Here is a 43,449-nt window from a genome sequence, read left to right as displayed (position 1 = left end):
CTCATCGCATGTAGGTGCCAGCGAAGCCAACCGGAGGGCGATGCCCCCGGATGAATGCCGGAGCGAAGGAACCCCGAGCCTAAGCGAGGGGCCGTACGCAAGGGGCGAGACCTTTTGGTTCCTTTTGGGGCGTTTGCCAAAAGGGACTCGCCGTAAGGGCGAAACCGCCAGCCGCCGTTACCGAAGAAACGGATATTCACACACCCCCCACCCAACCCCAAAGAAAGCCAAAAAAAGGACGACAATTGCGCAAAGGGTTGAACGGACGGCTAGCGCACCAAGCGCTCGGCCAACGCCTTGGCCTGGCTCGCCACATCAGTGACGGCGGTACTTTCCCACCACATGCCGCGCAACGGCGGCCCCATGGCAAACAGGCGGCTGGCAGCCACCCCCTCGGCATTCAGCACCGCGCCATCAACCTGCGCCGCAATACCCAGGGCCAACGGCCCCGGCCGCACAAGGCCACGAGCGAGCAGTTGCCGGGGCAGCGGGCGCGCGACCCGGCGCCAATCGTATTCGATACCGCTGGAGTTGATCAGGGCGGCACCGCTGACCACACAGGCCTGCGCCTCGCCGCGCCGTCGCAGGCGAATACTCACCCCGCCCTCCGTCGCAGGTTCAAGGCCCTGAAAGGAGGCTGCATGAATACGCAACCTTCCTTCTTTATATAAGCGCTCGACCAGTTCGGCACTCAAGGGTGGCGAGCGGTGGTGATGGCTTTCCCACCATGGCCGCACGTGCCGCACGAACTGCCGACGCTGCACGTCCGTCGCCTGATGCCACAAGCGCCCGATATGAGCCCGCACCGTGTCCAGCGGCGCCTGCCAGTCGATGCCCTGGGCGATGGCTTCCCGGCAATGCCGATGAAGTTCGCGCAGCAATTGGCGAGGCGTGCGGATGCTCTGGTCCTCGGCGAGAAAATCCACCCAGGCCGGTGGCTGGCGGCGCACATGGGGCAGCAGGCCATGGCGGGAAAACACCTCGATCGGCCCGCGATGCCCGGCCTGCTCCAGGGAGACCACGGCGTCGACCATGGTCAGGCCCGAGCCGATGATCATGACCGTCGATTGCCCATCGAGCTGCTGCATGGCCGCCACGTCCCACGGATCGAGGGCGGCCGCGTTCAGGCCGCTGGACTCGGTTTGTGGCGTGCGCGCAGCGGGAAACATCCCGGTGGCCAGTACCGCAAAAGCGCCCTGCAGGCATCGGCCGTCGCTCAAGGTCAGCCGCACGGCATCGGCATCGGCCTGCAAATCGACCACCTCGGCTTGCACATGCTCGACCGTCGAACCGTTCAAGGCTCCCACTGCCTGCGCTTGTGCCAGGCGTTGCCGGGCGTACAGGCCGAAAATCCCCCGGGGCGGGAACAGTTCGCTGATCGGCACGTGCTGCCGGTCCGATTCCGGCCAGCCGCCCGCGGCGATGTATTCGGTCAGCCATTGGGTCAGGTCGTCGGGGTTGTCCGGGTCGACACTCATGCGCGCCGCGTTGCCGTTGAGCGTATGGCCCAACTCCACCGCGCTGTAGGCTTCGCCCCGCCCCAGTTCGGCCCGGGGCTCGATCACCAGCACCCGGCGCCGACCCGGCAAACGCATCAACTGCGCCGCCAGCATCGCGCCACTGAGGCCGCCGCCGACAATCAGGATGTCGGCGTCATTGGTCAAGGTCTGGCCCATCCTGCTCTCCCTGTTCAGATCACCACATTGCGCACAAACCGCGCCGCCACTGCCCCGTCGTTGCGATAACAGTGCGGCTGGTTGCTGGCGAACATGAAAAATTCACCCGCGGCGATCTGCTGTGGCTGGTCGCCGAGCATAACGGTCAGGCAACCTTCGAAGACATAAATCTGCTCGCTCCAGCCATCGGCGTCCGGTTCCGACGGATACACTTCGCCCGGTTGCAGGCACCACTCCCATTGTTCGACTTCGCGGCTGGCCTGGGCCTTGGAGAGCAACACGGCCTTGCTGCCGGGGATGCTGCCGGTCCAGGCCAGCTCGTTGATCCGGCTGGGATCGCGGGCGTCGGGCGCCTGGATCAAATCACTGAAGGCGACATCGAGGGCTTCGGCCACCCGGTCGAGGGTGGTCAGGCTGACGTTCTTTTCCCCCGCCTCGATCGCCACCAGCATGCGCCGGCTGACGCCGGACTTTTCGGCCAGCGCGCTCTGGCTCAGGTCGGCGGCATGCCGCAAACGACGGACGTTCTGACTGACGTGCTGGAGGACCGAAGCCCGTTGAGTAGAATCTTTGTGCACTATATTGCTCACTGGGTGGGGTTGGGCAGTATACTGCGCAACATTGGACGCATTGTGCGTCCCCCTCCTGTAGCGTGCAAGGTCATGACGTCGGTGAACTCCCCAAAGGCTTCTTCCCGTTTTACAAGGTTCAGCAAGGCCGAATGCGTGCTGGTGCTGATCACGATGGTCTGGGGCGGCACCTTCCTGCTGGTCCAGCACGCGATGACCGTCAGCGGCCCGATGTTTTTCGTCGGCCTGCGCTTTGCCGCCGCCGCGAGCATCGTCGCCCTGTTTTCCTGGCGTCACCTGCGCGACCTGAGCCTGTTCGAAATCAAGGCCGGGTCGTTCATCGGCGTGGCGATCATGCTCGGTTATGGCTTGCAGACGGTCGGGCTGCAAAGCATTCCCAGCAGCCAGTCTGCGTTCATTACCGCGCTGTACGTGCCCTTTGTGCCGTTGCTGCAATGGCTGGTGCTGGGGCGGCGTCCGGGGTTGATGCCGAGCATCGGCATCATGCTGGCCTTTACCGGGTTGATGCTGTTGTCCGGGCCGGCCGGTGCGTCGTTCAACTTCAGCCCCGGCGAAATCGCCACCCTGATCAGCGCCGTGGCCATTGCCGCCGAGATCATCCTGATCAGCACCTATGCCGGCCAGGTCGATGTGCGCCGGGTGACGGTGGTGCAACTGGCGGTCACTTCGGTGCTGTCGTTCCTGATGGTGGTGCCGACCAACGAGGCGCTTCCGGATTTCTCCTGGCTGCTGCTGTGCAGCGCGCTGGGCCTGGGGGCGGCCAGCGCGGCGATCCAGGTGGCGATGAACTGGGCGCAGAAAAGCGTTTCACCGACCCGCGCCACGCTGATCTATGCCGGCGAGCCGGTGTGGGCCGGGATTGTCGGGCGCATTGCCGGGGAACGCCTGCCGGCGATTGCCCTGGTTGGCGCCGGGTTGATTGTGGCGGCGGTGATTGTCAGCGAGTTGAAGACCAAGGGTAAGGCGGCTGCGGCTGAGGAAGAGCTGGAGCAGGAGATACAGAGCTAGACTGTTGGTTTTGTGGTGCTCAATAGATAGCTATCGCGGGCAAGCCCGCTCCCACAGGGTCCGTAGGTGTGCATGCGTTTCTGTGTACGACCACAAACTCTGTGGGAGCGGGCTTGCCCGCGATGGGGCCAGTACTGACGAAACCCCTCCCCCTGAAACAATGTTAAACAGGCTTTTTCGGACTACCGTGTAGGATTCTGCGACAGCTTGGCGTTTGGCGATCCGGGAGCTGGCACGTATGATGCTTCACAAACTTCCGCAGATTAGAAGCCTATGTCCCTGATAGTTCTACTGCTTCTGCCTTTCATAGGCAGCTGTTTGGCGGCCGTGTTGCCGCACAACGCCCGTAACGCCGAATCCCTGTTGGCTGGCCTGATCGCCCTGATCGGCACCGTTCAGGTCGCGTTCCTGTACCCGCAGATCGCCCATGGCGGCGTGATTCGCGAAGAGTTTACCTGGCTGCCCAGCCTGGGCCTGAACTTCGTCCTGCGCATGGACGGTTTCGCCTGGCTGTTCTCCATGCTGGTGCTGGGCATCGGCACCCTGGTGTCGCTGTACGCGCGCTACTACATGTCGCCGAACGATCCGGTGCCGCGCTTCTTCGCGTTTTTCCTGGCCTTCATGGGCGCCATGCTCGGGCTGGTGATCGCCGGCAACCTGATCCAGATCGTGTTTTTCTGGGAGCTGACCAGCCTCTTCTCGTTCCTGCTGATCGGCTACTGGCACCATCGCGCCGATGCCCGGCGCGGCGCCTACATGGCGCTGATGGTGACCGGCGCGGGCGGTCTGTGCCTGCTGGCGGGGGTCATGCTGCTCGGCCATGTGGTCGGCAGCTATGACCTGGACAAGGTCCTGGCCGCCGGCGAACTGATTCGTGCCCATGCCCTCTATCCCATTCTGTTGCCCCTGATCCTGATCGGCGCCTTGAGCAAAAGTGCGCAATTCCCCTTCCACTTCTGGCTGCCCCACGCCATGGCCGCGCCGACACCCGTGTCGGCGTACCTGCACTCGGCGACCATGGTCAAGGCCGGGGTGTTCCTGCTTGCGCGGCTATGGCCGTCGCTTTCCGGCAGTGAAGAGTGGTTCTACATCGTCAGCGGCGCTGGCGCCTGCACCCTGTTGCTCGGGGCGTACTGCGCGATGTTCCAGAACGACCTCAAGGGCTTGCTGGCCTACTCGACCATCAGCCACCTGGGCCTGATCACCCTGCTGCTCGGCCTGAACAGTCCGCTGGCCGCCGTCGCTGCGGTGTTCCACATCCTCAACCATGCGACGTTCAAGGCCTCGTTGTTCATGGCCGCCGGCATCATCGACCACGAAAGCGGCACCCGTGACATCCGCAAACTCAGTGGCCTGTACAAGCTGATGCCGTTTACCGCCACCCTGGCCATGGTCGCCAGCGCCTCGATGGCGGGTGTGCCGCTGCTCAATGGTTTCCTGTCCAAGGAAATGTTCTTCGCCGAAACCGTGTTCATCAATGCCACGCGCTGGGTCGAACTGAGCCTGCCGATCGTGGCAACGATTGCCGGCACTTTCAGCGTGGCCTACTCCCTGCGTTTCACCGTGGATGTGTTCTTCGGCCCGCCCGCGACCGACTTGCCGCACACCCCCCACGAGCCGCCGCGCTGGATGCGTGCGCCGGTCGAGCTGCTGGTGTTCGCCTGCCTGCTGGTGGGCATCTTCCCGGCCCAGATAGTCGGTCCGCTGCTCGCGGCGGCAGCGCAACCGGTGGTCGGCGGCACGCTGCCCGAATACAGCCTGGCCATCTGGCACGGCTTGAACGCGCCGATGATCATGAGCCTGATCGCCTTGTCCTGTGGCACCGTGCTCTATCTGCTGCTGCGCAATCAACTCAAGCGCGGACGCTTCAACCGCCCGCCCGTGATTGGTCGCCTGGACGGCAAGCATCTGTTCGAATACGTACTGGTCGCCAGCATGCGCCTGGCCCGTCGCCTGGAGCCGCGGATTGGCACCCGGCGCCTGCAAATGCAATTGTTCCTGGTGGTGCTCGCCGCCGTGCTGGCCGGGTTGATTCCCATGCTGCACAGCAGCCTGCATTGGGGTGACCGGCCGAAGATCCCCGGGTCGATCGTCTTCGTCACCCTGTGGTTGCTGGCCATCGCCTGCGCCCTTGGCGCGGCTTATCAAGCCAAGTATCACCGTCTCGCGGCCCTGACCATGGTCAGCGTGTGCGGCCTGATGACCTGCATCACCTTCGTCTGGTTTTCCGCGCCGGACCTGGCCCTGACCCAACTGGCGGTCGAAGTGGTGACCACGGTGCTGATCCTGCTGGGCCTGCGCTGGCTGCCACGCCGGATCGAGGAAGTCTCGCCCTTGCCGGGCAGCCTGCGCCGGGCGCGGGTGCGGCGGATCCGCGACTTGCTGCTGTCGACCGCGGTCGGTGTCGGCATGGCGTTGCTGGCCTACGCCATGCTGACGCGCCAGACCCCCAACGACATTTCCTCCTTCTATCTGAGTCGTGCCTTGCCCGAAGGCGGCGGCAGCAACGTGGTCAACGTGATGCTGGTGGACTTCCGTGGTTTCGACACCCTCGGTGAAATCACCGTGCTGGTGGCCGTGGCCCTGACCGTGTACGCCCTGCTGCGCCGCTTCCGCCCACCGAAAGAAAGCCTGCAACTGCCGGCCCAGCAACGCTTGCTCGCACCGGACGTGGTCACCGACCTGGTCAATCCGCGTCACGCCAGCGACACCGCGCTCGGTTTCATGATGGTGCCGGCGGTGCTGGTGCGCCTGCTGTTGCCGGTGGCGCTGGTGGTGTCGTTCTACCTGTTCATGCGTGGGCACAATCAACCGGGCGGCGGCTTTGTCGCCGGGCTGGTGATGTCGGTGGCGTTCATCCTGCAATACATGGTCGCGGGCACACAGTGGGTCGAGGCGCAGATGAGCCTGCGGCCGCTGCGCTGGATGGGCACGGGCCTGATGATTGCCACGGCCACGGGCCTGGGCGCGATGGTCGCCGGCTATCCGTTCCTGACCACCCACACCTGGCATTTCTCGCTGCCGCTGCTGGGTGACATTCACCTGGCCAGCGCGCTGTTCTTCGACATCGGCGTGTACGCCGTGGTGGTCGGCTCGACCCTGTTGATCCTCACCGCCCTCGCCCACCAATCGGTGCGGGGCCACAAAACCGCTGCCCAGCCCAAATCCGTTGCCGCCAAGGGAGCCGTCTGATGGAAGAAGTCATCGCAATCGCCATCGGCGTACTGGCCGCGTCCGGCGTCTGGCTGATCCTGCGTCCGCGGACGTTCCAGGTGGTCATGGGCCTGTGCCTGCTGTCCTACGGGGTCAATCTGTTCATTTTCAGCATGGGCAGCCTGTTCATCGGCAAGGAGCCGATCATCAAGGACGGCATACCCCAGGACCTGCTGCATTACACCGACCCGTTGCCACAGGCCCTGGTGTTGACCGCGATCGTTATCAGCTTCGCCATGACCGCGTTGTTCCTCGTGGTGTTGCTGGCTTCCCGGGGCCTGACCGGCACCGACCATGTGGATGGCCGGGAGCCTAAAGAATGATGGCGATGACCCACCTGATCGTCGCGCCCATTCTGCTGCCGTTGCTGACTGCTGCGATCATGTTGATGCTCGGCGAGAAGCACCGGCCGCTCAAGGCCAGGATCAATCTGTTCTCCAGCCTGCTCGGGCTGGGCATTGCCGTGGCGTTGCTGCAATGGACGCAAACCACCGGCGTGCCCGGCTCCATCGGCGTGTACCTGCCGAGCAACTGGCAAGTGCCGTTCGGCCTGGTGCTGGTGGTCGATCGCCTGTCGGCGCTGATGCTGGTGCTGACCGGCATCATCGGCGTCACGGCCCTGCTGTTTGCCATGGCCCGCTGGGACAGCGCCGGTTCGAGCTTTCACGCGCTGTTCCAGATCCAGTTGATGGGCCTGTACGGCGCATTCCTCACCGCCGACCTGTTCAACCTGTTCGTGTTCTTCGAGGTGTTGCTGGCGGCGTCCTACGGCTTGATGCTCCACGGCTCGGGCCGGGCGCGGGTATCGTCGGGGCTGCATTACATCTCGATCAACCTGCTGGCCTCGTCGCTGTTCCTGATTGGCGCGGCGCTGATCTATGGCGTCACCGGCACCCTGAACATGGCCGACCTGGCGGTAAAGGTCCCGTTGGTGTCCGCAGCCGATCGCGGCTTGCTGCACGCCGGCGCGGGGATTCTGGCCGTGGCGTTCCTGGCCAAGGCCGGCATGTGGCCGCTGAACTTCTGGCTGGTGCCGGCCTATTCCTCGGCCAGCGCACCGGTGGCGGCGATGTTCGCGATCATGACCAAGGTCGGCGTCTACACCTTGCTGCGCCTGTGGACGCTGCTGTTCTCCGCCCAGGCCGGGGCTTCGGCGTTCTTTGGCGGGCAGTGGCTGATCTACGGCGGCATGGCGACCATCGTCTGCGCCGCCATCGCGATCCTCGCCGCGCAACGCCTGGAGCGCATGGCCAGCCTGAGCATCCTGGTGTCGGCGGGCATTCTGTTGTCGACCATCGGTTTCGCCCAGCCGAACCTGGTCGGCGCGGCGTTGTTCTACCTGTTCAGTTCGACCCTGGCGTTGAGCGCGCTGTTCCTGCTGGCCGAACTGATCGAGCGCTCGCGCTCGGCCAACGAAGTGCTGCTCGAAGATGAAACCGAATTGCTGCCGCGGCCACTGGAATCCCTGCATCCGCCTAAAGGCATCAACCTCGACGACGAACAAAAAGCCGTGGTCGGCCAGGTGATTCCCTGGACCATGGCCTTTCTCGGCCTGAGTTTCATCGCCTGCGCCTTGCTGATCATCGGCATGCCGCCGCTCTCCGGGTTTATCGGCAAACTCGGGTTGATCGGCGCCCTGCTCAATCCATTGGGCCTGGGCAACAGCGGCGACACACCGGTTTCCAACGCTGCGTGGGGCTTGCTGGCATTGCTGATCCTGTCCGGGCTGGCGTCGTTGATCGCGTTCTCGCGCCTGGGCATCCAGCGCTTCTGGACGCCAGCCGAACGACCCTCGCCCCTGTTGCGACGCCTGGAATGCGTACCGATCTTCGCCCTGCTGGGCCTGAGCATTGCGCTGACCTTCATGGCCGATCCGCTGCTGCGCTACACCCAAGCGGCCGCCGATGCCTTGTACAGCCCGCAGCAATACGTGATGGCGGTGCTCGACACCCGCGCCGTGCCTAATCCGTCGGTCGAGACGACCCCGCAGGAGGTGCAACCATGAAGCGCCTGTTTCCGGCACCCTTGCTGTCGCTGGCCCTGTGCCTCCTGTGGCTGTTGCTGAACCTGTCGACAAGCCCCGGCAATCTGCTGCTGGGGGCGGCGCTGGGGTTTTGTGCACCGCTGATGATGCGCAGGCTGCGTCCGCTGCCGGTACGCATCCGTCGTCCCTGGGTGATCCTGCGCCTGGTCCTGCTGGTCGGGCGCGATGTGCTGGTGTCCAACCTCGCCGTGGCCTGGAGCGTGCTCAATGCGGGTCGCCGCCCGCCCCGCTCGCGATTCATCAAGGTGCCGCTGGACTTGCGCGATGCCAACGGCCTGGCCGCGCTGTCGATGATTACCACGGTGGTGCCCGGTACGGTCTGGTCGGAACTGGCGCTGGACCGCAGCATTTTGCTGTTGCACGTCTTCGACCTGGACGATGAGGCGCTGTTCATCCAGCACTTCAAGGCGGCCTACGAACGCCCGTTGATGGAGATCTTCGAATGAGCCCGTTGCTGGCGAATGCGATCCTGCTGAGCCTGTTCCTGTTTTCCCTGGCGATGATCCTGACGCTGATCCGCCTGTTCAAGGGGCCGTCGGCCCAGGACCGGGTTCTGGCGCTGGATTACCTGTACATCGTCGCGATGCTGATGATGCTGACGTTGGGTATCCGTTATGCCAGCGACACGTACTTCGAAGCGGCGCTGCTGATCGCACTGTTCGGCTTCGTCGGCTCGTTCGCCCTGGCGAAATTTCTGCTGCGTGGTGAGGTGATCGAATGAATGCGCCCTTGTCGATGTGGGTGGAAATCCCCGTGGCGATCCTGCTGGTGCTCGGCGGCCTGCTTGCGCTGATCGGCGCCACGGGACTGCTGCGCATGAAGGACTACTTCCAGCGCATGCACCCACCGGCCCTGGCGTCGACGCTCGGGGCCTGGTGCGTGGCGCTGGCCTCGATCATCTACTTTTCGGCGCTCAAGTCCTCGCCGGTACTGCACGCCTGGCTGATTCCGATCCTGCTGGCGCTTACCGTACCGGTGACGACCTTGCTGCTGGCCCGGGCGGCGTTGTTTCGCAAACGCATGGCAGGCGATGATGTGCCGGCCGAGGTGAGCAGCCGGCGGACCGAGAGCGGTAGTTAGACCAAGGATTTGTATTGCCTGGACCGGCCTCATCGCTGGCAAGCCAGCTCCCACAGGGTTCAGCGCAATTCCTGTGGGAGCTGGCTTGCCAGCGATGGCGATGGACCGGTCAATGCATCATGACCGGCCTGCCTCAGACCCACGCCACCGCCAACAACCCCGCCCCCAGCACCACACACAACGGCGAATAAACCCAGGTATCGAGCCGGGCAAATTTCGAGCCTTTGACCTCTTTGAAAAAACCCACCAGTTCCGAATCGCCGATGGCCCGGGCAAACAGCAAAATCGCAATCGCGCTGATCACCCACTGCAACCACCAGTGATGCAAGGGTGGCAACCACCAACCCACCCGCCAGCACACCAGTACGGCAATCAACAGCAACAGCGCAGCCACCACCAGCGTGATCCAGCCTCGTGGCTTGAACGCCGGTCGCAGCTGTACGCTGCCCTCCTGCGGTACTTGCGGGACCGCCGCCACCGCTGCCCACTCACCACCCAGCGCCCAATACACATGCATCAGACTGATCGCTGCGAAGATCGTCACCAGCCACTGAGCCAACAGCAAGGTCATGGTTCAGAGATCCTTGAAAGGGATATGAACAGAACAGGCTAGTCGGCTTTTCGCGTAATGCGCGGACAAGTGCAAGACCAAAAGTTCATACCGGCGGCCGCTCACATTCCGGCAGAGACTTTATCCGCCACGTCCTTGGGCAGCCAGGCCCGCCAGACGTCCGGGTGAGCCTTCATGAACGCCTCTGCGGCCTGGCGCGGTGGCGTATGTTTCTCGCTCATCTCGGCCAGCGCCTTGTTCAGCGGGTCGATCGGAAAGCCGACCTTGGCGAAGAATTCGGCGATCTGCGGGTATTGCTTCTGGAAGGGAGTGGACACCCCGATCGACAACTTCGAGGCCAGGGAACGGGTGGGTTGCGGGTTGCGGTTGTCCGCGTCGGTCAGGGTCTTCCAGGCTTCGGCGTCGAACGGTGGTTCTTCGAGCTGGATCAGCTTGAAGCGGCCGAGCAGCGGCGTGGGCGACCAGTAGTAAAACAGTACCGGCTTGCCGCGATGAATCGACGAGCTGATCTCGGCATCCAGTGCCGCGCCCGAGCCGCTGCGAAAGTTCACGTAGCTGTCTTCCAGGCCATACGCCTTGAGCTTCTGTTTGTTGACCACTTCCGAGGTCCAGCCGATGGGGCTGTTGAGGAAACGCCCCTTGGTCGGCGCTTCCGGGTCCTTGAACACGTCTTTGTATTTCGCCAGGTCGCTGACACTGCGCAGGTCCGGCGCCAGCGGCTTGATGCCCTTGGCCGGGTCGCCCTTGATCACGTACTCCGGCACCCACCAGCCTTCGGTTGCGCCCTTGACCGTGTCGCCGAGGCTGACGACCTTGCCTTCGGCTTCCGCCTTGACCCAGACCGGGCTGCGGCCGGCCCATTCTTCGCCAATGACCTGGATGTCATTGTTGGCCAGCGCGGTTTCCAGGGTAATGGTGGTGCCCGGCAAGGTATCGGTGGGCAGCCCGTAGCCCTTTTCGACAATGATGCGCAGGACATCGGTGATCAGGCTGCCGCTTTCCCAGTTCAGGTCGGCGAAGTGGATCGGCTTCTGGGCGGCAATTACCGTGGCGGGTGTCGCGAGCAAAGCGAAAGTGGCCAGGACAGCAGCCAGCAACCGTCGAAATCCGTTCATGCTTTTGCACCTCGTGCTGTTCAGGCAATAGCGGGATGGCCTGGCAGTAGACCGCGAAGCCTCTGAATACTCAGTCCACTGACTGTAGTAGAGGTTCCTGCTTTCGAGGTGCGTGGATCAGTTTTCCGAAATTTCCTGCAGACGCATCAGCTCTCGCCTGACCATGCTGGCGTAGGGCGCCGGTTGCAGTTGGTAAAGCTGTGACGCCACCCAGTTCAACCAGGCGCCCTGCAGAATGCTCTTGTGCCCGAACAGCCGCCGCGCTTCGTCTTGAGCGCTGGCCAGGTTCTGTTCGTGAAAGTCGGCGCGGGTCAGGGTCGTCACTCGCTGGCCTTGAAGGTCACCAGCTCGCCCTTGCGCCACTTGGCCACTTTGGTGGTCACGGCCTTGAGGGTCTTGGTCAGGCCTTCCTGCAATTGTTGGTGAGCGGCAAATACCATCACCACGCTGTGACCTTCCTTGAACACGACCCCCTGGCCGTCGGCCGTGGTCACGAAGGCGTAATCGCCGATTCCGTAGACCGTCAGCTTGATGTCGCGGAACCTGATGTCCAGCTTGCCGCCTTCGCGACTGGGCAGCACGGACGCGCTGAAATGATCGCCGACCTTGAGCTTGAGTCCGGGTTTGTCGTCCACCACCAGGGCTGATTCGGTGTCGATTTCGGCAATGTAGATGCCTTCAGCGTTCTGTTCGGTGATGTAGACGAAACGCGACTGAAACTGCTTGACCAGCTTTGCGCGCAGGTCGCCCAGCACGAACAAGGCATGCATATCGAGATTACTTACTGCCAAGGAAACATCCCCACATCTGAAAAATGGTGCCGTGCGCGAAAAGTGAACGCACAGGCAAAAAAGCGGCAATGCCGAAGGTGCAGCCAAAGTACCCGGATTGAAGTCCTGAATGAGCAGTGCACTCATTCATCACGAAGCTTGAGAAGACTACTGGAACGTCACTCGCGTCGTCCTGACTGGCGTTCGTCAAAGGCTGAAGGAAAACGCCCTTCCTGTTGCCAGAAAATTATGGACTATCAACTTCGGGGAAAAATCTCATGAAGAGAAAAAAATTTCCTACATATCGTCAGCAAAAAATTGCTTTAGATAAACATCAATCACCCGCCAATGAGGGTGATTCTAGAGCAGCGATGCTCTTGGAGACTAGCCAAAACGACGTACATACGTCGATAAACCATGAAAAGGACTTCATATGTGCACGCTGACTCACTTTGCTTATCCCTTGGTGCCTGACACACAAACACCACCGTCCTCGCACCCGGTACGGTTGCGTCACCCCGAATTGCTGCCCGATGTCCCGGCCCGCCCGCGATTCCAGGTGGTGATGGCGGGCATTGCCTTCTTTCATATCAAGGATATTTCTACAGGCTATGTAAGAGGTTTCCGAGCCAATCATAACGAAGCCTGCGCCCTCGCCCGGTTTCTCGAGTCTCGCGGTTGACATGTCCACCCCGCTCATCTCCATAGACGTTTGGTCTGCCCGTCGACTTATCTGAGCCGTCGACGGGCAACTACTGCCATACTGCCCGCCATATAAAACGGATCCGCGAAAAATCGGGTTACGTTGACAACAACAATGTATGTCCAGGGGAAGTCTGCAACGTGACGGAATTTGATATCGGCGAGTTTTTTATCCGCGGTGAAGCCAGAGAAGTCGACGGTGAATTCCAGGCCGTGATCGTCATGCGCGCCAAGCCACCGCTCAAGACCGTGACCTATCACCAGGTCGAAAAGGATCGCTGGTTCAAAACCCCGGATGTCGCCGCCGTCGCGGCCCAGGAGTCGGCCAGGGAACTGAAGGCCGCCGTCGATGCCGGGGCCCTCAAAGCCTGATTGTCCGCCTGGCGGTCTATGCTCATTGTTGCGTTTGAACATCGTGATCGAACTCCACCCGTGCGGCGCCCTCGAAACCAGGGTAACGCGCTTCGCTTTCCGACCCGACTGATGACCTGCAAGGAGATGAAGATGGAATCACCGACACACGACTTGAAAGGCCTGTTCGACCAGCTCGGCCTGGACTCCAGCCAGAAAGCGATCGACGACTTCATTGCCGTCCATTTCCTGCCTGACGACAAGAAACTCATCGACGCCGAGTTCTGGTCACCGCAGCAGGCCGCCTTCCTCAAAGAGCAATTACGCGAAGACGCCGATTGGGCGCGGGTGGTCGACGACCTGAACCTGCGCATGCACCAGACGCACTGACAACTTCAATGCAGGCTGCCGGGTCTTTCGGCGCTCAATTGCGCCAACCAGGCAGCCTTGCACTCCTCCGCTTCGTCGCGACTTGCGAACGCCGTACCCCGGCGCTCGCCATTGAGCAGCACCACCCAGCAAACCTTGCGCCCCATGGAACGCAGATTGGCAGGCACGCCGCTGCCGATCATGACCGCGACATCAACTTTGCCTTGCATGCTGATCTCCCGAATTTCATTAGCAACCTAATTAATAGGTATGTTAATTAATCTTTCGACAAGGAAAAAGCAAAACCCTGCACAGGTCAGTTGCAGGATCGGTAACAATCGCCCGGCAGCCCGCAGTGACTAACGCGGCTGTTCCGGTTTGTAGCCCAGGCGCAGACCGCCCCAATGCCGGCCCTTGAGCATGATCGGCACCGAGAGATCGTGCATCAGCTCGCCGGTGTCGCGGGTATAGGTTTGCAGCAGCACGGCCTTCTGATGGCTGCCACAGCGGATCCCGGTGCGGTCGGCGAATTTGCGTTTGGTCCGGTTCTGCAAGGCATCGACCTGTGCGTCTCCCGTCAGCGGCTGACTGAACGCATGGTTGTGGGTCGGCACATAACCTTGTTGGGTGCAGGCGATGGCAAACACCAATCCTTCGTGGCGCGGTAACAACGGTTCCTGGATCGTGGGCAAAACCTGATCGGTGTAGCGGTCGAAACGCGTCTGGTACTTGGCCGGGCTGGTATTGGCGATGACCTGGTAATTACGGTCGAACAGATCGTCGAGACTGATTCGACCGGCATCGATGTCCGCTTCGAAACGCTGCGCAATCCGGCTCGCGCCCTCCCGGGCCAGGTCATAGACCCGCTGGTGATAATCATCCAGCCCCACCTCGGCCAGGCGTTCGCTGATGGTTTCGGCCTGCCCTTCCATTTGCACCGCCGCCTGGGCCAGGCGTTGAGTCTGCTGGTCGCTGACCGCCAGGTCGCTGCGCATCTGTTCGATGGCAAGAAACAGGCTGTCGAGCTGCTCACGGTTGGTGTCTGCACCCTGGGCGATTTCCCCGACCTGGGACTCGACACTGGCTGCCAGGCGGGCAATGTTTTCCAGGTGCTGCCCCGTTCGTTCGACCTGCCCGACACCGCTGTCGAGGTCGCTGGACAGTTGGCGGATCTGCTCCACCACCTGCGCGGTACGCTGCTGGATGTCGGCCACCATCTCGCCGACTTCGCCCGTGGCGGCCGCCGTGCGTGCGGCCAGCCCGCGAACCTCGTCGGCCACCACGGCAAATCCGCGACCGTGCTCCCCTGCCCGCGCCGCCTCGATGGCGGCGTTCAACGCCAGCAGATTGGTCTGGCTGGCGATGGACTGAATCACCAGGGTCACGCGCTGGATATCGTCGCTGCGCACGCTCAAGGCTTCGATCAGTTCACGGCTGTTGCTGGCGCGCTGGCTGAGTTGGTGCATGCGGGCAATGGACTCGATCAGTTCCGTACGCCCCACCGCACCGCTTTGATGAGCCTCGCTGGCGGCACTCAGCGCCTGGCGACTGAGCGTCGAAGTGGCGCGTTCGGTGGTGATCATGACCTCGGCGTTGCTGACGATCCGGGCCGCCGCCGTGAGCTGCGATTGCAGTTTTTCCGCCAGTTGCCGAACAGAGAACGCCACACCGGCGGCTGACAGCGCGTTATGGCTGGTGGTGTAGGAAAGATCCCGGGTCAACTCGCCGATGGCATCGAGGTTGTCGAGGGACGCAGCCTCCGGGGTCGCGCGCGAACGCAGGCGAGGCAGCCAGATAATCAGCACGGCCAGGGGCAGGCCAAGGTAAAGCGACCAGCCGCCCAACGTCATGCCACATAACAACAGCATCAGGGCGATGCTTTGCAGCGTCGGTGTGAGCCAGCGGTTTTTTGGCAACAGCACTGGTGCAGGCACTGCCGCCACCAGAGACCCGTCTCTCGTCATCATCGTCACCCCGGAAAACTTCTAATTGTTGTCTTCGCATTAAACGCCACCATAAAGCCATTATCCATGAGCCTTTAGTCGCGAACGGTGCAGCAGATCAATAGAAGAATCGGGAAATCGAAGACGGCAAAAAGCAAAGATCGCAGCCTGCGCCGGCACCCTGCTTCGATTGCGCAGGGGCTGGCGCAGGCCGCGATCTTGTCAAAGGCAGCCCGGATTCAAGGGCTGCCTCGCAGAATCAGGCCTGACGCTGGTGCTTGTCGATTTGCTCGTGACGCTCTTGAGCTTCGATGCAGTACTTGGTGGTCGGGCTGATCAGCAGGCGCTTGAGGCCAATCGCCTCGCCGCTGTCGTCGCACCAGCCAAAGCTGTCTTCCTTGATGCGCTCAAGGGCTTGTTCCAACTGAGGCAACATGCGCTGGTCGCGATCGATCGCGTTCACCAGCCAGGTGCGCTCTTCTTCGACCGAAGCCGCGTCTGCCGGATCGGCCGGGGTGTCCAGGCTTTCGATGGCGATGCGGTTCTGTTCGATGCGCTCATGGGTTTCGACTTTCATGTTCTGCAACAGCTCGGAGAAAAAAGCATGTTGCTCGGCATTCATGTAGTCATCCGCCGGCATGGCCAGCAACTTGTCCTTTGTCATTGATATCTCTATAAAAAAACGTGCATTAAGGCGAATAAGGGAGCGTTCCGGCAGACCTGGGCAGGCCATCGGAAAGGCGCCGTTTGTTCCAAGCGCCACCCGGCACTCAATTTACGAGGGGCGGCAGTCTACGGCCGACTTGAGGCCTCAGCAACTGAAAAGACAGCGAATTTGTCCGACAAAGCCCTGAAAATGCTCTATGGCAGGCTTATAGGCGGTAATCGGAGTGCGTTTATAGCAAGAAATTCAATCGAGCGGAGGTATATAGAAGACAAACGGCCTGCACCGGGCAATTTTCGCTGTCATTTGCAGGGCTGCGAACCTCAGCTAAGGTTGTCCCTCCCGAAATGGCCATATAAAGGAAAGGACCATGAAGCTGATCGGTATGCTGGACTCGCCCTATGTCAGGCGCACCGCCATTTCTGCCAAATGCCTGGGAATCACCCTGGAACATCAATCGGTCTCGGTGTTCCGCCACTTCGAACAATTCCGCCAGATCAACCCGGTGGTCAAGGCGCCCACCCTGGTGCTGGATGACGGTGAGGTGTTGATGGATTCGACGCTGATCATCGACTACCTGGAAACCCTCGCCGGCAACAGCCTGATGCCCGTCGAGCCGAACCAGCGCCTGCGCGCGTTGCGTCTGATCGGCCTGGCCCTGGCCGCCAGCGAAAAATCCGTGCAGCTTTATTACGAGCGCAACCTGCGACCCGAGGAGATTCAATTCGAGCCTTGGGTGCAGCGGGTCGAAGGACAGTTGGCTGCGGCATATTCGGCACTGGAGCGGGAGCTGGAAAAGCAGGCGCTGAAGACTGACGGATCGATCGAACAGGACGGCATCACGCTGGCGGTGGCCTGGAGCTTCAGCAATCTGGTGGTGCCGGACCAGGTGAGTGCGGCACAGTTTCCGCGGATCGCCGCCTTCACGGCGTATGCCGAGGGGCTTGAGGTGTTTGTGAGTACACCGATCGAGTAAGCGTCGCTCGATCAAAAACGCCGCTTCCACACGGGGTGGAAGCGGCTGCGAGGTCAATGCACAAACAACGCAATCAAGATAATGATCGGAATGGGCACGCCGAGAAAGAACAGCAGTAATGAACGCATGATGATTCTCCTGGGTTAGCGAACAGGGATCGAGGTGACGTAAGCATCGGATTGCAGATACACCACCGCATCCCGGCGACGACCGCCGAAGGTCGCGGCAAGGCTTGCGAAAAACGCACCGGCCAACAGCGCAACGAACATCCACAGCGTGGTCCACGCGGCCACTTTCGCGGCGGTGTCAGCCGCCTGTTGTGCGGCCTGCTTGGCGTCGGCCACGGCTTTTTGGGTACGGGCATAGACCTCATCGACACGACGTTCGGCGTCGGCCTGGGTCAGGTTGGTCCGCTGCGCGACCAGTTGCGCCAGATAGGTCCGGTCTTCGGGGGTCAATCCGCCCACGCTCAGGGAACGTACAAAGATCCGGCTGACAGCGCCCCGGGCCGCATCATCGTTGACGGCAACCGGGCGATCGTCACGGAACAGGCTGTCGACGAAGTAACCGTACTCATCGCCCTGGGTATTGCCCGCCGCAGTGCCCACGGCCTGGGTCGCGACACTGGCGGCACCGCCGACGACATTCGCTCCGGCCTGCACGCCACCGCCCACCACGCTGCTGACCGAGCCGGCGACCAGCGTGGCCGTCACCAGCGTCGCCACGCACCAGGCCAGAAAACCATGGGCCGTGTCGCGAAAGTAGACTTCATCGCCATGCATGTTCGCCCACTTCACCCGCAGCCGGCCGGCGATGTAGCCGCCAAGTCCGGACGCGATGATCTGGGTGAAGGCCAGCCAGACAATGGTCGATATTCCCAGGCCCTTGGCGCTCACGCCTTCATTGGCCCAGGGCGATACCGCCGAGAAACCCAGGCCGAAGCCCAGCAATACGAGGATCAGCGACAACGCCGCCGCGGCCGCGGCACCCGCGAAAATCGCGCCCCAGGACACGCCGGACAGGCTGGTGGACTCTTCCATGGCAGGATAGAAACCGTCAGAGGATCTATTCATTGTTGTATCGCTCCAGGCAGAAAGATGGTGTTACAACTCTTCAGGGAAGGAATTGCAGTCACCGTGCCAGTCGCGTACTTTGAATAAATCTCAGCGTTTCAATTACTTAGAAATTTTGAACTTCTCGCAGCCATGCAAACTGCAACGAACAGGTCGATCCAGCGGGTTTTATGCATTGGTTATTTGCGCTTGTAGCTTTCCTGGATAAACCCTTGCGGGCGTGCCTGGACATAGCTCAATGACATTAATGCCACAGGCAGCGACCCCGGCCAGATGAAAGTTAATTTATTAAGTCGCGGGTTTTTCTTGGCAAAATGCGCGTTACTTCGTATTGAACTGCATATCAGGCCAGCCTTATGACCCGCATCTTGACCATCGAAGACGACGTTGTGACCGCCCGGGAAATTGTCGCCGAACTGAGCAACCACGGCCTCGACGTCGACTGGGTCGACAATGGCCGTGAAGGGCTGGAGCGTGCGGTCAGCGGCAACTATGACCTGATCACCCTCGACCGCATGTTGCCCGAGCTCGATGGCCTGGCGATTGTCACCACGCTGCGCACCATGGGCGTGGCCACGCCGATCCTGATGATCAGCGCCCTGTCCGACGTCGACGAGCGCGTGCGCGGCTTGCGCGCCGGCGGCGACGACTACCTGACCAAACCCTTCGCCACCGATGAAATGGCCGCCCGGGTCGAAGTCCTGCTGCGCCGGCAGAACACCGTGACCGCCCAGGCCACCACGCTTCGGGTGGCGGATCTGGAGCTGAACCTGATCAGCCACGAGGCCAGCCGCGACGGTCAACTGCTGACGCTGTTGCCCACCGAGTACAAGCTGCTGGAATTCCTGATGCGCAATACCGGGCAAATCCTCTCGCGGATGATGATTTTCGAAGAAGTCTGGGGTTATCACTTCGACCCCGGCACCAACCTGATCGATGTGCACATCGGCCGTCTGCGCAAGAAGATCGACCCGCCTGGCAATGCTCCACTGATTCGAACCGTGCGAGGCTCGGGTTATGTCATTGCCGAACCCGTCTAAAGGCTGGCGTTCCTCCAGCAGCCGGTTGCTGGCGCTCTACAGTTCGCTGTTCGTGATCTGGAGCGCGATCCTCATGGGGGTCATGTACTACGAGGTGTCCGCCTACCTGGACAACCTGGCCAAGCATTCGCTGATGCAGCGCCAGCACCTGTTTTCGCGCTTCTCGGGCGAACAACTGGTGGACGCCCTCGCCGTCAGCATGACCTTCGATATCCGCGGCCTCGACGCCTACGGCCTGTTCGATGCCGACCACCGTTACCTCAGCGGCGCCCTGCGCTACATCCCCGACGGCTTGCCGCTCGATGGCAAGATCCACATGCTGCGCGACTGCGACGCCTCCGACGACAACGACGACCAGACACTGCCCGCCGACAGTTGCGACGCCGTGGCGACCCGCACCCACGACGGCCGCTGGCTGGTGCTGGTGCGCGACAACGGTTCGCTGTTCGCCGTGACCCGGATCATCCTTCACGCCCTGTTCTGGGGGGTGACCCTGACCATCGTGCCGGGCATCGTCGGCTGGTATCTGCTGCGACGCCGGCCGTTGCGGCGCATTCGCGGGATCCAGGCCAGTGCCGAAGCCATAGTCGCGGGCGACCTGAGCCATCGTCTGCCACTGTCCAATCGGCGTGATGAACTGGACATGCTCGCCGCCATCGTCAACGCCATGCTCGAACGCATCGAGCGCCTGATGAACGAGGTCAAGGGCGTCTGCGACAACATCGCCCATGACTTGCGCACGCCCCTGACCCGTCTGCGCGCGCAGCTTTACCGCATGCAGCAGCAAGCCGGGGAAGGTTCGCCGCAGGCCATGCAACTGGACCTGGTGTTGGCCGAGGCCGATACGCTGATGGCGCGTTTCCGTGGCTTGTTGCGGATTTCCGAACTGGAAGATCGCCAGCGCCGCTCCGGGTTCGTGCAGCTGGACCCGGTGTCGTTGTTGCAGGAACTGCATGAGTTCTACCTGCCCCTGGCCGAAGACGATGGGCTGGTGTTCCAACTGCACCTGCCCGCGTCATTGCCTTCGCTCAATGGCGACCGGGCGTTGCTGTTTGAAGCGCTGGCGAACCTGCTCAGCAACTCGATCAAATTCACCCCGCCAGGTGGCGCGGTGATCTTGCGCGGGGTCAATGCGGGCGGGCACACGCGGATCGAAGTGCTCGACTCCGGCCCGGGCATTCCCGAGGTGGAGCGCGAAGCGGTGTTCCAGCGTTTTTATCGTGCCGAGGCGGGCAATCAGAAAAGCGGCTTCGGGCTCGGGCTGTCCATCGTCGCGGCGATTGTCAGCCTGCACGGGTTCACGCTGGAAGTGGGCAGCAGCGAACTGGGCGGCGCGCGGTTGGTGCTCGATTGTCGGGAGAGCCTGATTCCGCAGGCCTGATGCAGGCTTCAATCTGACGCATAACCTGTGGGAGCGAGCTTGCTCGCGATGACGGTGTATCAGGTAAAAATGTATCGCCTGACACTCCGCTATCGCGAGCAAGCTCGCTCCCACAGGGATGGGTGGCATGCCTGTCAGGCCGGGTAATTCGCCCGCAGCGCCTCAAGCCCACCTTGATAGATGCCGGTAAACAACGCCTCCACCTTCTCGTTGCTCACACCTACCGGTTCGAACCGCCCGGACCAGGTCACCCGCGCGCCATCGCCTTGCGCCTCGACCTTGATCGTCGCCAGATAATCCGTCGCCGGAAACGGCGCCTGCTCAATCGAGTAGCTGTAGGTCCGGCCCGCGTTGTCGAACGTCTGCAGGCGCTCGATCACCACCGCGCCGTCCGCCGTTTGCAGGCTGCGCACGCGCCCGCCTTCGCTGAGTTCACTCTTGGGAATGAACGGCAGCCAGTCCGGCAGCGAATTGAATCCGCCGATCAATTGCCAGACCTGTTCGGCCGAAGCCGGGATGTCGATGAAGGCTGATGCAGTTGCCATGTAGGGTTCTCTCTATCAATAAGGTTCAGATGGCCAGGCTGTCGACGACACCGCCGTCGACCCGCAAGGCGGCACCGGTGGTGGCCGAGGATAACGGCGAAGCGATGTAGGCCACCAGGTTGGCGACTTCCGCGACGTCCGCCACGCGCTGGATGATCGACGTCGGCCGGGCCTTGCGCACGAAGGCGTCGGCCTCTTCCTGAACACTGCGACCGGACGCGGCCATGGCATCCTTGAGCATCAACTCCACGCCATCGGTCAACGTCGGGCCCGGCAGGATCGCATTGACCGTGACCCCAGTGCCCGCCAGCCGTTTGGCCAGGCCGTGGGACACCGCCAGGTTGGCGCTTTTGGTCACACCATAATTGAGCATGTCGGCCGGGATCGCGATCCCCGATTCCGAGGACAGGAAAATCACCCGCCCCCAGCCCTGCTTGACCATGTCCGGCACGTAATGCCGGGACAGGCGCACGCCGGAGATCACGTTGACCTCATAGAAGCGCGTCCACTCGCTGTCGGGCGTATCGAAGAAATCCACTGCGTCGTAGATCCCCAGGTTGTTCACCAGAATGTCTGCCCGTGGTTCGGCGGCGAACAGTTTTTCCGCGCCTTGCGCCGTACCGAGGTCGGCCGTCAGCCCACGCAGTTGCGCGCCAGGCACCTGCTGGCGAATGCTCGCCAGCGCCTGCTCGACCTTGCTCGTGTCACGGCCGATCACCACCACCGTAGCGCCGGATTCGGCCAGTGCCTTGCTGATGCCCAGGCCGATGCCGGCGGTGCTGCCGCTGACGATGGCCAATTTTCCGCTCAAATCAATCTTCATGCTCAAGCTCCAATGAGGGGTAAGGGTGCGCGCTCGGAAACCAGCTTCGCCTCACGCATGGCCTGCCAGAACGCAACCGGAATCACCGCAGCGACTGCCGGGTTAGCCAACGAAAACTGCAATGCCGCGGCCTTGACGTCGACACCATGGGCCGCCGCGATGCACTTGATCTGCTCGACCTTGCTGATGATCGCCGGGCTGGCCTTCTGATACTCGAAGTGCGCGCCACCGGCCAGGATGCCGGAGCTGCAAGGCGCGGTCATGGTCGAGAAGAGTGTAGCGACCCGCCAGCAGAAAACCGTCCGGCTGCGCTTCGCTCAGATCAAGGGTCAGCTCGCATGTTGCCCAGTGGCGTGGTACCAAAACCCAGCGCGCCGGGAAGTTTGTCTTTCAAGCTCATGGATGAATCCTCTCGATTGTCAGGTAACCCTGTAGGAGCCGGCTTGCTGGCGATAGCGGTTCTTCAGGCGACACCTGTGTCGACTGTTCCGGCGCCATCGCCAGCAAGCCGGCTCCTACAGAGGGGTCATCGGTTTGCAGATGACCATTGAGCAGATGCTGGATTGCGAGGGTCGGGAAATCCCTCGGCAAGCGCCTGGGGCGTGGTGAAGAAGGCGGCCTGTGCATCGGCCACATCGAAAACGCCATGCACGCCGGCGTGCTGCCCAATGCCTTGCGGGTACTGCGGGTCGACCGGCCGAACGTACACGTAGCGCTATACAACCTGCGTTCGGCCACACCAGAATGTCGCCAGCCGCGAAACCTTCGTCAGCGCCTGCATCCGCGCAGGCTTCACCCCGGATATCCGCATGGAAGCCACCGGCCACTTCACCGCCATGGCTCTGGTGGCTTCAGGGCTGGGCATCGCCATGATTCAGAAAGGCTTGAGCCGCAACGCACCGCCAGGCGTGGTGCTGCGGGAAGTGCCGTGGATTTCCCTGAGCAAACCGCTGTGGGCGGCGTGGCACCGGATAAATTTGCGGCCTTTGGTAGAAACCTTCCGCAAAATGCTCACGGAACCTGAATCCAACACAGAACCCTGTGGGAGCGGGCTTGCCCGCGATTGCGATCTACCTGCCAATAAAACCGTCCGCTGACACTCCGCCATCGCGGGCAAGCCCGCTCCCACAGGTCATCAGCGAACTGTAGATTGCGCAGGGTTTGGTGCTTTACTGAAAACACCTCAGCCCCCTGCGAGCCCTCCCCCATGAACCGCAACGACCTGCGCCGCGTGGACATGAACCTGCTGGTGATTTTCGAAACCCTGATGTTCGAGAAGAACCTGACCCGCGCCGGGGAAAAACTGTTCCTCGGCCAGCCCGCTGTCAGCGCATCGCTGGCCAAGTTGCGCGATCTGAGTGTGAAGATACTGCGAGGCGATGACCGTCCCGGCCAGTTGACCCTCGACGAGTTCTGCGAACGCCCCCACGCGCTGGTGTCGTTTTCCGGGGATCTGAGCGGCCCCATCGACAATGACCTGGCACGGATCGGCCGTTCGCGCCGGGTGGTACTGGCGGTGCCACAGTTCGCGGGATTGCGTGCCTTGCTGGCGGGCACCGACATGCTCGCCACGGTGCCCGATTATGCGGCCAGTGCCTTGATCGACGGCAGCAGCCAGCTACGGGCCGACGATGCGCCGTTCGAGATCAACCTGTCCGAACTGTCGATGGTCTGGAACGGGGTCAACGATAACGATCCGGCAGAACGCTGGTTGCGCTCGAAAATTGCACAGCACATGGCGGCGCCACTATCGGGGCATTGATCGACTGCAGGAGCACCGGCTCGGACTCGCGCAGATACACCGGCATGTCGGTCACCGGTGGCATGGCCGGAATCTCGAAGTACATCTGCACCACCCAGCCACGGTGATAGCTGGCGTGGTTGACCACGTGCATCAGCATCGCGCCGGCGCTCATGGTGCCGCTTTCGCCCGAGACAAAGGTGAATTCCAGGAGCTTGTCCAGGGAGGCCTCGGTTTGCCGGGCGCTCCAGTCGCAGTACCAGCGATCGATGTCTTTTTGCGCCTGGCGCAGTTCGCCCAGATCGGCATGCAGCAGGTCGTGTGAAGTCTTGAAACCATGTCCCCGGCCTTCCAGGTGCGCCTGCCAGATGCAATCAACCACATAGACGTGATTGAGGGTGCCGATCATGTTGTTGAACACCGACACCCGTTGTTTCTTGACTTCGCCCGGTGGAAGCGCGGCAAGGCTGTCAAACAGGCGCTGATTGGCCCAGCGTTTGTAATCGGCCAGCAGACAGGCAGTGCGTACGGTGATCATCAGAGTTCTCCGATGGCGGTAAGCGCACTTCCCAGCATAGACCCGATGGGCGCAAGGCAGCGCCAGCACTGATCATCGGTCGTTCAGGCGTCCTCCACTGTTTCGCCAATGACGCAACGGAGCTCGCTTCACGGAACTCTCGTCGACTGCCAGGTATCCTAAACTATGTGGTACTTCCCTTATGCTTCATGCTGTCGGAGGACACCGTCATGCGCCGCATGTTTATCATTTCTACGCTGGTACTTTGTTTGCCCGCAGGCTCCGCTCTGGCCGACGTGGATGCAGGTGACGTCGCCACTTCCGCCGGGGTTTCCGCCTCGCTGTACTCGACGTTCAAAGACCACAAACTCATGATTCCCGCCCGGGATGACGCCTCCAGCTTCGTGGCCAGTGGCGGTGAGATCCGTGGTGCCTATCTGGAGGCGGTGTTGAAAAAAGTCCGTCAGGACAATCCTGCGCTCATCAACGCAAGCGACGAAGACCTGGCACGCGCCATCCTCGTCCAGGAAGGCGTTGCCGCCGATCACTAAAGATCGTCATCGCCAGCGGTGGGGCTTGTGATAGCGCGATAGCGTTTGCGGCCCTCCCTGGCGTGCACGTCGGTGGACAGGCGTGCCCGCCCGGCCACGAGCTGGGCGTTGACGCTGACCCCGCCATGGCTTGGTTCACCAGGCACCGGGGCAACCGCGCAGGTGATTCTGCGCAATGTCAGAGCAGAGATATCTGTGTAGGAGCCGGCTTGCCGCGATTGCCTCTCAAGCCTGTGTTGCGTCTGGAAACGCCATCGCTGGCAAGTCGGGACCCCGCATCGCAGCTCCTACAATGAGAGAAGGGGCTATGCCGCATGTGAGGCATTTATGAAAATCTCGGCCAAACTGGCGTTTTTCGCCGTCGTCAGCACCCTCGCCTACCTCGCCCTGGCGATCTGGGGGCTGGGTGGTTTCGCGGCCTGGTTCAGCCACGGTTCACTGGTGGTCGTGACCCTGGCTACCCTGGTCATGGCCGTCGCGTCGCTGTTCACCGAGGTCAACCTGAGCTCGGGAGAGCGTGAAGACCGGGCCAATCGCTGGGTCCTCCCGGCCTTCGGCGTGATCGGTGTGCTGAGCGGTTTTGTCCCAGCCTATACCGACCGCATCGATTTCTGGACCTTTGGCGGTGAGGGCGTGCGCTGGCTGGGGGCGCTGCTGTTCATCGTCGGCGGCGCGCTGCGGTTGTGGCCGGTGTTCGTGCTGGGCAAGCGTTTCAGCGGGCTGGTGGCCATTCAGCCGGGGCATCGACTGGTCACCGAAGGCATCTACCGGCGCCTGCGCAACCCCAGTTATCTGGGGATGATGGTCATCGCCGTGGGCTGGGCACTGGCGTTTCGTTCGGGGGTCGGATTGTTGCTGGCAGCACTGACCCTGATTCCGCTGGTTGCGCGGATTCACTCGGAAGAAGCCTTGCTGAGGGCGCAGTTCGGCAGTGAATACGACGCCTATTGCAGTCGCACCTGGCGGTTGATCCCCGGACTTTACTGACAGGAACACTGATCCCACATCAGGCGGTGAACAGGCGCAGATCTGCGGCATCCACCTGAACCTGTACCGTTTCATAACTGGCCAACGTCCCATGCGGGGTCTCGATCGGCTGCTCATGAGTCGCCGTGACAATCATCAAGTCTGCCCCTGCCGCCTCGGCCGCGTGAATCCCCACCGTGGCGTCTTCAAAAACCAGACACTGCCCAGGCTCGACACCCAGGCGCCGGGCCGCGAGGCGGTACCCCGCCGGATCGGGTTTACCGGCCGTGACGTCCTCGGCAGTCACCATCACCTCAGGTTCGGGAATCCCCGCCGCCGCCATCCGCCGCAACGCCAGTTCCCGAGGGGCGGAAGTGACGATGGCCCACTGATTGACCGGCAATGACCGCAGGAATGTCGCCGCGCCAGGCACTTCGAAGACCCCGTCGACATCCTCGATTTCCGCTTCGGTGATCCACGCGGCTTCGGCCTCGGCATCCACCCCGGGCAAGTCCAGGCGTCGGATGGTGTCGATGGCGCGGGCGCCGTGGATGGTCGGCAGGAAGGTTTCGACATCCACACCATGACGCACGGCCCAGGTGGTCCAGACCCGCTCGGCGGCGGCAATGGACGTCAGGACGGTGCCGTCCATGTCGAACAGAAAGGCCCGGTAGGCCGAATTGAATACAGGATGATCAGACAAGGAAAATGACCTCGCGGGTGCCGGACGGATTTGCCCGGCAATGTAGCACCTGCACGCGCGTCAGTTGAGTCGTTTGGACTTGAAGGTCTGGCCCACACAATCGAGCAACCCGCCGATCATCCAGGGCTTCTTGATGAACGAGACGCTGTGTCGCACGCCTGAGCTTTGCGGCGTTTCAAAGCCGGACATGATCATGATCGGCTTGTCCGGCCAGCGATCGCCGAACTGGTTGGCCAGGTCCGCGCCATTGAGCGTGCCGGGCATGGTGATGTCCGTGAGCAGCATGCCCACCCGCGAGGCATGCTGCTCCAGATAGACCGCCGCCGCGTCCGCACTGACGTGCGGCTCCACGACAAAGCCCTCCTCCTGAAGAATTTCACAGAGAAACTCCAGGATCAGCGGGTCGTCCTCAACCACCAGAATCAATCCGCCAGGAAGATCTCCACCCGTCGTCGGTTCTCGACTCATGACCGTGCCGCTCCCTGAATGCGTCAATGATTTCGCGGAATTGGATCCGCTGCCTTACAGGTATGAGCAGCACAGACCGCGGAAATTCATTTTTGATACAGCAGATCGACAATGGGAAAAACCTGTGGGAGCGAGCTTGCTCCCACAGGGTCTGCGATGGTGGGACTTACTGCGACATTTCGCTTTTCTTCATTGCATCCTTGGACATGGCGTCTTTTTTCATGCCGTCCTTGCTCATGGAGTCCTTGGACATGCTGTCTTTGGACATGGCGTCCTTGGACATCGAGTCGGTCTTCTTCATCGCATCCTTGGACATGGCGTCCTTGGACATTGAATCCTTGCTCATGCTGTCGTTGCTCATCGTGTCAGCAGCGAACACGGAGGCAGCACCAACGGCCAGGCACAGGGACAGAACAACGGTGGTCAACTTTTTCATGATGAAACTCCTTGAAGCGTGGGTTTGCGGAGGTTGAAGTCTCGGGCGTTCATCAGCTGCCACCGAACCAGTTGTAGCCCTGGTCTTCCCAGTAGCCGCCGCTGTAGGTGTTGCTGACGAAAATCGCCTGAATGTGTTTGGGGTTCTTGTAGCCAAGCTTGGTGGGCATGCGCAGCTTCATCGGGAAACCGTATTCGCGCGGCAGCACTGCACCGTCATAAGTCAGGGACAGCTGTGTTTGCGCATGCAGTGCGGTGGCCATGTCGATGCTGGTGTAGTAGTCGTCGGCACATTTGAAGCCGACGTATTTGGCGTCGGTGTCGGCGCCGATGCGCTTGAGGAAGTCGCTGAAGCGCACACCGCCCCAACGCCCGATCGCACTCCAGCCTTCGACGCAGATGTGCCGGGTGATCTGCTCGGTCTGGGCCATGGCGCGCAGTTCTTCGAGGCGCCAGCTGCGCTTGTCGGCAACCAGGCCGGTGACTTCCAGGCGATAGCTGTCCTCCTCCACCGACGGCGCTTCGTCGATGCCGTAGAAAGCATTGAAGGGAAACGGCCGGGTGATCATCGACTGCGGATAAGTCGGCGCCATGGCGTTGGGGTTGAACAGCCAGCCTTGCACGCGGTCGTTGAAACGCGACATGGACGACAGCGCAGTCTCGACGCTTTCGTTGTCGGTGATGTTGCAGCCGGACAACATGGCCACGCTGCCAAGGGTCAGGCCCCGCAGCAAAAACGAGCGGCGCGAGCGGTCTTCGATTTGCGGGGCGAGGATCTTGCGGGCATCGGTGAGGATCGAAGCCTCGTCCAGCCCCGGGATCTGAATGCGCTTTTTCATACCTGCTCCTTGCGGCCGACGATCATGGCCAACAACGTTTTCGGGACCAGCGCGACCATCAGCAGATGCACCGCCACAAAGGCCACCAACAGCGCCATGGCGAAGAAGTGCACACGGCGCGCGCCTTCGTAGCCGAACAACAATTCACGCAACAGCGGGAACTGCACCGACTTCCACAACACCAATCCGGAAAGCACCAGCAGGAGGATGTCGACCATCACGAACAGGTAGGCAAAGCGTTGCACCTGGTTGTAATGACTGAGGTCGGCGTGCCCCAGCTTTCCGCGCAAGGCGGCCCAGAGGTCATGCAGCACGCCCTTGGGTGAAACCGGGAAAAAACGCCGTTTCAGGCGACCGCTGAACAGGTTGAAGACCAGGTAGATCAGGCCGTTGATCGCCAGGAACCACATCGCCGCGAAATGCCATTGCAACGCGCCGCCCAGCCAGCCGCCGAGGGTGATCGACTTGGGAAAACTGAATTCGTAGATCGGCGAGGCGTTGTAGATGCGCCAGCCGCTCGTGACCATCACCAGCACCGCCAAGGCGTTGAGCCAATGGGTCAGGCGTAGCCAGCGTGGATGACTGGACTTGGGTGAAGCAGTGCTCTGCGACATGTCCGGCTCCGGTTTGTTGTTGTTCGTTGGGAGCCGAGTATAGGAGCGGAAAGATCGCCAAATCCTCACGTAAAGTTAAAGTAAATGTGATAACTGGCCCGCAAGGCCACCGCAAAACCTGTAGGAGCGAGCCTGCTCGCGATGGTGTATCAGGCACCGTTGTGTCGTCTGACACACCATCGCGAGCAGGCTCGCTCCCACAAGGTGTTGTGTAGACCGCAAGATAGGCATTTATGGTTAAATGCCGCCCCTTTCCACGCCATCGACTCGATCCAATGAACCCTGAAGCTCTCGCTACCCTGCGCGAACACCTGCTGACCGCCCTGGCAGCCGCCCCCGCCGAAACCCGCCGCCTGTTCCACGGCCGTGGCCGCTGCTGGCCGGGGCTGGAGCAAGTGACCGTGGACTGGTTGCAGGGCGTGGTGCTGGTGGCGTTGTTCAAGGAGCCGGAGGCGACACAGCTTGAAGAGCTAAAACGGTTGCTGATGGCGATCCCCGAGTCAGAACAGTGGGCGCAATCGGGTGCCCATACGCTGTTGCTGCAACACCGCTACCTGCTGCAAAGCACCACCGAATGGCTGCTCGGGGACGTCATCGAGGAAATGACCATCACCGAAGGCGGGCTGAAGTACCGGGTGGACCTGGGCCGCAAACAGAACACCGGGCTGTTCCTCGACATGCGCTACGGCCGCGATTGGGTCCGCGCCAATGCACAGGGCAAACGGGTGCTGAACCTGTTCGCCTACACCTGCGGCTTCTCGGTGGCGGCCATCGAAGGCGGCGCGACCCATGTGGTCAACCTCGACATGTCCAGCCCGGCCTTGAACCGTGGCCGCGACAACCACCGGCTCAACGGCCACGACATGAGCAAGGTGAGCTTCCTCGGCCACGACCTGTTCAAGTCCTGGGGCAAAGTGATCGGCAAAGGCCCTTACGACCTGGTGATCATCGATCCGCCGTCGTTCCAGAAAGGCAGCTTCCTGCTGACCAAGGACTACCAGCGCGTGCTGCGCCGCCTTCCGGAATTGCTCGGCCCTCAGGGTACCGTACTGGCGTGCATGAACGACCCGGCGTTTGGTGCCGACTTCCTGATTGATGGCGTGACACGTGAGGCGCCGAGCCTGCGGTTCGAGCAGCGGCTGGAGAACCCGCCGGAGTTTGCGGATGCGGATGTGGAGTGTGGGTTGAAGGCGTTGGTGTTCAGGCTGGAAGGATGAGATTAATTCTGTCTATTGATAGCTTGCTTACTAGGGGGGACTGATTAGAGTTTCATACCCGCTACCGATAGGTTGTGCGCAACTTGAGGCGGCTTGTTTTCAAGTTTTGAATTTACTCCGCGGTTCATTACCTGAACAACACCACGGGCATTTTCAATCGAAGCACGAATTGAGAACCTCACATCAACGTAAAAATCAACCGCACGAAAAAATTTTTCTCCATCTTCAACAAAATACGGTATCACTTCAGGGTCTTGCCTAAAGCCTGTAGCGACAAGCTTGAAATCATCCATGATTCTTTTGGTTGACTTCCCATTAGGGGTTCCATTTAAAAAAATTTCCATCCTCTCTTCGGAAGTCCCTTCCGCCTCATGCATCACTCTGAGCGTGTCTTGATTGATAACATAATCTCTTTTTAAAACAAAAGGAAGAAATCCAAAAAAATCATTTTCCCGAGAAACAGCAGCGTACTGAAACTTCGCAACATCACTTGCAAAATACTCACGAGTTTCACTCTCCTTAAAGTTGTATTTCATAATCCATTCATATTTATCATATAAATTCCTAAACTCATCCTCCTCACCATATATCGACTCAATTGCCCTCGTATCATAACTAGATGAGTGCTGCATCTTATTAGCAACAAAATCGAGCCGTCTTTTTTCCTGCGCATCCGAAGGGTCATAACGCATATATAAATCAGGATCAAAATTTTTAGTTTCCCCTCCGGTTACAACAATAACTTTGAACGCATACCTCCACAACTTTATGGCGCTTTCCCTGTCCAGACCTTCCTGATCAAAAAACACTACCGGATTATTTTTTACCATTAAGTACCTGTTGAGGTCGGAAACATCACCCGCCGGGTCCGGACAAATCCAGCGTTGCAACCACGGTGCGTAATAGCGGTAGCCATAGTAATAAAGTCCCGTGGCATCCCGCTCCTTGCCCGAGTAGCGAATGGTCTTGTACTTGGCCACCAAGGCACTTTTACCCGCCCAGCACGCCGTGCCGCCAAAGGGGTAATAGTGTTCCCGGGTCAGCACGCCCGCCTCGTCGTCCAGTTCCAGGGTGCTGGAGCCGAGGTGATCGCTGAGGCTGTAGCGCAGTTGATCGTCGTGAACACCAGAGGGCCAATGCAATGTCCGAACATTGCTGCGTCCGGCTTCGATGCTGATGACGTGGTGTTCTTCGCCACCGGCCTGGCGGTGGATTTCCAGACTGGGAAGGTAACGGACCTCGGTACGCAAGGTGCGGCCGCTGGTATGGGCGAACCCCGTTTTGCGCAAGCGGTGGCCGGGGCGGTCGTAGCGGTAGCATTCGTAGTCGTCGGGGTCGGCTTCGCGGTTAACCAAAGTCACGCGGTGCAATTGGTTGCGAATGTCCCAAAGCATGGCTTGCCCGCGCTGCAGTTCCTGTTGATTGCCAGCGGCATCGAAACCCGAGGCGATATCGGGCTCGCCCGGAAACGAACCATCGTCCCGCTGCCCGAGGCTGCGGTTGCTGCTTGCCGAGGTAAACATCGAGAAGCCCGGCGCACCGCTGTGCTGGCGGGTGATCAAGTTCCCACCCCGGTCGTACTCGAAACGTTGGGTGTAATTGCGCCGTTGGTTGGGGTCCAGCGGAGTGGGCAGCAGTGTCGGCAGGGCCGGGCCATGGCTCGGCTGGCTGACTTCCCAGCCCTGGGCTTCGACCAGTTGGTACAGGCTGTCGTAACGGTAGCGGTTGATCGGGTCGATGCGCTGATTGTTGAAATGGGTCACGGGTTGGGACAGGTCATGCAACTCGACGATGTTGCCCGAAGCGTCGTAGACGTAGTTCAGATCCTGCAAGGGGTTCCGGTTGCCGACCGCCGCCACCAGCCGGATCAGCCGGCCGTCATCGGCAGCGTACTCGATGCGGGTCACCACACCATTGCCGGCGGTTTCGCGTTCGACCTGGTCCTGGGCGTTGTAACGGATGTCGCTGACCGGGCGTTGCGGCGGTTTCCCAGGGTCAGCCATTTGCAGCCAGACCACACTCAACTTGCCGGCCACGTCGTAGCTAAAGGTGCGAACGTTGCCCACCGCATCGGTTTGTCGCTGAAGTTCTGCGCCGGGATTGAAGGTGTGGCGGGTGATGAACGATTGAGCTTCCAGCCATGTCTCGCGCTCATCGAGATCCAAGGGCCAATCCGGTGTTTCGAGATCAGAGAGAAAGCGTTGCTCTTCAACCAACACTGCACCTAAAAGCCCGTAGTCAAAGGCGCATTGCGTACCTGCCGGATGATCATGACGGATCAACTGCCCGCAACGGTTGTGCTCGGCGAAAACAGGTCCGGAATCTCCGTAGGTCATGCGCTCCACCACACGCAGTCGATCACCCGCAGCCTGTTCGGTGACAGTGACGGGCCGCTGCTGATCATCAAACTCTGTGTGACGCTGACTGCCGCGTGCATCCCAGAACGAACAGGGCAAACCCATCTGATCCGGCAAACTCAACTGCCACCCGGCATCCACGCTGTCCGTCAGCAACGGTTGCCCGCTCAAGCCGTAGCGCGTGGTCAGGTTCGGTTTCGGTGCCGAGCCCCACAAGCGTGGGTCCCACGACTCGATCAACCGCCCAGCCGCGTCGAAACGTTGCCGGGTGATGCGCGGATCAATCTCCGGGCTGTCAGGATGACGGCAATAGCCGATGCTGCGAACCGTCAGGGCGCGTGGATCGATGACCGACAGCGTCGGTGTCGCGGCGTGGTGGTGAGCGTTCACGGCATTGACGATCCTTCGCTTTGACTGAGGACAGACTGGGCCTTTTTTGGCCGGACCGAAACTGTAAGAAGTTACAGGTCAGCGCCTGTGACATCGCCATGGCGGGCAAAGCTTTTTCCATTCAAGCGGATGAGACGCAGGGCTGCCAATTCAACGCGGCTGCAACACCAGCGCGAACAGCTCGCCATGCCCGTTGACGTTGAGCTTGTGATAGAGGTTGCGCCGGTGCACTTTCACCGTCTCCGGCGAAATGCCCAGTTGCTGGGCGATGGCCTTGCTGGAGAAGCCCTGGAGAATCAAGCGCGCGGTTTCGATTTCCCGCTGCGTCAGGCGTGCATCGAAGCGGTCGAGCAAGGTCGCCAGATCGCCCGCCGGCAGTTCGGCGACCGGCCCTTCCAGCGGCAGCAGATCCAGGTGCCGGCGTATCGCTGACAGCACCCAGTCACGCACGCACAGCAGGCGGCCCTGCTCCTCGAGGCCAAAGCGCACCGAGCGACCGAGGGACAGGCCGAGCACGGCGCCTTCGACGTTGATCATGAACTGCAACTCGTCCCCGCCGACCACCGTCCTGAAGTAACTCAGGTAGTACTCGCTGTGCTGGAACTGGTCGGGCGCCACCGAATCGAGGCTGTGCAAGCCGTCGGCGATGCCCGCACAGGCGGCCTGATAGAACGGGTCGAGCAGGTACATGCCGGCGCGGTAGTCCGCCAGTTCTTCCTGCTCGTCAGCATTGCCCATGGCATCGAAATCAATCAGCAGACGCGGCGCATGGCCCGGGCGCATCAGCGCCACCAGCGCGTTGTCCAGCGGCACCAACAAGCGCAGGGTATCGACCAGCGCCCGCCAGAAGCTCTCCCGCCCCACCGCCGTGAACACCCGCGCCAGCCCCTGGTGCACCGGCAACTCTTTCAACAACGCGTCCACGCACTACCCCTTTTGTGTAACCCATGTTGGGAATGGGTGAAGAGCACCCCGGTCGATACGCTGCAATCTCCTGATTACCACCGGCCGCAACAGGCCAGGAGTGCCGCATCATGAGTCGTCACCGCTCGTATTTCAATCTGGGGTTTGGCGCCAGCCTGGCGGTATCGCTGTCGGCTTTTGCCGTCGAAGCCCCGACGGTGCACGTGTACAACTGGTACGACTACATCGGCCCCACCACCCTGCATGATTTCAAGCGTGACACCGGGATTGTGCCGGTCTACGACACTTTCGACAGCGCCGAAGTGCTCGAAGGCAAGTTGCTCACCAGCCGCAGCGGCTACGACGTGGTGGTGGCCAGCAACTTCAGTTTGCCCACGCTGATCAAGGCCGGCGCCCTCGCCCCGTTGCCCCGTGCGCAGATGCCGGACTTCAAGAACATGGACACCGATCTGCTGGCGAAACTGGCCAACAACGACCCGGGCAACCAGTACGCCGTGCCCTACCTGTGGGGCACCAACGGCATCGGCTACAACATCGACAAAGTGCGCGCGGTGCTGGGCGACAAGGCGCCGGTGGATTCCTGGGACCTGGTGTTCAAGGAGGAGAACCTGGCCAGGCTCGGTGAATGCGGCGTAGCCATGCTCGACTCGCCGTCGGAGATGCTGCCGGTCGCCCTGCACTACCTCGGCCTGCCGCCCAACAGCACCAACCCCGAAGACTACAAGAAGGCCGAAGCGCTGCTTCTCAAGTTGCGTCCGCACATCGCCTACTTCAACTCCTCGAAGTTCATCAGCGACCTGTCCAACGGCAACATCTGCGTGGCGGTCGGCTGGTCCGGTGCGATGCTCGAAGCCAAGACCACCGCCGAGCAGGCCGGCAACGGCGTGAAGATCGCCTACAGCCTGCCCAGGGAAGGCGCCCCGGTGTGGTTCGACACGCTGGTGCTGCTCAAGGACGCACCGCACCCCGAGCAAGGCATGGCCTTCATCGATTACCTGATGCGCCCCGAAGTCATCGCCCCGGTCAGCGACCACCTCAACTACCCCAACGGCAACCGCAGCGCGACCACGCTGGTGGCCGAAGCGACCCGCAGCAATCCGGCCGTCTACCCGTCAGCCGAAGCCATGGCCACCCTGTTCACCCTGCAACCACTGCCGCCGGCTACCGAGCGCGTGCGCACGCGGATCTGGAGCAAGGTCAAAAACGGCCAATAACACACCACTGACCCTGTGGGAGCGGGCTTGCCCGCGATGAGGCCAGCACATTCAACATTGATGTTGACCTATCCACCGCTTTCGCGGGCAAGCCCGCTCCCACAGGTAGAGCATCCGCCCCGCCAATTTTTTCTGCCACGAATCGAAGATGAGAAAACCATGAAACCACGTGCCCGCGACCTGAACATCCAGTTCGGCCAACTGCAACCCGGCCCGCTCAACGCCATCACCGACGTTCCCGGCGTACGGATCGGCCACAGCGATGTACGAGGCCGCACCACCAATGGCCGTGACATCCTCACCGGCGTCACCGTCATCGAGCCGCGCGCCGGTTCCACCAGCCAGCATCCGTGCTTTGCCGGTGTCCATGTGCTCAACGGCAATGGCGACGCCACGGGGCTGGAGTGGATTCGCGAAGCGGGCCTGCTGACCAGCCCCATCGCTTTCACCAACACCCACAGCCTGGGCGTGGTGCGCGATGCGCTGATCGTGCTCGACCGCGAGCAGCAGCCGGATGACGGGCGCCTGTACTGGAACATGCCGGTGGTGCTGGAAACCTTCGACGGCTTGCTCAACGACATCAACGGCTTTCACGTCAAGCCCGAGCACGTGGCCCAGGCCCTGCGCTCGGCAACGGGCGGGCCGGTGACCGAAGGCAACGTCGGCGGTGGCAGCGGCATGATCTGCCACGAATTCAAGGGCGGCATCGGCACCGCGTCGCGACGCCTGAGCAGCGCCCAGGGCGGCTGGACGGTCGGCGCGATTGTCCAGGCCAACCATGGCATCCGTAACGAACTGCGCGTTGACGGCTACCCGGTCGGACGCTACATGGAACAGGTCGATTCGCCGTTCCTCAAGGCCTCGCTGCCCCATCCGGGCATGGGTTCGATCGTGGTCTGCCTGGCCACCGATGCGCCGTTGCTGCCACACCAGTGCACCCGCCTGGCCCAGCGCGCCAGCCTCGGCCTGGCCCGCACCGGGGGCGGCAATGAAGACCACAGCGGCGACATTTTCATCGCTTTCGCTACCGGTAATGATGTGCCACCGGCGGCCTACGAGAGCAAGAAAGCGCCGACCACCGACCACCTGAGCATGGTCAACAACGACCACATCAGCGAGCTGTTCCTGGCCGCCACCGAAGCTGTGGAAGAAGCCATCATCAATGCCCTGCTCGCCGGCGAAACGGCCGAAGGCAACGGGCATGCGGTATCGGGGCTGGATGCCGACACCTTGCTCAAGGCCTTGCGCCGCGCCGGCTGGCCGGGGGATGCGACTAGTGGTACTTGAGTGAAATACTCGGACTTTTTAGGATGAACTTACGCAGTCGCTTGGTTGCTCGACAAGCCGCTGCGTAGGTGGTGAGTGCACTGAACCCCTACCAAGCTCACCGCCTGCTTCATGCGCATCTTGAGCCTCAACGGCTCTACTTCCTCCCCATCAAAGAGCTTTTGAGGCTCTTTTTTTTGCTTGTGAAAATCACACATTTCCTGGGGGAACGGGCTTGCTCCGGGCGGCGATCCGACGAAAAACCGCTGGACTACGCGGTCATTCAGGTAGCCCGCGTTATCGTTGGCGTCCATCGCGAGCAGGGCTCGCTCCTACAAGGGATTTTCATTGGGGCACAGGGAACGCCAGGCCGCCTGCGCCAGCATGTCCCGGTACGCCTTCGGGCTACCCTTGACCCGGCCCGACAGCCAGGCGCGGCAGTAACTGTCGGCCTGGCCGATGATCAACGACAGTAACAACTCCGTCGGAAAACCACCCAGCCCGTCCCCCTGTGCGCCCAGCCATGCCAGCAACTGCTTGTTGCGCGCCTTGTTGCGCGTGGCGAGCTCGTCCTTGAACGGTCCCTTGGTCACGGCAAACCGCGCGTGGTACTGGAACCGCGCCCACTCCGGCTGGCTGTCGACCCAATCCACATAGCTGTGCACCAGCGCGTACACACCAGTTTGAGTGGTGCTTGCCTCAGCCAGGTAGCTGTCGCGCAGACGCGCCTGATCGTCGAGGGCGGTAAAAAACAGCGCCGCCACCAGGCCTTCCTTGTTGCCGAAATGGTGATAGATCGCGCCGACACTGGTGTCGCATTCAGCGCGGATCATTTCGATGGTGGTGGCCTCGATCCCCTGTTCGTTGAACAGGCTCAGGGCCTTTCTGAAGATGTCGCGCTTGAGTTCGGCGCGTCGTCCGGGGTAGCAGCGTTCGAGCAGATCGGCGGTTTCCATGGGTAAAAACAGTCCGCAAAAGTCATGGGTGGAGGCTGGCGCTTGCCAGCGCACAAGTGACGTCAGGTTGACAGATTTCCTTTCGACAGAATACTGTTCCGTTACAGAACATTGTTCTGTTACAGAAGATAATTCTGTAAACGATCATCCTCGAGAGGCAAAAAAATGAGTCAGTTCCTCAGCATGTTCAACAGCGCCGGGCCAGAAGCGTTCAGCAAATTGGCCTGCCAGGTGGCGCCCTACTTCTCCACCATCAATCCGCTGGTCAAGGATTTGCGCAAAGGCTCGGCCACCGTGCACGTGCCGTTTGCCCGGGAAATCACCAATCATTTGGGGACGGTGCACGCGATAGCCATGTGCAACGCCGCCGAACTGGCCGCCGGGATGATGACCGACGTTTCCATTCCCGCCGGCGCCCGCTGGATTCCCAAGGGCATGACCGTTGAATACCTGGCCAAGGCCAAGAGCGATGTAACGGCGGTCGCCGAGGGCGAGGCCGTGGACTGGACCAGTGAAGGCGACAAGATCGTGCCGGTGGACATTCACGATGCCGAAGGCAAGAAGGTGTTCACGGCGCGGATCACCATGAATGTGAAGCTGGCGTGAGCACTGCCCCGGCTCTCGCGGGCAACCGATGACCGTAGGAGCCGGCTTGCTGGCGAAGGCGTCTCCAGAAACGGCGCATGACTTGAGGCTGCCTTCGCCAGCAAGCCGGCTCCTACAGGGGATTTGCGGTGTCACACAAAGATTGTGCGACACCGCGAAGGTGTCAGTCGCGGCGGCAAAAATTACCAGTCGTACGTCATCTCGACCGACGCCACCCGCTCCTGCCCGTAATAGCAACCGAACGAATAGTTGCAGTCCGATACGTATTCACGGTCGAAGATGTTCTGCACGTTCAGGCGGGTCTGCAAACCGCGCAGGCTCGCGTCCAGCTTGCTCATGTCGTAGCTGACGGTGGCGTCATAGACGACCCAGGACGGCACGTCGAACGAGTTGGCCGCATCGCCCGGTTTGCGCCCGGTGTAGCGCGCACCGGCACCGAAGGTCAGGCCGTTGAGGTTGGCCTGGGTGAAGTGATAGTCGACCCACATCGATGCCGATACCGGCGACTGCGCCTCGTTGCGGTTGTCCTGACTGCCCCAGGTGTCCTTGGTGTAGAACGAATCCATGTAGCTGGCAGCCGCCATCACATCGATGTTGTCGAGGCTGGACTTGACCTCCAGCTCGATACCCCGCGAGCGCACTTCGCCGCTCTGGGCCATGTATTCCGGGTACACGACGTCGCCGGTCAACACGTTCTTCTGCTTGACCTCATAGACCGAAGCGGTAATCAGCGTCTTCTCGAACGGCTGGTACTTCACGCCGATTTCGTATTGCTCGCCCTTGGTCGGCTCGAACGCCTTGCCGCCGCGCTCGGGCGCCGCCGTGCCGAGGGTCGGCAGGAACGATTCGGAGTAGCTGACATACGGCGCCAGGCCGAAATCGGTCACGTAGGTCAGGCCCACCCGCCCGGTGAACTGGCTGTCGCGCTTGGTTTCATGGGTGGACGCCAGCAAGTCCTTGTTGTCGATTTCCGCCCAGTCCTGACGGCCACCGATGGTCAGGATCCACTTGTCCAGCTTGATCTGGTCCTGCAGGTACAGGCCGGTCTGGCGCAGGGTGTTGTCCCACTGGGTGGTCAGCGTCGGCGTGACGCTGGCGGTGTCGTAGTTGTTCTTGCCATACAGGTCGACCGGCAACACGTTGTTGGCGTTGTAGCCATCGTACTTGCGGCTGAAATGGCGATAGTCCACGCCCATCAACGTGGTGTGCTCCAGGGCGCCGGTGTTGAATTTGTATTCCAGGTTGTTATCGATGGTGTACGCGATGTTGTGCTGGCGCCAGTCGACCTTGGCGCGGTTGGCCCGGGTGTAGTCGGTCACGCCGTCAGCACCGGTGACAAAGCTGCGCAGGTAGAAACCCTTATAGCGGTCACGCACGTCGGTGTAGCGCGCGCTGGAGCGGTATTTCAGGTCTTCGCTGAAATCGTGGGTGAAGTCGTAGCCGAAGACGTACTGATCGCGCTTGTAATCGTTGAAGTTCGTATCGCCGGAGAAGAAGTGCCGGTTGATCCGCTCACCGTTCGGACCGCGGTCGAGGGAACCGATCCTCGGCAGCGACTGATAATCCGGCACGCCGTCGTCGCGCTGGACCTGCGCCAGCAGGGTCAGGGCCGTGTCGTCGTTCATGTTCCAGGTCAGGCTCGGCGCCAACAGCATGCGCTGGCTGTTGTTGTGATCGACCTGTTCATTGCCCTTGTCGGCGACGCCGACGAGGCGATAGAGGAACTGTTTCTGCTCGTCGAGCGGGCCACTGGTGTCGAAGGCGCCGTTGACCCGGTTGTAGCTGCCCGCACCGAGCTTGACCTGGTTTTGCTGCTCGCTGGTCGGGCGCTTGGAGACCATGTTGATCAGGCCGCCCGGCTGGTTCTGCCCGTAGAGCACCGACGACGGCCCCTTGAGCACTTCGATGCGTTCCAGGGTGTACGGATCGATTTGCGGCGCACCGCCCAGGCTCCCCGCATACGGAATGTAAGCGCCGTCCAGGTACAGCGGCGTCGGCGCGAAGCCACGGCTGGTGATCTCGTCGGCGATCGAATTGCGGTCGGTGAAACCGCCGGTGTTCAGCCCCGGCGTGTAGCGCAGGGCCTGGGTCAGGTTGCGCGCACCCTGGGTTTCCACCTGGTCAGCGGTGACCACGTTGATGGTCTGCGGGATCTCCAGGATCGGCGTGTCGGTCTTGGTGGCGGTGGCACTGCGGGTGGCGACGTAGCCGTCTACCGGACCATAGGCCGACTCGGTCAACGCTCCGGTAATGCTGGTGGCGCCCAACTGCACTGCCGCACCGCTGGCCACGATCGGCAACAGCGAATAGCTGCCATTGTCGTGGCGCACCGCTTCCAGTTTGCTCCCGGCCAACAGCTGGCGCAGGCCGGCATCGACGCTATAGCGGCCCTGCAACCCGGCGGTTTGCTGGCCGTTGGCATGGGCCGGGTCGAAGGAAACGGTCACCCCGGCGATGGAGGCAAACCGGGTCAGCGCTGAACCCAGCGGGCCGGCCGCGATATTGAATTGCGTTTCGACATCTGTTTGCGCCCACGCAGGCGCTGCCACCAGCGTCATCCCCAATGGAACGGCCAGCGCCATCCCCAGCACGGCCGCTTGTACGGCGCGATTCAGCGGTTTGACGGGGGACTGGCGAGGTGAATTGCGGTGTTGGGGATTGCGAGGGGTCATGCAGTTTCCTTTCGCCCGTTGGCAGTGAGTGGCGGCGTCTGTTGCACCTGTAACTACCAAGTCGAACGAGAATCAAAATCAACAACACCCGCGACGAATTTTTTTTCGATCATGCTCAAACCGGTTCCACCGAGACCCAGTAGCGGCTGAACCGACGAATGCGCACGGGCAAGGTGGACGTCAGGTTGTCCAGCACCGTATCGGTATTGCCCAGATGAAACGCCCCGGAAATCCGCAAGGCGGCGACCGCCGGACCACACCCCAGGTGTCCGCTGCGATAACGCTGCAACTGCGCGATGAAGTCGCCCAGGCGCCAGTCGTCGGCCACCAGCATGTCGCGGGTCCAGGCATCGGCCTGGGGATTGGCCGGTTGCAGCGGCTCGATACTGTCCTGGCGAAAACCCAGTTGCTGACCGGCATCGACCCGTACCACCGGCCCCGACAGATTGCTCATGCGCACCTCCACGGCATGCTCCTGCACGCTGACTTCGCTGCGCCCTGCTTCGCTGCGCACCACGAACCGCGTGCCCAGGGCGCGAATGCTGCCTTCGGCGGTGTGCACGATGAAGGGACGCGCGTGGGGGTCGCGGGCGGTTTCGATCTGGATCTCGCCCCTGAGCAACCGTACTTCGCGCAGGCGTTCGCTGTAGCGCACGTCCACGGCTGTCGCGGTGTTGAGTTGCAGTTGCGTGCCATCGTCCAGGCGCATGCGGCGGCGCTCACCGGTGGCGGTGCGCTGATCGGCCATGAGGGTTGGCAGCGCCGTGGTGTTCCAGGCCAGCGTGCCCGCCCCGCCCGCCACCAGCAAGATCGACAACACCTTGAGCACGTCGCGGCGCCTGGCCCGGGCGCTGGTCAGGGTCGACCGGCCGATGGCGGGGTTGATCTGCCCTATCTTGTCCTGCAGGCGCGCCAAGCGTTCCCACGCTTGCCGATGGCGCGGATCGTGTTCCAGCCAACGCTGGTGCGCCGCGCAAACAGCCGCGTCCGACGCCTCGTCGCGCAAGTCGACATACCAGCGCGCCGCGGCTTCGAGGGTGGCGTGGTCCAGTGGATGCGGGTTTGCCACGCCTCAGTCCTCGATCAGCAGCAGGCAGTGGGTCAAGGCGCGCACCGCATGCTTCTTCACTGTGTTGACCGAGACCTGCAAACGCCGACCAATTTCGACGTAACTCAAGCCATCGAGCTGCGCCAGCAGGAAAATTTCCCGAGTGCGCTCGCCCAGGCCATCGAGCAGGCGGTCAATCTCCATCAAGGTCTCGATGATCAATTCGCGGGTTTCCGGCGACACCGCCACGGGCTCGGGGATGGCCGCCAGGGTTTGCAGGTACGCCTGCTCCAGCGCCCGCCGACGGAACGAGTCGATCATCAGGCTGCGGGCAATGGTGCTCAGGTAGGCACGCGGCTCGCGCAACTCGAGGTTCTTGCGTTGAGTGAGCACGCGAATGAAGGTGTCCTGGGCCAGGTCCGCGGCATGGTCGACGCAGCCAAGCCGTTTGCGCAGCCAGCCGCACAACCAACCGTGATGGTCCTCGTACAGCCTGTGCACGGAGTGTTGCAGCGAGAGATCAGCGGATGACATGGAAACGACCCGTCACAAGAGTTATTTGATAATGACTCTCATTTTCTTCGAAGCCGGCACCGTTTGGCAAGACCGCTGAAATCCGCCGGGCAATCCCTCAGACCAGACGCAACCGAGGGCCAGTCGCCGGCACCGCATCGTCACCCAAGCGCTCGCGCACACACTCATTGGCCTTGCGCGTCAACTGGTCGAGGTGTCGGTCACGCTGTTTCTCCGCATCGGTCATGGCGCGCTTGCCGTGCTTTTGCAGCAGGTAGGCATGAATCTGCCGCACCTCCAGCGAGCTGTAGATCGACGCCACATCCAGCAACGCCATCAAGCCATCGGTGACGTGGTCGCGGGTGTTCATCAACACCTGGGTCGCACGCACGCCCACGACCTGAAAGCCCATCGCCTCGAAATACGGCACCTTGGCCACCGCGCAGGTCAGTTCGGCATGGGGATAGCGGCCGACCATTTCCCGCAGCATCCGCCGGGCCACGCCCTGGCGCCGATACTCGGCCTGTACCGCCATGTACGCCACGCCGCACGCATCGGGATCGTCCTGCACCGGCAGGTACAGCAAAAAGCCCAGGACCTTTTCCGGGTCGTCTTCGTCGGTGGCGACGATCAACTCCACGGCAATGCCTTTTTCACCGTTCAGCGCCTGCAGATACAGGTGCACCTCATAGCCGATCGCATATTGATAAAGGTTGTACAGCAGGTTGCTGGGCGGGATCGCGACCATGCTGACGTCGGTCAGGTTGTCGACCACCATCTGCAGGATCTGGCTGTTGATGTGCTCGGGGCACGGGGTCTTGAAATGGCTGATCAGGGGCATTGCGATGACAGGCTCCGGGGTCGAGGGCTGCCTATGATAGCGCGCCTGATACCTGCGGTCCGAAGGGTGATGGTGGCGTGACAGGTGACTGGGGAAATGGGTGGGTGAAGGCCCCCGGTTTTGAGGATTGCCACCCACTGCGGCGCTTCAGTTACAACCTTCAATATCTTGAAACAATTCAAACTCCAGCTTCCCGCGGATGTTGCAGCGCTTGGCACAGCTATTGCGTTGACCGTTTTGCGTACGTCAGCCACATCGGCGCGCCCCCGAGGGAAACACTATGAAAAGCATGCCTGACCTCAAATCGCTTGGCTTCAGCAAACCGGGCATCGCCGTTGTGGTGCTCATCAACATCAGCCTCGGCACCGTCAACGCCGCACCGCTGGACGACGTCGACTATCCGCCTCCTACAGATCCTTCAGCGTATACCAATCCTGCGGCCGACCCCAAGGCCGCACTGGATGGCTTGCTGACCATGCCACCCACCAACCTGGGTTCCATCGCCTATCCCAATGGAGTGTATGGCAACCGCGGCACGCCAACAGGCGATAACGTGCTGCCGCCCGCCCTGCAGACATCGTTCAAGATCCCCACCAACGGCAAGCCCAGCCCGTTGTTCGGGGCCTTGCCGTACACGCAACAACTGCTGCTGTTCGAAGAATTCGGCACGGAAAAAC

46 protein-coding genes and 3 pseudogenes are annotated in these 43,449 nt (G+C 61.5%); 22 read left to right on the top strand and 27 right to left on the bottom strand.

The window, feature by feature from the left end:
- Nucleotides 1-269: 269 nt before the first annotated feature.
- Together EI969_RS22090 and EI969_RS22085 are read right to left on the bottom strand one after the other, a co-directional pair.
- Nucleotides 270-1,676, bottom strand: a complete 1,407-nt coding sequence (locus EI969_RS22090; protein ID WP_160389643.1) for an FAD/NAD(P)-binding protein — start codon at nucleotides 1,674-1,676, stop codon at nucleotides 270-272.
- Between the two features lie 14 nt (nucleotides 1,677-1,690).
- Complete coding sequence (locus EI969_RS22085; protein WP_160389642.1) at nucleotides 1,691-2,254, bottom strand: XRE family transcriptional regulator; 564 nt, start codon at nucleotides 2,252-2,254, stop codon at nucleotides 1,691-1,693.
- On the opposite strand from EI969_RS22085, the gene EI969_RS22080 reads away from it, so the two are divergent.
- The 7 genes from EI969_RS22080 to EI969_RS22050 all read left to right on the top strand — a co-directional run bounded on the left by EI969_RS22080 (nucleotide 2,249) and on the right by EI969_RS22050 (nucleotide 9,611).
- Nucleotides 2,249-3,274, top strand: a complete 1,026-nt coding sequence (locus tag EI969_RS22080) for a DMT family transporter (protein ID WP_160389641.1) — start codon at nucleotides 2,249-2,251, stop codon at nucleotides 3,272-3,274. The two genes, EI969_RS22085 and EI969_RS22080, sit on opposite strands and share 6 nt — an antisense overlap.
- Nucleotides 3,275-3,547: 273 nt before the next feature.
- Complete coding sequence (locus tag EI969_RS22075) at nucleotides 3,548-6,466, top strand: monovalent cation/H+ antiporter subunit A (RefSeq protein ID WP_160389640.1); 2,919 nt, start codon at nucleotides 3,548-3,550, stop codon at nucleotides 6,464-6,466.
- Nucleotides 6,466-6,810 carry a Na+/H+ antiporter subunit C gene (locus tag EI969_RS22070; RefSeq protein WP_160389639.1) on the top strand — a complete coding sequence of 115 codons (345 nt, stop codon included), beginning with the start codon at nucleotides 6,466-6,468 and terminating at the stop codon, nucleotides 6,808-6,810. Before EI969_RS22075 ends, EI969_RS22070 begins: the two co-directional genes overlap by 1 nt.
- Nucleotides 6,807-8,492 (top strand): monovalent cation/H+ antiporter subunit D, encoded by a 1,686-nt coding sequence (locus EI969_RS22065; RefSeq protein ID WP_160389638.1) that lies wholly within the window; start codon nucleotides 6,807-6,809, stop codon nucleotides 8,490-8,492. Before EI969_RS22070 ends, EI969_RS22065 begins: the two co-directional genes overlap by 4 nt.
- Complete coding sequence (locus EI969_RS22060; RefSeq protein WP_160389637.1) at nucleotides 8,489-8,977, top strand: Na+/H+ antiporter subunit E; 489 nt, start codon at nucleotides 8,489-8,491, stop codon at nucleotides 8,975-8,977. Before EI969_RS22065 ends, EI969_RS22060 begins: the two co-directional genes overlap by 4 nt.
- A complete protein-coding gene (locus tag EI969_RS22055) occupies nucleotides 8,974-9,252 on the top strand; it encodes a K+/H+ antiporter subunit F (protein WP_007973773.1) in 279 nt (92 codons plus the stop codon). Before EI969_RS22060 ends, EI969_RS22055 begins: the two co-directional genes overlap by 4 nt.
- Nucleotides 9,249-9,611 (top strand): Na+/H+ antiporter subunit G, encoded by a 363-nt coding sequence (locus EI969_RS22050; protein WP_160389636.1) that lies wholly within the window; start codon nucleotides 9,249-9,251, stop codon nucleotides 9,609-9,611. The genes EI969_RS22055 and EI969_RS22050 overlap by 4 nt, the downstream gene beginning before the upstream one ends.
- Before the next feature lie 133 nt (nucleotides 9,612-9,744).
- Here the strand turns inward: EI969_RS22050 and EI969_RS22045 are convergent, their stop codons facing one another.
- From EI969_RS22045 to EI969_RS22030, 4 genes are all read right to left on the bottom strand, one after another.
- Entirely contained in the window at nucleotides 9,745-10,182 is a 438-nt protein-coding gene (locus EI969_RS22045; RefSeq protein WP_160389635.1) for a DUF3995 domain-containing protein, read from the bottom strand.
- Nucleotides 10,183-10,283: 101 nt separating this feature from the next.
- Entirely contained in the window at nucleotides 10,284-11,297 is a 1,014-nt protein-coding gene (locus tag EI969_RS22040; protein ID WP_160389634.1) for an ABC transporter substrate-binding protein, read from the bottom strand.
- 117 nt (nucleotides 11,298-11,414) lie between these two features.
- Nucleotides 11,415-11,621: a hypothetical protein gene (locus EI969_RS22035; RefSeq protein ID WP_160389633.1), complete on the bottom strand. Its 207-nt coding sequence runs from the start codon at nucleotides 11,619-11,621 to the stop codon at nucleotides 11,415-11,417.
- Nucleotides 11,618-12,067 carry a hypothetical protein gene (locus tag EI969_RS22030; protein ID WP_177325113.1) on the bottom strand — a complete coding sequence of 150 codons (450 nt, stop codon included), beginning with the start codon at nucleotides 12,065-12,067 and terminating at the stop codon, nucleotides 11,618-11,620. Before EI969_RS22030 ends, EI969_RS22035 begins: the two co-directional genes overlap by 4 nt.
- Nucleotides 12,068-12,500: 433 nt before the next feature.
- On the opposite strand from EI969_RS22030, the gene EI969_RS30650 reads away from it, so the two are divergent.
- The 3 genes from EI969_RS30650 to EI969_RS22020 all read left to right on the top strand — a co-directional run bounded on the left by EI969_RS30650 (nucleotide 12,501) and on the right by EI969_RS22020 (nucleotide 13,510).
- A complete protein-coding gene (locus EI969_RS30650) occupies nucleotides 12,501-12,749 on the top strand; it encodes a hypothetical protein (RefSeq protein WP_256678346.1) in 249 nt (82 codons plus the stop codon).
- Between the two features lie 161 nt (nucleotides 12,750-12,910).
- Nucleotides 12,911-13,141, top strand: a complete 231-nt coding sequence (locus EI969_RS22025; RefSeq protein WP_150719036.1) for a hypothetical protein — start codon at nucleotides 12,911-12,913, stop codon at nucleotides 13,139-13,141.
- Between the two features lie 132 nt (nucleotides 13,142-13,273).
- The gene (locus EI969_RS22020) at nucleotides 13,274-13,510 is read left to right on the top strand and encodes a DUF2789 domain-containing protein (protein ID WP_160389632.1); all 237 of its coding nucleotides are present in this window, start codon (nucleotides 13,274-13,276) and stop codon (nucleotides 13,508-13,510) included.
- Between the two features lie 5 nt (nucleotides 13,511-13,515).
- Here EI969_RS22020 and EI969_RS22015 read toward each other — a convergent pair whose 3' ends face one another.
- The 3 genes from EI969_RS22015 to EI969_RS22005 form a co-directional block, all read right to left on the bottom strand.
- Nucleotides 13,516-13,719, bottom strand: coding sequence for a hypothetical protein (locus EI969_RS22015; protein WP_160389631.1), 204 nt, complete (start codon nucleotides 13,717-13,719; stop codon nucleotides 13,516-13,518).
- A 129-nt stretch (nucleotides 13,720-13,848) separates the two neighbouring features.
- Entirely contained in the window at nucleotides 13,849-15,072 is a 1,224-nt protein-coding gene (locus tag EI969_RS22010; RefSeq protein ID WP_371926012.1) for a methyl-accepting chemotaxis protein, read from the bottom strand.
- Nucleotides 15,073-15,691: 619 nt separating this feature from the next.
- The gene (locus tag EI969_RS22005) at nucleotides 15,692-16,096 is read right to left on the bottom strand and encodes a TraR/DksA family transcriptional regulator (protein WP_007907888.1); all 405 of its coding nucleotides are present in this window, start codon (nucleotides 16,094-16,096) and stop codon (nucleotides 15,692-15,694) included.
- Between the two features lie 370 nt (nucleotides 16,097-16,466).
- On the opposite strand from EI969_RS22005, the gene EI969_RS22000 reads away from it, so the two are divergent.
- Nucleotides 16,467-17,072 (top strand): glutathione S-transferase, encoded by a 606-nt coding sequence (locus EI969_RS22000; protein ID WP_160389629.1) that lies wholly within the window; start codon nucleotides 16,467-16,469, stop codon nucleotides 17,070-17,072.
- 143 nt (nucleotides 17,073-17,215) lie between these two features.
- Here the strand turns inward: EI969_RS22000 and EI969_RS21995 are convergent, their stop codons facing one another.
- Nucleotides 17,216-18,145: a hypothetical protein gene (locus tag EI969_RS21995; RefSeq protein WP_160389628.1), complete on the bottom strand. Its 930-nt coding sequence runs from the start codon at nucleotides 18,143-18,145 to the stop codon at nucleotides 17,216-17,218.
- A gap of 356 nt (nucleotides 18,146-18,501) precedes the next feature.
- On the opposite strand from EI969_RS21995, the gene EI969_RS21990 reads away from it, so the two are divergent.
- Together EI969_RS21990 and EI969_RS21985 are read left to right on the top strand one after the other, a co-directional pair.
- Nucleotides 18,502-19,185: a response regulator transcription factor gene (locus EI969_RS21990; protein ID WP_160389627.1), complete on the top strand. Its 684-nt coding sequence runs from the start codon at nucleotides 18,502-18,504 to the stop codon at nucleotides 19,183-19,185.
- On the top strand, nucleotides 19,163-20,566 hold the full coding sequence (locus tag EI969_RS21985) for a HAMP domain-containing sensor histidine kinase (protein WP_160389626.1): 1,404 nt from the start codon (nucleotides 19,163-19,165) through the stop codon (nucleotides 20,564-20,566). Before EI969_RS21990 ends, EI969_RS21985 begins: the two co-directional genes overlap by 23 nt.
- Before the next feature lie 134 nt (nucleotides 20,567-20,700).
- Here EI969_RS21985 and EI969_RS21980 read toward each other — a convergent pair whose 3' ends face one another.
- The 3 genes and pseudogenes from EI969_RS21980 to EI969_RS21970 form a co-directional block, all read right to left on the bottom strand.
- Nucleotides 20,701-21,111: an SRPBCC family protein gene (locus EI969_RS21980; protein ID WP_160389625.1), complete on the bottom strand. Its 411-nt coding sequence runs from the start codon at nucleotides 21,109-21,111 to the stop codon at nucleotides 20,701-20,703.
- 25 nt (nucleotides 21,112-21,136) lie between these two features.
- Nucleotides 21,137-21,934, bottom strand: a complete 798-nt coding sequence (locus EI969_RS21975) for an SDR family NAD(P)-dependent oxidoreductase (RefSeq protein ID WP_160389624.1) — start codon at nucleotides 21,932-21,934, stop codon at nucleotides 21,137-21,139.
- 2 nt (nucleotides 21,935-21,936) lie between these two features.
- Nucleotides 21,937-22,303, bottom strand: a pseudogene (locus EI969_RS21970) (aldo/keto reductase); the annotation flags it as partial.
- A 208-nt stretch (nucleotides 22,304-22,511) separates the two neighbouring features.
- Here EI969_RS21970 and EI969_RS21965 point away from each other — a divergent pair.
- Both EI969_RS21965 and EI969_RS21960 read left to right on the top strand, forming a co-directional pair.
- Nucleotides 22,512-23,031 (top strand): annotated as a pseudogene (locus EI969_RS21965) (LysR substrate-binding domain-containing protein); the annotation flags it as partial.
- A 110-nt stretch (nucleotides 23,032-23,141) separates the two neighbouring features.
- Nucleotides 23,142-23,696 carry a LysR substrate-binding domain-containing protein gene (locus EI969_RS21960; RefSeq protein ID WP_160389623.1) on the top strand — a complete coding sequence of 185 codons (555 nt, stop codon included), beginning with the start codon at nucleotides 23,142-23,144 and terminating at the stop codon, nucleotides 23,694-23,696.
- Here EI969_RS21960 and EI969_RS21955 read toward each other — a convergent pair.
- Nucleotides 23,617-24,213 carry a DinB family protein gene (locus EI969_RS21955; RefSeq protein WP_160389622.1) on the bottom strand — a complete coding sequence of 199 codons (597 nt, stop codon included), beginning with the start codon at nucleotides 24,211-24,213 and terminating at the stop codon, nucleotides 23,617-23,619. The genes EI969_RS21960 and EI969_RS21955 overlap by 80 nt on opposite strands.
- A 209-nt stretch (nucleotides 24,214-24,422) precedes the next feature.
- On the opposite strand from EI969_RS21955, the gene EI969_RS21950 reads away from it, so the two are divergent.
- Together EI969_RS21950 and EI969_RS21945 are read left to right on the top strand one after the other, a co-directional pair.
- Nucleotides 24,423-24,743 carry a DUF2388 domain-containing protein gene (locus EI969_RS21950; protein ID WP_160389621.1) on the top strand — a complete coding sequence of 107 codons (321 nt, stop codon included), beginning with the start codon at nucleotides 24,423-24,425 and terminating at the stop codon, nucleotides 24,741-24,743.
- A 327-nt stretch (nucleotides 24,744-25,070) separates the two neighbouring features.
- The gene (locus EI969_RS21945) at nucleotides 25,071-25,730 is read left to right on the top strand and encodes an isoprenylcysteine carboxylmethyltransferase family protein (RefSeq protein WP_160389620.1); all 660 of its coding nucleotides are present in this window, start codon (nucleotides 25,071-25,073) and stop codon (nucleotides 25,728-25,730) included.
- Nucleotides 25,731-25,749: 19 nt separating this feature from the next.
- Here the strand turns inward: EI969_RS21945 and EI969_RS21940 are convergent, their stop codons facing one another.
- The 5 genes from EI969_RS21940 to EI969_RS21920 all read right to left on the bottom strand — a co-directional run bounded on the left by EI969_RS21940 (nucleotide 25,750) and on the right by EI969_RS21920 (nucleotide 28,768).
- Nucleotides 25,750-26,412, bottom strand: coding sequence for an HAD-IA family hydrolase (locus EI969_RS21940; RefSeq protein ID WP_160389619.1), 663 nt, complete (start codon nucleotides 26,410-26,412; stop codon nucleotides 25,750-25,752).
- Nucleotides 26,413-26,472: 60 nt separating this feature from the next.
- The gene (locus EI969_RS21935; RefSeq protein ID WP_160389618.1) at nucleotides 26,473-26,880 is read right to left on the bottom strand and encodes a response regulator; all 408 of its coding nucleotides are present in this window, start codon (nucleotides 26,878-26,880) and stop codon (nucleotides 26,473-26,475) included.
- Between the two features lie 166 nt (nucleotides 26,881-27,046).
- Nucleotides 27,047-27,316 carry a pentapeptide MXKDX repeat protein gene (locus EI969_RS21930; RefSeq protein ID WP_160389617.1) on the bottom strand — a complete coding sequence of 90 codons (270 nt, stop codon included), beginning with the start codon at nucleotides 27,314-27,316 and terminating at the stop codon, nucleotides 27,047-27,049.
- 52 nt (nucleotides 27,317-27,368) lie between these two features.
- The gene (locus tag EI969_RS21925) at nucleotides 27,369-28,154 is read right to left on the bottom strand and encodes a molybdopterin-dependent oxidoreductase (RefSeq protein ID WP_160389616.1); all 786 of its coding nucleotides are present in this window, start codon (nucleotides 28,152-28,154) and stop codon (nucleotides 27,369-27,371) included.
- A complete protein-coding gene (locus EI969_RS21920) occupies nucleotides 28,151-28,768 on the bottom strand; it encodes a cytochrome b/b6 domain-containing protein (RefSeq protein ID WP_160389615.1) in 618 nt (205 codons plus the stop codon). Before EI969_RS21920 ends, EI969_RS21925 begins: the two co-directional genes overlap by 4 nt.
- A gap of 275 nt (nucleotides 28,769-29,043) precedes the next feature.
- Here EI969_RS21920 and EI969_RS21915 point away from each other — a divergent pair, with 275 nt between their 5' ends.
- Entirely contained in the window at nucleotides 29,044-29,985 is a 942-nt protein-coding gene (locus EI969_RS21915; protein WP_160389614.1) for a class I SAM-dependent methyltransferase, read from the top strand.
- 44 nt (nucleotides 29,986-30,029) lie between these two features.
- Here EI969_RS21915 and EI969_RS21910 read toward each other — a convergent pair whose 3' ends face one another.
- Both EI969_RS21910 and EI969_RS21905 read right to left on the bottom strand, forming a co-directional pair.
- A complete protein-coding gene (locus tag EI969_RS21910; protein WP_371926011.1) occupies nucleotides 30,030-32,732 on the bottom strand; it encodes an RHS repeat domain-containing protein in 2,703 nt (900 codons plus the stop codon).
- 150 nt (nucleotides 32,733-32,882) lie between these two features.
- Entirely contained in the window at nucleotides 32,883-33,656 is a 774-nt protein-coding gene (locus tag EI969_RS21905) for a helix-turn-helix transcriptional regulator (protein ID WP_160389613.1), read from the bottom strand.
- 110 nt (nucleotides 33,657-33,766) lie between these two features.
- Between EI969_RS21905 and EI969_RS21900 the strand changes: the two genes are divergently transcribed.
- Both EI969_RS21900 and EI969_RS21895 read left to right on the top strand, forming a co-directional pair.
- On the top strand, nucleotides 33,767-34,870 hold the full coding sequence (locus tag EI969_RS21900) for an extracellular solute-binding protein (RefSeq protein WP_160389612.1): 1,104 nt from the start codon (nucleotides 33,767-33,769) through the stop codon (nucleotides 34,868-34,870).
- Between the two features lie 159 nt (nucleotides 34,871-35,029).
- Nucleotides 35,030-36,157 (top strand): P1 family peptidase, encoded by a 1,128-nt coding sequence (locus EI969_RS21895; RefSeq protein ID WP_160389611.1) that lies wholly within the window; start codon nucleotides 35,030-35,032, stop codon nucleotides 36,155-36,157.
- A 29-nt stretch (nucleotides 36,158-36,186) separates the two neighbouring features.
- Here the strand turns inward: EI969_RS21895 and EI969_RS21890 are convergent, their stop codons facing one another.
- Nucleotides 36,187-36,450, bottom strand: a complete 264-nt coding sequence (locus EI969_RS21890; RefSeq protein WP_160389610.1) for a hypothetical protein — start codon at nucleotides 36,448-36,450, stop codon at nucleotides 36,187-36,189.
- An 18-nt stretch (nucleotides 36,451-36,468) separates the two neighbouring features.
- Nucleotides 36,469-37,092 carry a TetR/AcrR family transcriptional regulator gene (locus EI969_RS21885; protein ID WP_160389609.1) on the bottom strand — a complete coding sequence of 208 codons (624 nt, stop codon included), beginning with the start codon at nucleotides 37,090-37,092 and terminating at the stop codon, nucleotides 36,469-36,471.
- A gap of 165 nt (nucleotides 37,093-37,257) precedes the next feature.
- Between EI969_RS21885 and EI969_RS21880 the strand changes: the two genes are divergently transcribed.
- The gene (locus EI969_RS21880) at nucleotides 37,258-37,698 is read left to right on the top strand and encodes a hotdog fold domain-containing protein (RefSeq protein ID WP_160389608.1); all 441 of its coding nucleotides are present in this window, start codon (nucleotides 37,258-37,260) and stop codon (nucleotides 37,696-37,698) included.
- Nucleotides 37,699-37,880: 182 nt separating this feature from the next.
- Here EI969_RS21880 and EI969_RS21875 read toward each other — a convergent pair whose 3' ends face one another.
- The 4 genes from EI969_RS21875 to EI969_RS21860 all read right to left on the bottom strand — a co-directional run bounded on the left by EI969_RS21875 (nucleotide 37,881) and on the right by EI969_RS21860 (nucleotide 42,772).
- The gene (locus EI969_RS21875) at nucleotides 37,881-40,370 is read right to left on the bottom strand and encodes a TonB-dependent siderophore receptor (protein WP_160389607.1); all 2,490 of its coding nucleotides are present in this window, start codon (nucleotides 40,368-40,370) and stop codon (nucleotides 37,881-37,883) included.
- Between the two features lie 115 nt (nucleotides 40,371-40,485).
- Nucleotides 40,486-41,439, bottom strand: coding sequence for a FecR domain-containing protein (locus EI969_RS21870; RefSeq protein WP_160389606.1), 954 nt, complete (start codon nucleotides 41,437-41,439; stop codon nucleotides 40,486-40,488).
- 3 nt (nucleotides 41,440-41,442) lie between these two features.
- Complete coding sequence (locus EI969_RS21865) at nucleotides 41,443-41,952, bottom strand: sigma-70 family RNA polymerase sigma factor (protein WP_160389605.1); 510 nt, start codon at nucleotides 41,950-41,952, stop codon at nucleotides 41,443-41,445.
- A 97-nt stretch (nucleotides 41,953-42,049) separates the two neighbouring features.
- Entirely contained in the window at nucleotides 42,050-42,772 is a 723-nt protein-coding gene (locus tag EI969_RS21860; RefSeq protein WP_160389604.1) for a GNAT family N-acetyltransferase, read from the bottom strand.
- 280 nt (nucleotides 42,773-43,052) lie between these two features.
- Here EI969_RS21860 and EI969_RS21855 point away from each other — a divergent pair.
- A pseudogene (locus EI969_RS21855) lies at nucleotides 43,053-43,449 on the top strand (copper oxidase); the annotation flags it as partial.

The organism is Pseudomonas sp. PB101 (assembly GCF_009764265.1).
In the GTDB taxonomy this organism is placed as follows: domain Bacteria; phylum Pseudomonadota; class Gammaproteobacteria; order Pseudomonadales; family Pseudomonadaceae; genus Aquipseudomonas.
This window is presented reverse-complemented; position numbering and strand designations above follow the sequence as displayed.

Coding starts and splice junctions, on each gene's coding strand:
- EI969_RS21890 (WP_160389610.1), bottom strand. CDS start 36,450: ATGGACGCCAACGATAACGCGGGCTACCTGAATGACCGCGTAGTCCAG.
- EI969_RS21880 (WP_160389608.1), top strand. CDS start 37,258: ATGAGTCAGTTCCTCAGCATGTTCAACAGCGCCGGGCCAGAAGCGTTC.
- EI969_RS21950 (WP_160389621.1), top strand. CDS start 24,423: ATGCGCCGCATGTTTATCATTTCTACGCTGGTACTTTGTTTGCCCGCA.
- EI969_RS22015 (WP_160389631.1), bottom strand. CDS start 13,719: ATGCAAGGCAAAGTTGATGTCGCGGTCATGATCGGCAGCGGCGTGCCT.
- EI969_RS21865 (WP_160389605.1), bottom strand. CDS start 41,952: ATGTCATCCGCTGATCTCTCGCTGCAACACTCCGTGCACAGGCTGTAC.
- EI969_RS22000 (WP_160389629.1), top strand. CDS start 16,467: ATGAAGCTGATCGGTATGCTGGACTCGCCCTATGTCAGGCGCACCGCC.
- EI969_RS21975 (WP_160389624.1), bottom strand. CDS start 21,934: ATGAAGATTGATTTGAGCGGAAAATTGGCCATCGTCAGCGGCAGCACC.
- EI969_RS22055 (WP_007973773.1), top strand. CDS start 8,974: ATGAGCCCGTTGCTGGCGAATGCGATCCTGCTGAGCCTGTTCCTGTTT.
- EI969_RS21960 (WP_160389623.1), top strand. CDS start 23,142: ATGAACCGCAACGACCTGCGCCGCGTGGACATGAACCTGCTGGTGATT.
- EI969_RS21980 (WP_160389625.1), bottom strand. CDS start 21,111: ATGGCAACTGCATCAGCCTTCATCGACATCCCGGCTTCGGCCGAACAG.
- EI969_RS21920 (WP_160389615.1), bottom strand. CDS start 28,768: ATGTCGCAGAGCACTGCTTCACCCAAGTCCAGTCATCCACGCTGGCTA.
- EI969_RS22065 (WP_160389638.1), top strand. CDS start 6,807: ATGATGGCGATGACCCACCTGATCGTCGCGCCCATTCTGCTGCCGTTG.
- EI969_RS21875 (WP_160389607.1), bottom strand. CDS start 40,370: ATGACCCCTCGCAATCCCCAACACCGCAATTCACCTCGCCAGTCCCCC.
- EI969_RS30650 (WP_256678346.1), top strand. CDS start 12,501: ATGTGCACGCTGACTCACTTTGCTTATCCCTTGGTGCCTGACACACAA.
- EI969_RS22075 (WP_160389640.1), top strand. CDS start 3,548: ATGTCCCTGATAGTTCTACTGCTTCTGCCTTTCATAGGCAGCTGTTTG.
- EI969_RS22020 (WP_160389632.1), top strand. CDS start 13,274: ATGGAATCACCGACACACGACTTGAAAGGCCTGTTCGACCAGCTCGGC.
- EI969_RS22010 (WP_371926012.1), bottom strand. CDS start 15,072: ATGATCACCACCGAACGCGCCACTTCGACGCTCAGTCGCCAGGCGCTG.
- EI969_RS21935 (WP_160389618.1), bottom strand. CDS start 26,880: ATGAGTCGAGAACCGACGACGGGTGGAGATCTTCCTGGCGGATTGATT.
- EI969_RS21925 (WP_160389616.1), bottom strand. CDS start 28,154: ATGAAAAAGCGCATTCAGATCCCGGGGCTGGACGAGGCTTCGATCCTC.
- EI969_RS22090 (WP_160389643.1), bottom strand. CDS start 1,676: ATGGGCCAGACCTTGACCAATGACGCCGACATCCTGATTGTCGGCGGC.
- EI969_RS21930 (WP_160389617.1), bottom strand. CDS start 27,316: ATGAAAAAGTTGACCACCGTTGTTCTGTCCCTGTGCCTGGCCGTTGGT.
- EI969_RS22060 (WP_160389637.1), top strand. CDS start 8,489: ATGAAGCGCCTGTTTCCGGCACCCTTGCTGTCGCTGGCCCTGTGCCTC.
- EI969_RS21995 (WP_160389628.1), bottom strand. CDS start 18,145: ATGAATAGATCCTCTGACGGTTTCTATCCTGCCATGGAAGAGTCCACC.
- EI969_RS21900 (WP_160389612.1), top strand. CDS start 33,767: ATGAGTCGTCACCGCTCGTATTTCAATCTGGGGTTTGGCGCCAGCCTG.
- EI969_RS21955 (WP_160389622.1), bottom strand. CDS start 24,213: ATGATCACCGTACGCACTGCCTGTCTGCTGGCCGATTACAAACGCTGG.
- EI969_RS22040 (WP_160389634.1), bottom strand. CDS start 11,297: ATGAACGGATTTCGACGGTTGCTGGCTGCTGTCCTGGCCACTTTCGCT.
- EI969_RS21945 (WP_160389620.1), top strand. CDS start 25,071: ATGAAAATCTCGGCCAAACTGGCGTTTTTCGCCGTCGTCAGCACCCTC.
- EI969_RS22070 (WP_160389639.1), top strand. CDS start 6,466: ATGGAAGAAGTCATCGCAATCGCCATCGGCGTACTGGCCGCGTCCGGC.
- EI969_RS22050 (WP_160389636.1), top strand. CDS start 9,249: ATGAATGCGCCCTTGTCGATGTGGGTGGAAATCCCCGTGGCGATCCTG.
- EI969_RS21985 (WP_160389626.1), top strand. CDS start 19,163: ATGTCATTGCCGAACCCGTCTAAAGGCTGGCGTTCCTCCAGCAGCCGG.
- EI969_RS21895 (WP_160389611.1), top strand. CDS start 35,030: ATGAAACCACGTGCCCGCGACCTGAACATCCAGTTCGGCCAACTGCAA.
- EI969_RS22045 (WP_160389635.1), bottom strand. CDS start 10,182: ATGACCTTGCTGTTGGCTCAGTGGCTGGTGACGATCTTCGCAGCGATC.
- EI969_RS21885 (WP_160389609.1), bottom strand. CDS start 37,092: ATGGAAACCGCCGATCTGCTCGAACGCTGCTACCCCGGACGACGCGCC.
- EI969_RS22030 (WP_177325113.1), bottom strand. CDS start 12,067: ATGCATGCCTTGTTCGTGCTGGGCGACCTGCGCGCAAAGCTGGTCAAG.
- EI969_RS21860 (WP_160389604.1), bottom strand. CDS start 42,772: ATGCCCCTGATCAGCCATTTCAAGACCCCGTGCCCCGAGCACATCAAC.
- EI969_RS22005 (WP_007907888.1), bottom strand. CDS start 16,096: ATGACAAAGGACAAGTTGCTGGCCATGCCGGCGGATGACTACATGAAT.
- EI969_RS21915 (WP_160389614.1), top strand. CDS start 29,044: ATGAACCCTGAAGCTCTCGCTACCCTGCGCGAACACCTGCTGACCGCC.
- EI969_RS21990 (WP_160389627.1), top strand. CDS start 18,502: ATGACCCGCATCTTGACCATCGAAGACGACGTTGTGACCGCCCGGGAA.